Source organism: Hahella sp. CR1 (assembly GCF_029813005.1).
Lineage (GTDB): Bacteria > Pseudomonadota > Gammaproteobacteria > Pseudomonadales > Oleiphilaceae > Hahella.
This window is the reverse complement of record NZ_JAPELK010000001.1, coordinates 57,425-113,786: the sequence shown is the minus strand read 5'-3', so window position 1 is coordinate 113,786 and position 56,362 is coordinate 57,425. Positions and strand designations below refer to the sequence as shown.

Annotated in this window: 54 protein-coding genes (2 of these 54 cut by a window edge); 31 read left to right on the top strand and 23 right to left on the bottom strand. The window is 55.0% G+C overall.

Going from position 1 to position 56,362, the window contains the following annotated elements; translation table 11 throughout:
- The 3 genes from ONV78_RS00540 to ONV78_RS00530 all read right to left on the bottom strand — a co-directional run.
- Nucleotides 1-210, bottom strand: partial view of a DUF2470 domain-containing protein gene (locus tag ONV78_RS00540; RefSeq protein WP_127968028.1) — the 5' portion only. Its footprint begins 84 nt before the window's first position; the window shows 210 of its 294 coding nt (coding positions 1-210); the start codon lies at nt 208-210; the stop codon falls past the left edge of the window.
- 103 nt (nt 211-313) lie between these two features.
- Entirely contained in the window at nt 314-865 is a 552-nt protein-coding gene (locus ONV78_RS00535) for an alpha/beta hydrolase (protein ID WP_279500217.1), read from the bottom strand.
- A gap of 52 nt (nt 866-917) precedes the next feature.
- Nucleotides 918-1,475, bottom strand: coding sequence for a thioredoxin family protein (locus ONV78_RS00530; RefSeq protein WP_279500216.1), 558 nt, complete (start codon nt 1,473-1,475; stop codon nt 918-920).
- A 99-nt stretch (nt 1,476-1,574) separates the two neighbouring features.
- Between ONV78_RS00530 and ONV78_RS00525 the strand changes: the two genes are divergently transcribed.
- Nucleotides 1,575-2,162 (top strand): hypothetical protein, encoded by a 588-nt coding sequence (locus ONV78_RS00525; RefSeq protein WP_279500214.1) that lies wholly within the window; start codon nt 1,575-1,577, stop codon nt 2,160-2,162.
- Nucleotides 2,163-2,187: 25 nt separating this feature from the next.
- Here ONV78_RS00525 and ONV78_RS00520 read toward each other — a convergent pair whose 3' ends face one another.
- The 3 genes from ONV78_RS00520 to ONV78_RS00510 all read right to left on the bottom strand — a co-directional run bounded on the left by ONV78_RS00520 (nt 2,188) and on the right by ONV78_RS00510 (nt 4,823).
- A complete protein-coding gene (locus ONV78_RS00520) occupies nt 2,188-2,634 on the bottom strand; it encodes a hypothetical protein (protein ID WP_279500213.1) in 447 nt (148 codons plus the stop codon).
- Between the two features lie 11 nt (nt 2,635-2,645).
- A complete protein-coding gene (locus tag ONV78_RS00515; protein WP_216735498.1) occupies nt 2,646-3,311 on the bottom strand; it encodes a GntR family transcriptional regulator in 666 nt (221 codons plus the stop codon).
- Nucleotides 3,312-3,788: 477 nt separating this feature from the next.
- Complete coding sequence (locus ONV78_RS00510; protein WP_279500212.1) at nt 3,789-4,823, bottom strand: Glu/Leu/Phe/Val dehydrogenase dimerization domain-containing protein; 1,035 nt, start codon at nt 4,821-4,823, stop codon at nt 3,789-3,791.
- Nucleotides 4,824-5,197: 374 nt separating this feature from the next.
- Between ONV78_RS00510 and ONV78_RS00505 the strand changes: the two genes are divergently transcribed.
- The gene (locus tag ONV78_RS00505; RefSeq protein ID WP_279500211.1) at nt 5,198-6,019 is read left to right on the top strand and encodes a hypothetical protein; all 822 of its coding nucleotides are present in this window, start codon (nt 5,198-5,200) and stop codon (nt 6,017-6,019) included.
- Complete coding sequence (locus ONV78_RS00500) at nt 5,997-6,851, top strand: fructosamine kinase family protein (protein WP_279500209.1); 855 nt, start codon at nt 5,997-5,999, stop codon at nt 6,849-6,851. Before ONV78_RS00505 ends, ONV78_RS00500 begins: the two co-directional genes overlap by 23 nt.
- Nucleotides 6,852-6,860: 9 nt before the next feature.
- On the opposite strand, the gene ONV78_RS00495 is transcribed toward ONV78_RS00500, so the two are convergent.
- On the bottom strand, nt 6,861-7,805 hold the full coding sequence (locus ONV78_RS00495; RefSeq protein ID WP_216735502.1) for an NADP-dependent oxidoreductase: 945 nt from the start codon (nt 7,803-7,805) through the stop codon (nt 6,861-6,863).
- 401 nt (nt 7,806-8,206) lie between these two features.
- On the opposite strand from ONV78_RS00495, the gene ONV78_RS00490 reads away from it, so the two are divergent.
- Nucleotides 8,207-9,142, top strand: a complete 936-nt coding sequence (locus tag ONV78_RS00490; protein ID WP_279500205.1) for a L,D-transpeptidase family protein — start codon at nt 8,207-8,209, stop codon at nt 9,140-9,142.
- Between the two features lie 21 nt (nt 9,143-9,163).
- Here ONV78_RS00490 and ONV78_RS00485 read toward each other — a convergent pair whose 3' ends face one another.
- Entirely contained in the window at nt 9,164-9,454 is a 291-nt protein-coding gene (locus ONV78_RS00485) for an Lpp/OprI family alanine-zipper lipoprotein (RefSeq protein WP_011394313.1), read from the bottom strand.
- A gap of 368 nt (nt 9,455-9,822) precedes the next feature.
- Between ONV78_RS00485 and ONV78_RS00480 the strand changes: the two genes are divergently transcribed.
- The 5 genes from ONV78_RS00480 to ONV78_RS00460 all read left to right on the top strand — a co-directional run bounded on the left by ONV78_RS00480 (nt 9,823) and on the right by ONV78_RS00460 (nt 15,468).
- The gene (locus tag ONV78_RS00480; RefSeq protein WP_279500203.1) at nt 9,823-11,715 is read left to right on the top strand and encodes an ATP-binding protein; all 1,893 of its coding nucleotides are present in this window, start codon (nt 9,823-9,825) and stop codon (nt 11,713-11,715) included.
- Nucleotides 11,716-11,719: 4 nt separating this feature from the next.
- Nucleotides 11,720-13,108: a sigma-54 dependent transcriptional regulator gene (locus ONV78_RS00475; RefSeq protein ID WP_279500202.1), complete on the top strand. Its 1,389-nt coding sequence runs from the start codon at nt 11,720-11,722 to the stop codon at nt 13,106-13,108.
- Nucleotides 13,109-13,155: 47 nt separating this feature from the next.
- Nucleotides 13,156-14,124 (top strand): M28 family peptidase, encoded by a 969-nt coding sequence (locus ONV78_RS00470; protein WP_279500200.1) that lies wholly within the window; start codon nt 13,156-13,158, stop codon nt 14,122-14,124.
- Nucleotides 14,125-14,284: 160 nt separating this feature from the next.
- Entirely contained in the window at nt 14,285-14,698 is a 414-nt protein-coding gene (locus tag ONV78_RS00465; RefSeq protein WP_279500197.1) for a hypothetical protein, read from the top strand.
- A gap of 275 nt (nt 14,699-14,973) precedes the next feature.
- Nucleotides 14,974-15,468: a hypothetical protein gene (locus ONV78_RS00460; RefSeq protein ID WP_279500195.1), complete on the top strand. Its 495-nt coding sequence runs from the start codon at nt 14,974-14,976 to the stop codon at nt 15,466-15,468.
- A gap of 86 nt (nt 15,469-15,554) precedes the next feature.
- Here the strand turns inward: ONV78_RS00460 and rarD are convergent, their stop codons facing one another.
- Nucleotides 15,555-16,466, bottom strand: coding sequence for an EamA family transporter RarD (rarD, locus tag ONV78_RS00455; protein ID WP_279500193.1), 912 nt, complete (start codon nt 16,464-16,466; stop codon nt 15,555-15,557).
- A 212-nt stretch (nt 16,467-16,678) separates the two neighbouring features.
- On the opposite strand from rarD, the gene ONV78_RS00450 reads away from it, so the two are divergent.
- Nucleotides 16,679-18,223, top strand: coding sequence for an FMN-binding glutamate synthase family protein (locus ONV78_RS00450; RefSeq protein WP_279500192.1), 1,545 nt, complete (start codon nt 16,679-16,681; stop codon nt 18,221-18,223).
- Here the strand turns inward: ONV78_RS00450 and ONV78_RS00445 are convergent.
- Together ONV78_RS00445 and ONV78_RS00440 are read right to left on the bottom strand one after the other, a co-directional pair.
- Nucleotides 18,206-18,742, bottom strand: a complete 537-nt coding sequence (locus ONV78_RS00445) for a chalcone isomerase family protein (protein ID WP_279500191.1) — start codon at nt 18,740-18,742, stop codon at nt 18,206-18,208. The two genes, ONV78_RS00450 and ONV78_RS00445, sit on opposite strands and share 18 nt — an antisense overlap.
- The gene (locus ONV78_RS00440; protein WP_279500190.1) at nt 18,739-19,305 is read right to left on the bottom strand and encodes a nuclear transport factor 2 family protein; all 567 of its coding nucleotides are present in this window, start codon (nt 19,303-19,305) and stop codon (nt 18,739-18,741) included. The genes ONV78_RS00445 and ONV78_RS00440 overlap by 4 nt, the downstream gene beginning before the upstream one ends.
- A 216-nt stretch (nt 19,306-19,521) precedes the next feature.
- On the opposite strand from ONV78_RS00440, the gene ONV78_RS00435 reads away from it, so the two are divergent.
- The 8 genes from ONV78_RS00435 to ONV78_RS00400 all read left to right on the top strand — a co-directional run bounded on the left by ONV78_RS00435 (nt 19,522) and on the right by ONV78_RS00400 (nt 27,722).
- Nucleotides 19,522-20,472 carry an acyl-CoA desaturase gene (locus ONV78_RS00435; protein ID WP_279500189.1) on the top strand — a complete coding sequence of 317 codons (951 nt, stop codon included), beginning with the start codon at nt 19,522-19,524 and terminating at the stop codon, nt 20,470-20,472.
- The gene (locus tag ONV78_RS00430) at nt 20,469-21,728 is read left to right on the top strand and encodes an FAD-dependent oxidoreductase (protein ID WP_279500188.1); all 1,260 of its coding nucleotides are present in this window, start codon (nt 20,469-20,471) and stop codon (nt 21,726-21,728) included. The genes ONV78_RS00435 and ONV78_RS00430 overlap by 4 nt, the downstream gene beginning before the upstream one ends.
- A complete protein-coding gene (locus ONV78_RS00425; RefSeq protein WP_279500186.1) occupies nt 21,712-22,506 on the top strand; it encodes a DUF1365 domain-containing protein in 795 nt (264 codons plus the stop codon). The genes ONV78_RS00430 and ONV78_RS00425 overlap by 17 nt, the downstream gene beginning before the upstream one ends.
- A gap of 44 nt (nt 22,507-22,550) precedes the next feature.
- The gene (locus tag ONV78_RS00420) at nt 22,551-23,789 is read left to right on the top strand and encodes a cyclopropane-fatty-acyl-phospholipid synthase (protein WP_279500183.1); all 1,239 of its coding nucleotides are present in this window, start codon (nt 22,551-22,553) and stop codon (nt 23,787-23,789) included.
- A gap of 5 nt (nt 23,790-23,794) precedes the next feature.
- Nucleotides 23,795-24,559, top strand: a complete 765-nt coding sequence (locus ONV78_RS00415) for a DUF1295 domain-containing protein (protein WP_279501751.1) — start codon at nt 23,795-23,797, stop codon at nt 24,557-24,559.
- The gene (locus ONV78_RS00410) at nt 24,556-25,569 is read left to right on the top strand and encodes a cyclopropane-fatty-acyl-phospholipid synthase (protein ID WP_279500181.1); all 1,014 of its coding nucleotides are present in this window, start codon (nt 24,556-24,558) and stop codon (nt 25,567-25,569) included. The genes ONV78_RS00415 and ONV78_RS00410 overlap by 4 nt, the downstream gene beginning before the upstream one ends.
- Nucleotides 25,570-26,186: 617 nt before the next feature.
- Nucleotides 26,187-27,110 carry a DUF4382 domain-containing protein gene (locus ONV78_RS00405; protein WP_164887177.1) on the top strand — a complete coding sequence of 308 codons (924 nt, stop codon included), beginning with the start codon at nt 26,187-26,189 and terminating at the stop codon, nt 27,108-27,110.
- Nucleotides 27,111-27,296: 186 nt separating this feature from the next.
- The gene (locus ONV78_RS00400; protein WP_279500178.1) at nt 27,297-27,722 is read left to right on the top strand and encodes a hypothetical protein; all 426 of its coding nucleotides are present in this window, start codon (nt 27,297-27,299) and stop codon (nt 27,720-27,722) included.
- Between the two features lie 5 nt (nt 27,723-27,727).
- Here ONV78_RS00400 and ONV78_RS00395 read toward each other — a convergent pair whose 3' ends face one another.
- The 3 genes from ONV78_RS00395 to ONV78_RS00385 form a co-directional block, all read right to left on the bottom strand.
- On the bottom strand, nt 27,728-29,893 hold the full coding sequence (locus tag ONV78_RS00395) for an EAL domain-containing protein (RefSeq protein WP_279500177.1): 2,166 nt from the start codon (nt 29,891-29,893) through the stop codon (nt 27,728-27,730).
- 229 nt (nt 29,894-30,122) lie between these two features.
- The gene (locus ONV78_RS00390) at nt 30,123-31,319 is read right to left on the bottom strand and encodes a maltoporin (RefSeq protein ID WP_216740378.1); all 1,197 of its coding nucleotides are present in this window, start codon (nt 31,317-31,319) and stop codon (nt 30,123-30,125) included.
- Nucleotides 31,320-31,653: 334 nt separating this feature from the next.
- On the bottom strand, nt 31,654-32,538 hold the full coding sequence (locus ONV78_RS00385; protein ID WP_216738925.1) for a MurR/RpiR family transcriptional regulator: 885 nt from the start codon (nt 32,536-32,538) through the stop codon (nt 31,654-31,656).
- 255 nt (nt 32,539-32,793) lie between these two features.
- Between ONV78_RS00385 and zwf the strand changes: the two genes are divergently transcribed.
- The 3 genes from zwf to ONV78_RS00370 are packed head-to-tail and all read left to right on the top strand — an operon-like array spanning nt 32,794 to nt 35,660.
- Nucleotides 32,794-34,269 (top strand): glucose-6-phosphate dehydrogenase, encoded by a 1,476-nt coding sequence (gene zwf, locus ONV78_RS00380; protein ID WP_216738926.1) that lies wholly within the window; start codon nt 32,794-32,796, stop codon nt 34,267-34,269.
- On the top strand, nt 34,262-34,969 hold the full coding sequence (pgl, locus tag ONV78_RS00375; protein ID WP_279500171.1) for a 6-phosphogluconolactonase: 708 nt from the start codon (nt 34,262-34,264) through the stop codon (nt 34,967-34,969). Before zwf ends, pgl begins: the two co-directional genes overlap by 8 nt.
- 37 nt (nt 34,970-35,006) lie before the next feature.
- Nucleotides 35,007-35,660, top strand: a complete 654-nt coding sequence (locus tag ONV78_RS00370; RefSeq protein WP_127968059.1) for a bifunctional 4-hydroxy-2-oxoglutarate aldolase/2-dehydro-3-deoxy-phosphogluconate aldolase — start codon at nt 35,007-35,009, stop codon at nt 35,658-35,660.
- 131 nt (nt 35,661-35,791) lie between these two features.
- On the opposite strand, the gene ONV78_RS00365 is transcribed toward ONV78_RS00370, so the two are convergent.
- The 5 genes from ONV78_RS00365 to ONV78_RS00345 all read right to left on the bottom strand — a co-directional run bounded on the left by ONV78_RS00365 (nt 35,792) and on the right by ONV78_RS00345 (nt 43,022).
- Nucleotides 35,792-36,811: a succinylglutamate desuccinylase/aspartoacylase family protein gene (locus tag ONV78_RS00365; RefSeq protein ID WP_279500168.1), complete on the bottom strand. Its 1,020-nt coding sequence runs from the start codon at nt 36,809-36,811 to the stop codon at nt 35,792-35,794.
- A 48-nt stretch (nt 36,812-36,859) separates the two neighbouring features.
- Complete coding sequence (locus tag ONV78_RS00360) at nt 36,860-38,332, bottom strand: glutamate-cysteine ligase family protein (protein WP_279500167.1); 1,473 nt, start codon at nt 38,330-38,332, stop codon at nt 36,860-36,862.
- Nucleotides 38,333-38,449: 117 nt separating this feature from the next.
- Nucleotides 38,450-39,601: a GNAT family N-acetyltransferase gene (locus tag ONV78_RS00355; RefSeq protein ID WP_279500166.1), complete on the bottom strand. Its 1,152-nt coding sequence runs from the start codon at nt 39,599-39,601 to the stop codon at nt 38,450-38,452.
- 109 nt (nt 39,602-39,710) lie between these two features.
- A complete protein-coding gene (locus tag ONV78_RS00350) occupies nt 39,711-40,454 on the bottom strand; it encodes a transporter substrate-binding domain-containing protein (protein WP_279500164.1) in 744 nt (247 codons plus the stop codon).
- Nucleotides 40,455-40,535: 81 nt separating this feature from the next.
- Nucleotides 40,536-43,022: an ExeM/NucH family extracellular endonuclease gene (locus tag ONV78_RS00345; RefSeq protein WP_279500163.1), complete on the bottom strand. Its 2,487-nt coding sequence runs from the start codon at nt 43,020-43,022 to the stop codon at nt 40,536-40,538.
- A gap of 486 nt (nt 43,023-43,508) precedes the next feature.
- Here ONV78_RS00345 and ONV78_RS00340 point away from each other — a divergent pair, with 486 nt between their 5' ends.
- Nucleotides 43,509-43,826, top strand: coding sequence for a GIY-YIG nuclease family protein (locus ONV78_RS00340; RefSeq protein ID WP_279500161.1), 318 nt, complete (start codon nt 43,509-43,511; stop codon nt 43,824-43,826).
- 57 nt (nt 43,827-43,883) lie between these two features.
- Nucleotides 43,884-44,528 carry an isoprenylcysteine carboxylmethyltransferase family protein gene (locus tag ONV78_RS00335; protein WP_279500159.1) on the top strand — a complete coding sequence of 215 codons (645 nt, stop codon included), beginning with the start codon at nt 43,884-43,886 and terminating at the stop codon, nt 44,526-44,528.
- Between the two features lie 4 nt (nt 44,529-44,532).
- Here ONV78_RS00335 and ONV78_RS00330 read toward each other — a convergent pair whose 3' ends face one another.
- A complete protein-coding gene (locus tag ONV78_RS00330; RefSeq protein ID WP_279500157.1) occupies nt 44,533-45,489 on the bottom strand; it encodes an alpha/beta hydrolase in 957 nt (318 codons plus the stop codon).
- 258 nt (nt 45,490-45,747) lie between these two features.
- Here ONV78_RS00330 and ONV78_RS00325 point away from each other — a divergent pair, with 258 nt between their 5' ends.
- Nucleotides 45,748-46,668: an ion channel gene (locus ONV78_RS00325; RefSeq protein WP_279500153.1), complete on the top strand. Its 921-nt coding sequence runs from the start codon at nt 45,748-45,750 to the stop codon at nt 46,666-46,668.
- Between the two features lie 97 nt (nt 46,669-46,765).
- The gene (locus tag ONV78_RS00320; RefSeq protein WP_279500151.1) at nt 46,766-47,680 is read left to right on the top strand and encodes a hypothetical protein; all 915 of its coding nucleotides are present in this window, start codon (nt 46,766-46,768) and stop codon (nt 47,678-47,680) included.
- A gap of 25 nt (nt 47,681-47,705) precedes the next feature.
- Here the strand turns inward: ONV78_RS00320 and ONV78_RS00315 are convergent, their stop codons facing one another.
- Nucleotides 47,706-48,245: an HNH endonuclease gene (locus ONV78_RS00315; RefSeq protein WP_216739001.1), complete on the bottom strand. Its 540-nt coding sequence runs from the start codon at nt 48,243-48,245 to the stop codon at nt 47,706-47,708.
- A 321-nt stretch (nt 48,246-48,566) separates the two neighbouring features.
- On the opposite strand from ONV78_RS00315, the gene ONV78_RS00310 reads away from it, so the two are divergent.
- The 3 genes from ONV78_RS00310 (at nt 48,567) to arfB (ending at nt 51,736) form a co-directional block, all read left to right on the top strand.
- On the top strand, nt 48,567-50,390 hold the full coding sequence (locus ONV78_RS00310; RefSeq protein WP_279500148.1) for a P-loop NTPase fold protein: 1,824 nt from the start codon (nt 48,567-48,569) through the stop codon (nt 50,388-50,390).
- A 90-nt stretch (nt 50,391-50,480) separates the two neighbouring features.
- Complete coding sequence (locus ONV78_RS00305; RefSeq protein ID WP_279500146.1) at nt 50,481-51,314, top strand: hypothetical protein; 834 nt, start codon at nt 50,481-50,483, stop codon at nt 51,312-51,314.
- 2 nt (nt 51,315-51,316) lie between these two features.
- Entirely contained in the window at nt 51,317-51,736 is a 420-nt protein-coding gene (arfB, locus tag ONV78_RS00300; protein WP_279501749.1) for an alternative ribosome rescue aminoacyl-tRNA hydrolase ArfB, read from the top strand.
- Between the two features lie 39 nt (nt 51,737-51,775).
- Here arfB and ONV78_RS00295 read toward each other — a convergent pair whose 3' ends face one another.
- Nucleotides 51,776-53,692 carry a 5'-nucleotidase C-terminal domain-containing protein gene (locus ONV78_RS00295; RefSeq protein WP_279500143.1) on the bottom strand — a complete coding sequence of 639 codons (1,917 nt, stop codon included), beginning with the start codon at nt 53,690-53,692 and terminating at the stop codon, nt 51,776-51,778.
- Between the two features lie 160 nt (nt 53,693-53,852).
- Nucleotides 53,853-54,620, bottom strand: a complete 768-nt coding sequence (locus ONV78_RS00290; RefSeq protein WP_279500142.1) for a transporter substrate-binding domain-containing protein — start codon at nt 54,618-54,620, stop codon at nt 53,853-53,855.
- A gap of 423 nt (nt 54,621-55,043) precedes the next feature.
- On the opposite strand from ONV78_RS00290, the gene ONV78_RS00285 reads away from it, so the two are divergent.
- From ONV78_RS00285 to ONV78_RS00275, 3 genes are all read left to right on the top strand, one after another.
- Nucleotides 55,044-55,415: a hypothetical protein gene (locus ONV78_RS00285; protein ID WP_279500140.1), complete on the top strand. Its 372-nt coding sequence runs from the start codon at nt 55,044-55,046 to the stop codon at nt 55,413-55,415.
- A gap of 84 nt (nt 55,416-55,499) precedes the next feature.
- Nucleotides 55,500-55,970 carry a hypothetical protein gene (locus tag ONV78_RS00280; RefSeq protein ID WP_216738944.1) on the top strand — a complete coding sequence of 157 codons (471 nt, stop codon included), beginning with the start codon at nt 55,500-55,502 and terminating at the stop codon, nt 55,968-55,970.
- Between the two features lie 42 nt (nt 55,971-56,012).
- Nucleotides 56,013-56,362, top strand: the 5' portion of a protein-coding gene (locus ONV78_RS00275) for a protein-tyrosine phosphatase family protein (protein WP_279500138.1). 151 nt of this gene lie beyond the right edge of the window; 350 of the gene's 501 nt are visible here — the first part of the coding sequence; it begins with the start codon at nt 56,013-56,015; its stop codon lies beyond the right edge, outside the window.

Genomic DNA, 56,362 nt, shown 5'->3' with positions numbered 1-56,362 from the left:
AATCGAGCGAATCAAGGGGACGGACAGTTTGCAGGAGAGACTGTGAGCGATCACCTGCAGATAAAGCTCGTGGCTGGTGATCTCCGTCAGCTCTGCGGACACCACGTCATGGACGCCGCCATAGTAGCGAACGTAATTACAGAGGGTCTCTGCGTGGTCGTCGTTCATGTGTTGAATAATGCCGGCTACGTCTTGGGTGGAAAGGGTCATAGCTTCAAGTTCCGATGGTTATTAATATGGCAATGATATTGGCATGTTAATAATCAGGCGCTGTCGTGTCAGACAAATAGAAGGAAGCTATTTGTCTGCCTGATTAATCGTATGCTTTGGCGGCGCTATAACAGGTCGCTTGCAGCCTATTTCCGACGTCGCGCAGCCGCGCTGTCAGGAAATCCTCGAACCAGCCGCCGATTTGCGGCAGGCTGATCAGTAAACGATGGTTGTCATCGACAAAATGCAGGGTGCAACGATGCTGGTTTCCCCATTTGAGCACATTTTGCGGCTCAATCAGATGGTCCCGCCAGCCATGCACAACTTCCGTATGCGGCGCAGACGGCTCCAGCCAGGGTTCTGCATAGCCGGGCAGGCCGATCGCCGGGGCCAATAAAAACAGGCCTTCGACGGGATGGTCCCGGGAAACTTTCAGCGAGACATAAGCGCCCATACTGGAGCCGACCAGAATCAAACGCTCATCGCCGGGCAGTTGTTTCAGCAAATGCTCCGCGCGCTCATCAGGGTCAGACATGCCGCGATAATCCACGCTGGTGATGGAGAAGCCCATGCGTCCCGCGATATCCGACAAATACTGAATTTTTCCGCCCCAGGGACCGCTATCCCGGCCGTGGGAAAAAATGACCCGCCACATTGTTTATCCTGTCGCCTCTTCCAAATTTGTCGAGAGTAAGGCGTTACAACCGTTAAGCGTCGCGCCACTTTATATTGCAGCCCATACTCGGGCGTTGATCAGAGGCAATTTCGCCGCCGTTTAGTAGCGCGTCCACCGCCAGACGTAAATCTTTTCCAGTAATAGGCTTGTCGGAGCCGGGACGGCTGTCGTCGAATTGCCCCCGATAAACCAGGCGACGTTGGGCGTCGAACAGAAAAAAATCTGGCGTGCAGGCGGCATGATAGGCTTTGGCGACTTCCTGCGTATCGTCGTATACGTAGGGGAACACATATTTGTAGCGCGCCACTTCCAGCGCCATGTTTTCCGGGGAGTCCGCCGGGTAGGCGCTGGCGTCGTTGGCGTTGATGGCGATGACGCCAAGGCCCTTGGCGGCGTAGTCGCGGGCGAAATCCGCCAACGCTGTTTTCAGATGGATGACATAGGGACAGTGATTACAGATGAACATCACCAGCAGCGCAGGATCGTCGCTGAAATCCGCCAGCGACCAGTGGCGTCCCTGAGTATCGCTAAGATTAAAGTTCGGCGCGCGGGAGCCCAGTGCGAGCATGGTGGAAGAGGTCAGGGCCATTGTAGTCTCCTTCTTTGTTTTCCTGGGGGAATTTAGCGTATTGACTGGCAAGGCTGACGGGTAGAGTTTACCATTAAAAAGAAACTGAAGGAGATATGAGTGGCGCAATACGAATTGGTGTTTACTGGCGGCTTGGTGGACGGTTTTCCCCTGGACCAGGTCAAGGAAAATGTCGCTAAGTTATTTAAGGCGTCGCCTGCGCAGGTGGACCAGATGTTCTCTGGTAAGGCCGTGGTGCTGCGCAATCGCCTGGATGACGTCACCGCCCAGAAATACAAAGCCGTACTGCATAAGAACGGCGCTGTTTGTTTGATTCGTGAAATGGGCGCGCCGGAGGCCTCAGAGCTAGCGCCAACTGCGCCTCCATCCGCGCCAGCACAGCCCGTTGTTCGCGAACCCGCGCCGCAGGCGGCTGCGCCCGCCAAGCCGGTTAAATCTTCTGCGCCAACAGGCGGTTTGCCTGTCGCTGGCGAGAAGGTGGATGAGATTCTGTCAGATGTGGATTGGGATATCGCCCCGGTCGGGACCGCGATGGCCGAGCATCATGAGACTCCGCCTCTCCCTGAGCCGGATTTGTCGCACCTGCAACTGGCCCCTACCGGCAGCGATCTTGGACAGAAGAAAAAAGATCCGCCGCCGCCAGCTCCCGACACCAGTCACCTCAAGCTGGAAGAACCCCGCAAATAGGATTCCGGCCCTTTAAACGCCCGGCTTAATGCAAAGGCCCCATCAGCTCGTAGAATTCTTCAGGGCAGGGGCCGCTGTATTTTTTATAGCGAATCGCTCGAAATTCCTCTCCTAGCTGCGGTCTCGGCGTTCCCGACGGCGTCGGATAGATAAACTCCAGATCTCCGGGATAAAAGCTCATCAGCCACTGGCGGGGATAAACCTCCAATACTTCCGCGACGCCTTTTAGCGGACGGAAGACGCAGGTTTCTTTTTGTTTCGGTTTGCTCCGACGAGCCGGCGGTTTGGGCTCTGGCGCTTCAGGTTCGGGAGCTGGCTGCGCCTCTTCGACAGCCGGCATTTCCGGCTGTGGTTCGGGGGCGTCGGGTTGCGTGGTTTTTCCGGCGCAGCCAGCCAGTAGCGCCAATCCGAGCATCAGCGGCAACGCTTTTCCATATCTGGAAGAATAAGGCCGCGCTAAACGACCGGTCATCTGTTCTGTTCTCACCGCCGCGTCTGCGCTCTCACACACTCAATAACTTGCTGGCGCTGGCTTTCCGCATAGGAGGCCAGGATGGATTGCAGGCTGTGCTCGTCACGTTGATGGATGGCGTCCAATGAGCTGCGCATGTACGACAGATTGTCTTCTATGATTTTGGGGCCCTGACGCAAGGCCATAAAGCTGCAGCGCTTGGCGGACGGCCAAAGATCGTTGACCATGTTGATAATGAAATAGTTATCCGCATAGACCAAAGAGGCTTGTGTATATTCGACGCCGATCTTATGGAAGTTCAGCAGATCGCCTTTTTCGAAGCAGTTTTTCATCTGCGTATAAAGCGATTCCAACCGTTCCATATCATGAGGACGCCAGCTACGCACCAATTTGACGCCGGTGTGACCCAATATCAGCAGCAGGGTTTCATACAGGCTATCGACAAAGTGCTCGTTCAACTCCGTGACGAAAGCGCCTTTGCGAGGCACGTTGGTCACAAGGAAGCGCTTTTCCAGCAGCAAAAGCGCTTCCCGGATGGAGCCGTGGCTGACTTCCAGCTCTTTGGACATGGCGTTCTCGAAGATTCTTTGGCCGGACTGCAACTGGCCGAGTACGATGAGATCTTCCAAATGCTGGGCGACCTGCTCGGTCAGCGTCTCCTTGGGTTTGAACGTCATTTTTACCCCGATGCGGGCGAAAGAAAGATGGGATAGGGTTACAGGGCGCTAATGGTTGCATAGAAATTGCTTGAAGAAAACCGCAGAAGCCGCAACCTGCGGGCGGTTTACGGTTTTAACGGATAACAAAGCGTTCTCAATAAATAACTTAAAGTTATATGGAACGGCGCCGATAACTCTGAAGCAGACTGTGCGTTTCTATAAAGCCTCAGGCAAAAAAAGCGGAGCCGCATCCGGCTCCGCAAGCGCAGCAGATAAAGAACGTTCCCATACACGTCGACTACACACGAACGAGAGCAATCGCCAGTGTCTGACGCTCAATCGGGGGCGTCCTTATAAACCAGTGTAGACCGTTCCCGGTCATTTACCATCTGGGAAATTCCCCGTTCGCCCCGTCATTCGCGGGCGGACGGGGAATTGACTCCGTATTTTTCCCGTTTTATGCGAATTTGTGTTTTAGCGCAGCTCTATTTCATATTAAGCAGCTTCGGAAAGTCCTTGATAAAGCCGCATTTCCGCCAATTGGTCAGCTATTTCACTGGTTGGCGCGCGCTGTTGTTCTGATTGAGTAAAGATTTCTGTCAAGGTGTTGGCGATTCGCGCTGTTTTGTCGTCAATGAGTAACTGTTTATTGCCGCTGTGGTGCAGCGACGCATAAATCAGGCCTCCGGCGTTGATGACGTAATCCGGCGCGTACAGAACGCCGCGCTGGTGGAGAGCGTCGCCGTGGCGGGTTTCGCCGAGCTGGTTATTCGCTGAACCGGCGACAATAGCGCAATGAAGCTGCTCCAGCGTTTTATCATTGATGACGCCGCCAAGGCCACAGGGGGCAAAGACGTCGCAAGGCGTGCGATAGATATCCGCAGGACTTGTCGCTTCCGCATTGAACTCTTCCTTTACGCGTTGAATGCGGGCGGAGTCGATATCCGTGACGACCAGTTTGGCGCCGGCCTGATAAAGAAACTTGCATAGAAGGTAGCCGACATTGCCGACCCCTTGCACGGCGACTTTTACCCCGACCAGGTCGCGCTTGAGCTTGTAAGCGACGGCGGCTTTGATGCCTTCAAATACTCCGCGGGCGGTGTATAGAGACGGATTGTCTTCGTCGCTGGTGCTGGTGACGTGATTGGTTTCGCGACGGATGTAATCCATTTCCCGGGCGCTGGTGCCGGAATCGATCGCGGTGATGTAACGTCCGTTGAGAGATTCAATAAAGCGGCCAAATGTGCGGAAAAGCTTTTCCGCATCGTAAGCGCTTTTGGGTTTCATGATGACGGACTTGCCGCCACCCTGCTCCACGCCCGCCAGCACAGCTTTGTAGCTCATGCCTCTGGCCAGCCTAACGGCGTCCAGCAGGGCCGCCTCCGTGGAATCGTAAGAGATAAAACGGCATCCGCCCAGGGCGGGACCGAATCGGGTATTGTGAATAGCGATAATCGCTTTGAGCCCACTGTCTGCATCGTCTCTGACATGCAATTCGTTGACTCGATATTTGTCGAGCAGATCAAACATGACTGCACTCCTCTTAAAAACTCACGTTACAGCTAAGGGGGAAGGAGACTTGTGGTCGCCGCGCCTTGCCGGAGCCGTGAAAGGTGATAACCTCGCGTTAACAGAGGAAACGCGCTTTTTTATTTTGGGCGGATGCGCTTTGCTGTATGAAGCTAAGACTCCGCGTTAGGAGTTATTTCCCGCTCTAAAGACGGGTCATAACCTCGTTTGAGTATAAAACGACCTGGCCGCTTAATAAACCCGCTGCCAGGTCCGGGAAAAATACTGGCGCAGTGACAGAGCGAAGCGGCTTGGCTATGCTCTTAGGTATCGGAGAAACCCATTAAAAATAAATAATTAAGCTGGCGCTCCAAAGCGTAGAGGAGATTCCGGCCGTGCGTACGATTGAAGAACTTGCGCTGGCGAATGAATTGATGAAATGGGCGTACGTGAAAAAACTCACGTTGCACCCAGACTCTGAGGATTTATCCGCCATTCTCGAACAGCACCCTAAATTAGTGGTGACGATGAATCATGGCCCGGCGCTAGGCGCGCTGGCGGCGGCGATTGCCCTGATGCACGCGTATTTGCGCAATGGAGGCGAAGAGCGTGTGCCTTTTGCGTTGACTTGGCGAGGTTACTATCAGGCGCCTGTGCTGAAGCAGTTTTTTACGATGCTGACACAGGTTGATCGCGCCTTGTCGTTTAATGATGTCCTGCGGTTGATGCGAGCCAGCCGCTACACGGACTGCCTTATCATGCCGGAAGGCGAGAATTGCAGCTTCGGCGATGGCCTGAACGTGCAGCCTTTCCTGAGTCCACGCTTTATTGAGCTTTCCTTGCGGTCGCGCGCGCCATTGTTGCTGTGTCTGCATCAGGGAGCGGAATCCTGGGCCAGATCGGTGCGCATCCCTCCATGGCTATTAGGCGTGGGGAGGCTGTTGCCCAGAAACATGGAGCAGCGGCTGCGGGATTCGCGCATGCTCAGCATTCCCCGTTTCCCGCGCAAACTCAGTAATCTGAATGTGATGTTCCGACTTTATCATCCTCGCCTGTTGGAAAGAGATCTCAGCGACGACGCCTCGATCAGGACGCGTCAGCTCTGGCAGGAGGCCTGGCAGATCCACGCTGTCATGCAATCCCATATTGAAAAAATGGCGCAGGCGACGGCGCCCAGCTTACATGGAAATGACTATGAACTTCACTCAGGAGGTTAGCGCGTGGCTGTCGGAGAATGGATATGGCGAGCTTGAGTCATCGCAGTCCGTGGGGGGAGGTTGCATTAATCAAACTCTGGAAATTCACACCAGCCACAAAGAGCGGTTCTTCCTGAAATATCATGGTTCGCCACCGGTAGGGATGTTTTCGGTGGAGGCGCGTTCACTGGATATATTGCGCGAAGCCAAAGGCGTGCGCGTTCCGGTGGTGATCGCCAATGCGGAGCACTATCTACTGCTGGAATGGGTGGAGCCTCACGAGAGAGCGCCGGACTACTGGACTCGCTTTGGCGAGGGGCTGGCGAAGCAACATCAATCCGTTGCGCCGGAATTTGGTTTTGGATTCGCCACCTACTGCGGAACGACCTTGCAGCCCAATGATAATTACACCGACGGATATGTTTTCTTCGCACAACAGCGTTTACTGTTTCAAGGGCAGCTCGCCTATGACAGCGGTAAACTGGATAGCGGCTCTATGTGGCGTTTGGAAGCCTTGTGTCGCAAGCTTCCCGAACTGGTGCCACAGCAGCCGCCATCGCTGCTGCATGGTGATTTATGGTCCGGTAATGCGCATCAGGATGAAAACGGCGCTCCCGTCTTGATTGATCCCGCCTGCTATTACGGTTGGCGTGAGGCGGAGCTGGGAATGACCATGTTGTTCGGCGGGTTTGGTGAAGAGTTCTACGCCGCCTATGACGCGGCGTACCCGCTGGAAGAAGGTTGGCGAGACAGAGTCGACATCTACAACCTTTACCATTTGCTGAATCATCTCAATTTATTTGGCGGCGGTTATGCCGGGCAGGTGCAGCGCATATTGGGCGCGTACACCTGATTGGCGCGTTTAGTCCATCGTCAGTACGATTTTGCCGCGTACGTGCCCGCCTTCCAACATTCGATGGGCCTCCGCCGCTTGCGCCAGCGGGAAGGTCGCTTGCACTTCCACGCGCAACTTTTCCTTGGCGGCTGAGGTCAATAACGCCTGCAGACGACGCGGGTCGGGGTGTACGGTATAGCCGCTGGCCTGTTTCCCCTGAACCTTGGCCGCATCGCAAATGGACGTGGCGCTGATGGTCGGCAAGGTCACCAATGCGCCCTTGGGGGAGAGGAAATCCAATGCCGCCAAGCCCGTTTCTCCGCCTACGGCGTCAAAAACGAAGTCCATATTGCGCAGTTTTTCCAGCTCGTGCGGATTGTGGTAATCCACAGGAGTGACGCCCATGCTGTTCAGAAAATCATGATGGGGTTTTGACGCAGTGCCCCAGACATGAGCGCTTTTGCTTTTCGCCAATTGCGCGGCGAGATGCCCAACGCCGCCCGCCGCAGCCAGAATAACCACTTTTTGCCCTGCGCACAGCGCGCCGACTTCGAATAACCCCTGCCATGCGGTCAAGCCAGCCAAAGGTAATGCGGCGGCTTGCACATAGGAAAGCTCCGCAGGAATTTTGACCAGATTGTCGGTGGACAGGGCGATGTACTCACTGTAGCCGCCAGCGGGCAGAGGGAAATTTACCAGGCCGCAAACCCGGTCGCCGGGCTCAAAGGACAATCCCGCGCCGTTCACTTCAACGATCTCTCCGGCGATATCGTACCCAGGCGTCCAGGGCATACGTGTTTTGACCTTCTCAGCTACGAAACCCAAGCCTCTGCGCGTTTTATAATCAATAGGATTGACGCCGCAGGCGCGCACTTTGATCAGTGCTTGATTGGGGGCGGGTGTTGGGATTTTCGCTTCGCTCAGTCGTAACGTGGATGGGTCGCCAAATTCACTTATCTGGACGATCTTCATGGGGGAAATACCTCCTGTGAACAACCTCTAAAGACGGCCTCACTGCAGGTGAGTATTATTCTTTTGAGTTATTTAAACGTTATTTAATGCGGGCAAGTATACCTTTTCGGGGAGTCAGTTTCAGTGCGGCGGTGACCTTTATTTATTTGTGTTTTAATAGAAAAGGCTTGACGCAGCGTTGAATTGCGGGTGGATTTTTAATTGTGAATGAATAGATTATTGTATATAGCGCATAAGTTATGCGGCGGATATGCAATGGAGCAGAAAGTTTGCGTGAGTAATCACCGGATTGAGATAGGTACTCCCCGCTCTGGGATTGTCGGGGGTTAGTGCTAAAATGCCGCTCAGATGACAACCTCAAAACAACGAACATATTTAGTCTCGTTACAGGAATTCGAATAATGAAGCTGAAAGCAGCCCTGATTGGATTAGTTGGCGCAGTGAGCATCCAGGCGTTAAGCGGTTCGGCCGGGGCGCTGGAGCTGACTTGGAATCCCAAGCAGGATATTGTCGGTAGAGAACATCGATTGGTGGCGAAAAGAGAATACACCTTCGTCGATCTCGGCGAGCAGTACAATTTTGGGTTTAATGAACTGGTGAGCGCCAACCCCGGCGTTGACGCCTGGTTGCCTGCGGAAGGCGATGAAATTGTCATTCCCGGACGCTTTATTCTCCCACCGGGATTGCGTAATGGCATCCTGATAAACTTGGCGGAATACCGTCTCTACTATTTCCAGCCTGATAAGAAGCGCCTTTACACCGTACCTATCGGTATCGGCACTGTCGATTTCCCTACGCCGATCATGGACACCAAGATCGTCACCCGTATGAAAAATCCAACCTGGTATCCGCCAGAGTCCATTCGCCAAAGACAGATGGACGAATATGGCGAGCAATTACCCAAAGCGATCCCCGCTGGGCCGGATAACCCATTGGGCTCCTATGCGTTCAAGTTGGATGCGGACAGTTATCTGATTCATGGCACCAATAAGGGCGTGGGTATTGGAATGCGCGTCAGCCATGGCTGTATCCGTCTGTATAACTGGGATATCAAGCAGATGATGTCGCTAGTGCCGGACAATACTCCGGTCAAGATCATCAATCAGTCCGTCAAGCTGGCCGTGGACGATGGCAAACTCTGGATGGAAGTGCATGCAGAGGCTGACGTTACTGAACAAAAGCTGCGGGAAGAGTATACCTATCAACTGCTTAAACTACAGTCGACTGGCGTCAGTGTGATGGTGGACGAAGAAAAGGTGACGAAAGCGCTGGCGGAATTGAGTGGCCTTCCTTCGCCGATTGGAGAGCTGCAGCCGTCCCTGGCCGCAAGCATGTAATCCGGTTCGTAAAGAACCGGATTACTTCATGCTGGCTCTTTCCAGCATGCGACGCGCGCGTTCGTTTGCTTCGTTAGCCGCTTTTTGAGCAGCCAGAGCTGCAGCTAAAGCTTCTTCAGCTTTGGCGTAAGCTTCGTTAGCGCGTGACAGAGCTGTATCAGCAGTGTTTTGCGCACCGGAAACAGCTTGCTCTGCGTTGTTCGCAGTAGTCGTGGCGGCGTCGAGGGCTTGACGGTCTTGCTCAGTCAAGCTGGCGCAACCACCGGCAAGCAACGAAGACATAACGATCCCTGAAACTAGAAGTTTTTTCATTGAGGTTTCCCCCTTTTTTATGGGTGGTGATAATCTGTTATGACTTTGAACTGAAGGTTCAAAGCGCCGGGTTAGTTTAATTAGACTGCATCGGGTTTTAAAGCCATTAAGTATAAATGCTAATCGGAATAATTAATTAGTAAGTTCTGCTCAAATATCAATTTATTTATGCCCTATAACAGGGCGTTTCAGTGGACGCTCCCTTAATCGCTGCATAATATTCCCCTGTTTTCGTGAAACGAACGATAATTAAGGGTGTGCGACTAAATATGCTTAATCAGATTTATTAATAAATGGTCATATTTAAAAACGGGATTAAGCGACAAACATCCAGGCAGCAGATGACGCCAGGCTCTGGAGCTGGAGGCATGCGTTATTTGCGTAGCGGTATTTTTGTTCTGGTTTTATGTTTGCTTTTCAGCGGCATGATTTATGTCACTGAAGACTGGGCCCGGACCTCTGCTGTTCGGGAGCTGGAGCAGGATGCCGCTAATGAGCTACAGCGCTCCGTTTCCAGCCTGCAGGCGTTGCTGAGTAAGTATGAGTCCCTGCCCCATATCCTCGCCGTAGATCCCCGCTTGCTGGCTTTGTTGCAGGACCCGACGAATGCTGAACTGACCAACCGCACCAATGCTTATCTGGAATCAATCAACTTCATTGGCGGCGCGGCGGATGTGTATTTGCTGAATGCGCGTGGAGACACCCTTGCCGCCAGTAATTGGCGTCTGCCGCGAACCTTTATCGGACACAACTTTTCCTATCGGCCTTATTATTCAGACGCCATGCAGGGGCGTTCCGGGCAATACTTCGCACTGGGGACGACCTCAGGCGTTCGTGGTTTCTACTTCTCTTTTCCCGTATCGGATGACGATGTCATCCTCGGCGTCATTGTGGTCAAGATTGACCTCTCCGCCGTTGAACAACGCTGGGGCAGCCCTTGGGGGAAAAACGCCTATGAGGTGCTGGTGACGGATAATTATGGCGTAGTGTTTATTTCCACCCGCGCGGAGTGGCGTTTCCGGTTGACGCGCCCGCTAGGCGCGGCGGAAGCCCGCGAGATAGAAAAAGAGCAGCGCTATGATCCGGAACTGTTAAAACCCATGTTGCTGACGCAAACGCAGGCGTCGGATCAGCTACTGGACTCCGCTACACAGTTTGTCCGCGCCGGATTGCATGACGCAAGCGCGCAAACCTATCTGACCAAGTCCGCTGATATGCCCCAGGCCGGTTGGCGGGTGCAGGTCTTATTGCCGATGGAGCGCGTGAAGAAAGAAATCAGCAACGTTCTGCTGCTCAGTCTGTCGATGATTTTTATCATTGTGCTGCTGGCGTTGCTGTTGGTGGAGCGGGCGCGGCGGGAACGGGCGATGCGCGCCGCCCGTGATCTGCTGGAGGCGCGGGTACAGCATCGTACCCGTGATCTTTCCGAGGCCAACGCGCGCCTGCTTGAGGAAGTGGAAGAGCGGGAGAGGGCGGAGAAAGAGCTTAAGCTGACTCAGGATGAGCTGATTCAAGCCGCTAAATTAGCTTTGCTGGGGCAGTTATCAGCAGGCATCAATCATGAGCTTAACCAGCCGCTGACGGCGCTGCGCACCTATGCGCAGAATGCGCAGGCGTTTATTGAGCGTAATATGTCGGAAAAGGCGCAACTGAATTTACGGGAAATTGTTGGTCTGACCGATCACATGGCCTCCATCATCGGGCAGCTGAAAATCTTCGCCCGCAAAGAGGCCAATGTGTCTGGGCCGGTGCACGTGAACAGTTGTATCGACGCGGCCTTGAAAATCACTGAGCCGGAATTGCGTCGGGCGCATGTGGACTGGCGCGTAGACGCTGCGGCGGACGATATTTATGTTCAGGGAGATATGGTGCGACTGGAGCAGGTGTTGATCAACCTGATCACCAACGCTTTGCATGCTATGTCCGGCAGTCAGGAAAAGCAGTTGCGCATTCAGTGCGTCAACCAAAAGGGTAAAGTGCGCATCCAGGTTCGTGATACCGGTTCGGGCATCCCGGAGCATGTAATGCAGCACATCTTTGAGCCGTTTTATACGACCAAAAACAGAGGGCAAGGCCTGGGATTGGGTCTTTCTATTTCATACAGAATCATCGAGTCGATGAAGGGCGAATTGCGCGCCGCTAACAATGAGGAAGGGGGCGCGCTGTTTATTGTCGAGCTGCCGCTGGCTCAGGCGGACGCCTCCAACGTTCCCGACTCGCAAGCCGCCCTGCAGTCGGCCGGCGGCGACAATGAGGAGTAAGACTTTGCAGTCAGAGAATGCGGGCGCAACAGGCGCCGAACTGATGGTGTACTTCATCGACGATGACCGCCATATCCTGCAGTCCGTTGGCCAGACATTGGAGCTGGAAGGCCTGCAGGTGGAAACTTTTCTCAGTGCGGAAGAGGCGTTGCGGAACCTGCAGACTGACTGGCCCGGCGTGCTGGTTAGCGATATCAATATGCCGGGAATGGACGGGTTGCAGCTGATGCAGGCGTTGCAGAAAGTGGATTCCGAATTGCCGGTGATTCTGGTGACCGGACATGGCGATATCTCAACAGCCGTTTCCGCCATGCGCGAGGGCGCCTATGACTTTATAGAAAAGCCTTTCAGTAACGAGCGCCTGCTGGATACCATCCGGCGCGCCATGGACAAGCGTCGCCTGACGCTGGAGAACCGAGATTTACGCAGAGAGTTGCAGGAGCAGAACGCGCCCGGGCCGCGCATTCTGGGACGCACTCCCGCGATTCAGCGATTGCGCCGCGTGTTGCAGCAAGTGATGAACACCCCGGCGGATATTCTGTTGTTTGGTGAAACCGGCGTCGGCAAAGAGCTGGTCGCGCGTTATTTGCACGAGCACAGCAACCGGCGCGAGCACAACTTCGTCGCCATCAACTGTGGCGCGGTGCCCGAAAATCTTATTGAAAGCGAGTTGTTCGGTCATGAAGCGGGCGCTTTCACCGGTGCAGATAAACGTCGAATCGGCAAATTTGAGCACGCTAATGGCGGCACGCTGTTTCTGGATGAAATAGAGAGTATGCCGCTGTCTCTGCAAGTCAAAATTCTGCGGGTGCTCGAAGAACGCAAGGTGGAAAGGCTAGGCTCCAATACGCTGATTCCACTGGATTTGCGCGTAATCGCCGCTACTAAAATCAGCTTGAAGGAAATGGCGGACAAGGGCGAATTTCGTAGCGATTTATATTACCGGCTGAACACCGTGGCGGTGGAAATTCCCTCTCTGCAGGATCGGTTGGAAGATGTGCCGCTTTTATTCGAGCATTTTGCGTTAGTCGCCGCCGCTCGCTACCAGCAGGAAATCGTACCGTTAAAACCTGAACAACGACATCGCCTGCTGACTCACAATTGGCCGGGCAATGTACGGGAGCTGCGCAACCTGGCGGAGCGTTACGTGATTATGGGGGAGGAATGCTCCTTCGATATGGAGCATATGCTGGGCGAACCGGAGATTCAGAGTCGCCGCACGCTGACGGAGAAGGTCGAGCTGTATGAACAGACTCTCATTCGCGAAGCCCTGGCCGCCCATCACGGCAGCATCAAGGATACGCTCGTTGCGCTGGGCCTGCCGCGAAAAACTCTATACGACAAGATGAAAAAATATGGCATTAGCCGCCAGGATTTTCGCGAGTCGGAGTAGGGCTCGCACTCTTTTGTTTCTCTTCAAGTCATGAAGTTATTTCGTTTATGAAACGTCTGTTGTGTTTCGTGTTGGCGCTGGCGGCTTCGCTGTTTGCATTATGGTATTACATCACTGTTCCCGTCTTCTTAATTGCGTCGCCCGAGAGCTACCAGTCGCTGGCCAGCGCCGACACGCTGCGACGGCATGTAAGAACGCTTTCTGAGGAGTTACCTTCCCGCTCTGAGGACGCTGACGAACTGGCGGCGTCCGCGCGTTATATCCAGGCGCAATTTCAGCAGCATACGGATAGAGTTGAAGCGCAACCCTATGGCGTGTGGGGAATCGAATACCAAAATATATCGGCGAAGTTCGGTCCTGACGACGACAATGCTCCAGTCATCGTCATTGGCGCTCATTATGACGCGTTCAAAGGCTTGCCCGGCGCAGACGACAACGCCAGCGGCGTCGCCGGATTGCTTGAGCTGGCCAGATTATTCGCCGTGCAGCCGCCGCCAATCCAGGTAGAACTGGTCGCGTACGCCTTGGAGGAACCGCCGTATTTTCGCACTGATGATATGGGGAGTTTTCATCACGCTCAGTCTCTGAGGGAGAAGGGTGCGGAAGTCAGATTGATGATCTGTCTGGAAATGATCGGCTATTTCTCCGAGCAAGCTGGCAGTCAACGATACCCTTTAGCCAGATTGAATACGCTCTACCCGGACAAGGCTAACTTTATCGCCGTTGTCTCCAACCTGGGCGGACACAGCGACGTCCGCGCATTGAAAACCGGCATGCTGCAAGCCACGCCTCTGCCCGTGGAGTCCATGCTCGGGCCCGCTTTCCTGGCGGGTGTAGACTTCTCCAATCACATTAACTACTGGTTTCACGACTACCCTGCGGTCATGGTGACCGACACCGCATTCTACCGCAATCGCGCCTACCATACGGACCAAGATACCTGGGATACGCTGGACTATGAGCGGATGGCGATGGTTGTGGATGGTGTTTTTAATGGGGTGTCTAAAATTCTATAAAGTATGCTTGACCTACGGCCAAAATACTTTTTTATGAATGATAAAGAATAGGGTGTGAAATGTTGATAGTGAAAGTACTAAACATTATGTGGTGTTAAAAATATAACGTGGAAATTGTATCGGATTGTATTTTTGCTAAATAAACTCAGGTTTATAGGGTATGACCAGATCATTATGCTTTTTTCTTCTGACTTTTATTGTTCGCTCAGCCTTGGCTGAGACTACCGGTGTCCCTGCTTCAGTAAGTCAGGTTCAGACCGAAATTGTGAATGGCCAGATTGTTAGGATTGTTCAGCACAATATGGAGATCAATCCCATCATTCAATTCGAAATGTTATCACGCCCTGACTTTGAGCCTATCCAGACGTTGACCGTCGGGGAGCTGCCGTATGGCCCTGAAACGCTAAGTCTGAGGGATTCAAGCGGAGCTTTTGTGGAAAAAGTGACTGTCGAGGATACTCATATTAGTATTGTTTTCGAATATTTCTTTATTGAAGGCCATTCTGCTCTTTTGGAATGTCAGCTACCAGTGAGTGGTAAACACTTTGGGCCATTCCAATGTGGTAAAAAATAGAAATTATACTTCTCTCATTTTTTATGGATTTAATAGATCGCATATCACAGAAATTGATCGACTCCTGATAAAAATACTTCATTCAGTTTCAATTCAGCTTGCATGTACATAATGGCCTCCGTGTTGTTGCTTCATCTGGTTTGACCGAGGTGGAGGGCGCATCTAACGGTAGCCTGCAGCTTTTGATGATAACGGGTGGTTTTCACCGCTGGCGTGGTCGGTTGTATGGCGGATTATCAAATAGCATTCGTACATAAGTCATCTCAGGAATATCTATGAAAAAGGTAGTGGTAGCGTCGGTTCTAACTTCATTTCTTCTTTCCACTGGTTGCGCGAGTATTGTCAGCGACAGCAGCTATCCTGTAGCGATCAGCAGTTCTCCTTCCGATGCGCAGTTCATCGTTGAAGATTTAAATGGCAACGAGATTCATGCGGGCCATACGCCTGCAACGGTCACCCTGAGCGCTGGCGAAAGTTACTTTCAAAAAGCGAAATACCGAGTGAAGTTCCACAAAGACGGCTATGACGATAAGACCGTCATGCTGGAAAGTAAGCTGGATGGCTGGTACTTCGGCAATATCTTGCTGGGCGGCGTAATTGGCATGCTGATAGTCGATCCGATTACTGGCGCCATGTGGAAGTTGCCTGAAGGTCAGGCGACAGTATTGGAGCAGAAGTACGCTGCAGCGCCAAATAACGGCGGTCTGACTATCGTATCTATTGATCAGCTTTCAGATATCGAGCGCGATTCCCTGGTGCGGATTAATTAAGACTCCCAGTCTCGCAGCGGGTGAAGCCCCGCCCGCTGCGTCTATTCTCCTCTTCGATCATCTCTTTGCATCATGCGCAGAAAGCGCTAGGCCACAGGCGCCAGTCGGCGTGAACGATAGCGCATCACCGCATCCCAGGACACCAGCGCCAAAGCGCACCAGATAATGACGAACGTGATCCATTTACCCTGCGGCACAGGCTCCTGGTAGAGCGTGATCGCCAGGATGAACATGATGCTGGGGCCGAGGTATTGGAAGAAGCCGAGGATTGTCAAAGTCAGCCTGCGGCTGGCGATGATGAACAACAACAGTGGTAAGGTCGTTGCGGGCCCTGCTGCGAGCAGCAATAAGTTGTGGTAAGCGTCGTTGGTGAGCATGTCGCTGGCGGGAGACGCGGAGGTCCACATATAGATCAGCGCAGCCGGCGCCAGCAGGCAGGTCTCCACGCACAGTCCGCTGACGGCGTCCACCGCCACCTGCTTGCGCAATAAGCCGTAAAAGCCGAAGGAGAGCGCCAGCACAACAGCGATCCAGGGCAGGGAGCCAAAGGCGACGATCTCCAGTAATACTCCACCCACCGCAAGGGCGGCGGCGATGCGTTGCAGGAAGGTGAGTCGTTCACCCAGAAACAGATAACCCAACAGCATGTTGACCAGTGGGTTGATGTAATAACCAAGACTGGCTTCCGTCAAATGATTGTTGTTCACCGACCAGATGAACAGCAGCCAGTTGCCGCCCACCAATAACGCCGACAATGCCAGCCACCGCAATTTGCGCCATTCGAGCAGACCCGCGCGCACCGCCATCAGGCGACCGCTGACGGCGCATAGCAATACTGTCAATACGCTGGACCAGACGATGCGATGCCCCAGGATTTCCAGAGCGGGCATATGGCTCAGTTGCTTGAAATAAATAGGCATGAACCCCCAAAGGAGGAAGGCTCCCAACGCGGCTAAGGCGCCGGTGGATGAAGACGGTGGTGTTGACGATGCGCTCATGGGTTCCTGCAGAGGCAAAGGTAGGGACTGGTTACTATGCTGATGAAAAGCCTGACTGGCAAGCTCGGATTAACCTGAACTCATACAGGGTGTGATTCGGTGGCGAGAGGAACTGGAGCGTTGCATAATTTGTCCAATAACCGTAACCGGTTCCCGCTTGCTGCTAAAATCAGGCGCAAATACGCAACCCGCCGAATATGGAGACTGCTGCGATGCCCGACGCAATCCGAAATCTGACATTTACCCTGGTTGAAATCGCCACCTTTTTCGGTGCGGCGGTGATCGCCATATTGGTAGTTTGGGTGTTGATCGCCTATGTCATCGATATTACCCAGAAGAAACACGCGATTCGCCGCAATTTCCCGGTGATCGGACGTTTCCGTTATTTTTTCGAACACCTTGGCGAGTTCTTTCGGCAGTATTTTTTCGCCATGGACCGGGAAGAGTTGCCTTTCAATCGCGCTGAGCGGGCCTGGGTTTATCGCTCCGCGAAAAATGTTGATAACACGGTGGCGTTTGGCTCCACCCGTAATCTCACTCATGCGGGCGAAGTCATATTTTTGAACTGTCCTTTCCCCACGCTGGAGGAAGACGCGGTGCCGCCAAAGGAAATCACCCTGGGAGAGGGCTTCGCGCGCACGCCCTACAGCACCAGCTCCATTTTCAATATCTCCGGCATGAGCTACGGCGCAATCTCGCGCCCTGCGGTCCTGGCGTTGTCACACGGCGCTAAAGAGGCGGGCGTGTGGATGAATACCGGTGAAGGCGGGTTGACCAAATATCATTTGGAAGGCGGCTGCGACCTGGTGTTTCAAATCGGTACGGCTAAATATGGCGCACGCAACGAAGAGGGTGCGTTGAGCGACGAGAAGCTGTTGCAGATTGCGTCGCATGAGCAGGTAAGAATGTTTGAGGTCAAGATGAGCCAGGGCGCCAAACCCGGTAAAGGCGGCATTCTTCCCGGCGGTAAAGTGACGGAAGAAATTGCCGCTATCCGGGGCATCCCTGAGGGTAAATCCTCTATCAGCCCCAACGGTCATCCGGAAATCCGCAATGTGGACGATCTGATGGATATGATTCACCACATTCGTGAAGTCACCGGGAAACCGGTGGGATTTAAAGCGGTGATTGGCGCTTACGGCTTTCTCGACACCTTGTTCAAACGCATTCATGAACGTGGGCTTGAATATGCGCCGGACTTTATCACCATCGATAGCGCGGACGGAGGCACGGGCGCGGCGCCGCAGAGCCTGATTGACTATGTAGGGCTGACCATCAAAGAAAGTCTGCCTCTGGTGGTGGATAAACTGATGGAATACGGCTTGCGACATCGTATTAAAGTCATTTGCTCCGGTAAGCTCATTACGCCTTCCGGCGTCGCCTGGGCATTGTGCATGGGAGCGGATTTCATCGTTTCCGCGCGAGGGTATATGTTCGCTTTGGGATGCATTCAGGCGCTGCAGTGCAATAAGAATACCTGTCCGACTGGCGTCACCACTCATGATCCGGAACTGCAGAAAGGCCTCGACCCCGCCAACAAAGCCGTCCGCGTCGCCAACTACGCCAAGAAAATGGCTTATGAAGTGGGAGTGATCGCCCACTCTTGTGGTGTGCGCGAACCCAGGGAGCTGCGCCGCTATCACGCCCATATTATTAACGACAGCAGTTTCTCTACGTCCCTGGAAACACTGTTTCCCACGCGGCAAGTGCGTCCGGAGTACGCGGAGGAAGTGGTTAAGTTAGTCCAGTCCGAGTAACCGCTGTTTCAGCGACTCATCAAAAGGGCGTCGGCCCAGCCAGATATTGAAGTAGGCGTGCGCCAGCGGCTCCTCGCGCAGGCGCGCCAGCTCCTGATCGTTGAGCAACAGGCGCAGGCCATCGTTGGCTTGATACTCCAGGCGATACTGGTCGCCATCACTTACATCGCGATAGCTGGAATGGAATTGGCGCAGGGCGCTGGCGTTTTCAGGCAAGGATTGGTTGCGACGCAACAAGGTTTCCGCACTTTCTGTAAAGGCGTGGGCGGGGATGTTGCGTTCATAACGAAACAGCATCACGCGACTTTCCTGTGTGTCCTGTCGCCAGGATGTTGCGCAGTTCTCACGGTAGAGAGCGGCGGCGCCAACGGTGAACAGTCGGTAGGCCTTTAACTCGGCGACACCGCAGCGTTGTAACGTCGCGTCAGCAATCTGCTGTGTTGATGGAAATCTAACTGAGTCTGCAGCCCAAATCTTTGGGACGGTTAGCGCCAGGATGAGCAGCAGGCAGGCTTTCACTGGTTTGCTCCCACGCCGCCGCGAATCTTCTGCAGGACGCCTCCGACCAACGGGAGGTGGTAGTAAAAGCCCTCAGCACTGTCCCAGTAATCCTGATGAAGAACGATCTCTCCTTGAGCATTGAAACGTAGATGAGAGATGCCGATGGAGGTCACTTCGACCTGCTTCCACCAGACTTTGAACTTTAAGGTCATGGTCCAGCGCAGCAGGATGTCATCGCCTGTCGATGCAAAGTCAAGGAACTGTACTGACGTGGAGGCTTTCTCCGCCATCGCGACGAAGTAGCGCGTCAGGTCCTCCCGCTCCTGCAAGCTGTGAAAGGTGTCATTGAAATAAAATGTCTTCGCGTAAGCGCGCTCGACGGCGGCGGGGATACTGTCTGGCGTGAAATTATTCATGAGCGCTATGAAACCTTGCAGTCGTGGTTCCTGCTCAATGGAAGAGAAAGTTTCGGAACCCGCTGCGGTTAAATAATCCTGATGGGGCGTCAACGGACCTGAACTGGAGCAGGCGCTCAGTAAACTTGCGAGGGTGGCGGTCAAACTGGTGCGGAGAAGTGCCATAACGTCGATTCCTGAAAGGTTTCCATGTACTTGATGCTAAGCTTTACGACGCTGGACGAGATTCAGTTTTGCCATGGTCGGCGATGATGACGTTGAAGCCTCGCCGAACCTGACCAAGACAGTTATAAAATCCCGCCTGCAAACCAAACCGCTTCTTCGTTCGTAAGATATTGGCGATGACGGCGGCGACTCTCTCAACTGAGGACTGATTTTAATATGCAAGGCTTGGGCAGGTTATTGAGCTGGATTGATAATGACCGCAAAGGAATGTCGGTAGATGTGGGTCGGGACGCTGTGGACTGGCGCAGAGTCTGGCCGTTCGTCGGCATTCACCTGGCCTGCCTTGCGGTGCTCTGGGTAGGCTGGAGTCCTGTAGCGGTGTGGGTGGCGGTGGGCGCTTATCTGGTGCGCATGTTCGCCATCACGGCGTTTTACCACCGATATTTTGCTCACAAGTCCTTTCGCACCAGTCGCCCCGTGCAATTTATTTTTGCTGTGCTCGGGGCCTCCGCCACCCAGCGCGGTCCGCTCTGGTGGTCGGCGCATCATCGCCATCATCACCGTACTTCCGACACTGAAGCAGACCCACACTCGCCCCGACACGGCTTTTGGCGCAGTCATGCCGGTTGGTTTCTGGGAGGCAAATACTTCAAGGCGCCGCTGAATCTGGTGAAGGATTTCAGTAAGTATCCCGAATTACGCTGGCTTGATCGGTTTGACATGTGCGTGCCCCTGGCTTTCGGCTTCGGCATGTGGTGTCTGGGCGAAGGGCTTGCCTATATGGCTCCGCAACTGCAAACCAGCGGCTGGCAAATGCTGGTGTGGGGCTACTTCATTTCCACAGTGGTGTTGATTCACGCGACTTTGGCCATCAATTCCCTTGCTCATCGCTGGGGGCGTCGGCGCTATGAGACAGGGGACGACTCCCGCAATAATTTTCTTCTGGCGCTGCTGACTCTGGGAGAAGGCTGGCATAACAACCACCATCATTATTCCGGCAGCGCGCGCCAGGGTTTTTTTTGGTGGGAGCTGGACTTGAGCTATTACCTGTTGCGATTGATGGCGGTGGTAGGCTTGATCTGGGATCTCAGAGATGTCCCAGAACATAAGAAGTGGGCTCACAAACCTGAAGTTTCAGGCCTGACGCTGAACGGAGGCCGCAGATGAACATCGCGATCATCGGCGGCGGCGTCTCAGGTCTTACCGCGGCTTATTATCTGCATAAAAACCATGAAGTGACGCTGTTTGAGGCGAACGAACGTCCAGGCGGCCACACCGATACTCATTCTCTGCGGCTGGATGGTCAGGATGTCGCGGTTGATTCCGGCTTTATTGTGTTTAATGAACACAATTACCCCAGATTCTGCGACATGCTGCGAGAGTTAGGCGTGCAATGGCGCGACAGCGACATGAGTTTCAGCGCAGTGAATGAGGCGACGGGCATGGAGTATGGCGCGGCGGGGTTGAGTCGTTTGCTGGCGCAGAAGCGCAATCTGCTGCGTCCGGACTTCTATAGGATGCTCAAAGATCTCGCGCGTTTCTACAAAGAAGCGCCGAGACGGGCCCTGGAAGTTGATACGGATCTGACATTGGGCGAGTTCCTGCGCCAGGATGGATATAGCCGCGCGTTTATCGACAACCACATTGTGCCCATGGCATGCGCGCTATGGTCCGCGTCCGCGCGAATGATTGAGGCTTTCCCGTTTCGTTTCTTTATCTCCTTTATGGATAACCACCGCATGCTGCAGTTGCGCGGTCGGCCGCAGTGGAAAGTCGTGCAGGGCGGTTCGCAGCAATATGTGCAGCGCATTCAGGCAGTGCTTGGACGACGTGTGCGCCTGTCTTGTCCGGCCGCTGTGGTGTCCCGTTGTGGTGATTCCGTGATGGTGCACTCGGAGCGCTATGGCGCTGAAAACTATGACGCCGTCGTCTTCGCCTGTCACAGCGATCAGGCGCTGGCTCTGCTTAAAGACTCGGACCGAACGGAACGTGAGGTTTTGGGGGCGATTCCCTATCAGGATAATCTGGCCGTGGTGCATTCCGACACACGCGTCATGCCCTCGCAGCGCGCCGCCTGGGCGAGTTGGAACGCCTTTATTCCACAGCAGACAACGCAGCATTGCTCCGTCAGCTATTGGATGAACTCCCTACAGGGTCTTACATGTGAGACGCCCATTATTGTGACCTTGAATCCGACCTTTCCTATCGCCCCTGAAAAAATATATGCCCGCCGCACCTATGCGCACCCCGTCTATACCCGTGAAACGTTGGCCGCCCAGGCGCGCCGGGAGGAAATTAATGGTCGCCGCAATACCTATTTCTGTGGCGCTTATTGGGGCTGGGGGTTTCATGAAGACGGCGTGCGAAGCGCGTTGGATGTCGTGTCCCTGATCCAGCGGAGGCGTTATGGCGTTGCGGCATAGCGCAATCTGCGAAGGTAAAGTGCGGCACCGCCGTTATACGCCAGCGTCGCATCATTTTGAGTATCGCATCAGCATGACCTGGCTTGATTTGGATGAGCTAGAGGAAATCAACACTCTGCCTTTCTGGTCCAGTCGAGGCTTTAATTTGATGCAATATCGGCGTTCGGACTATCTGCGTCGAGATGTTCCTGACTTAAAGCAGGCGGTGTATGAACGTCTACAGGAAGCAGACGTAGCCCCGCAGGCTGGCGCTATTCGCCTGTTGACCCATTTACGCTCCTGGGGATTTTGCTTCAACCCAGTCTCGTTCTATTTCTGCTTCAACCAGCGGGATGAGCTGTACGCCATCGTCGCGGAGATCAATAACACGCCCTGGAACGAACGGCATTCCTATGTGTTGCCGCTGACGCCGCAACGGCTGCAGGGACAGGCGCTCACTTTCAGCTTTGATAAGGCGTTTCATGTGTCGCCCTTCATGCCGATGGCGCTGAAATATGAATGGCGATTTCGTCTGGACGAGCAGCGGGTCTGGACGCACATGCGTTTATTGGACAACGGCGCAGCGGTGTTCGACGCCAGCCTGGGTCTGTTCAAGAAACCCCTGACCGCCGCCAATGCCTGGCGCGCGCCGCTTAAATTTCCCTTTATGTGCGCCACCGTCGCAATGGCGATTTATCGGCAGGCGTTTTCGCTTTGGCGCAAAGGCGTTCCTTTCTATCCCCATCCCAACAAAAAGGCGCGGGGAGAGGGAAAACGGATGAATCAGGAAACGGTTTAAAACGGCGTTAAGCCGTGATAGTTCAAATAGCTGGAGACATAACTATGTGGGCGAGTGCGATCAGCAAACCCTTATTGTTGCCCGAACGTTTTTGGAAACAAGCTTTATACCGTTTGTGCTCGGGAATACAGGGCGGGGAACTTGAGCTGCGCAGCGACGGAGAAAGTCGCGTTTTCGGCGTGCCGGGACGGGATGCGTTACGCGCCAGAATTGACGTCGCCAACGCCGATTTCTACCGCGTCGCATTGACTGGGGGCGTCAACGGCCTGGCGGAAGCCTGGATGGCAGGCTCCTGGACGTCACCGGACCTGACTGCGCTGGTGCGCTTGTTGTTGCGCAACCGCGCGCGACTGGAGGAGTTGGAATCCGGCATGGCGCGCCTGCCGGGGGCGCTGAGTAAGCTTTGGCACAGCTTTAACCGCAATACGCTGCAGGGCTCCCGCAAAAATATCGCGGCGCACTATGACCTCGGTAATGATTTCTTCCACCTGTTTCTGGATGAAAGCATGATGTATTCCTCTGCGGTGTATGTCACCGGCGAGGAATCCCTGGAACAGGCCTCGAAAGCCAAATTGGAGCGAATTTGCCGCAAGCTGGTGTTAACGCCAAACGATCACTTGCTTGAAATTGGCTCGGGTTGGGGGGGCATGGCCCTGTACGCCGCCCGTGAATATGGTTGCAAGGTCACCACGGCGACCATTTCCGTCGAGCAGCACGCCGCCGTCGCTGAACAGGTTCAGCAGGCGGGGCTGCAAGATCAGGTGACCGTGCTGTTGCAGGACTACCGCAAACTGGAAGGCCGCTATGACAAGCTGGTCTCCATTGAAATGGTGGAGGCGGTGGGACATCAGTTTCTTGATGGCTACTTCCGTCAGATCAGCGGCCTGTTGAAGGATGATGGTCTGGGGCTGATTCAGGCGATCACCATTGATGATAATCGCTACGAAAAAGCGCTGCGGCATGTGGACTTCATCAAACGCTATATTTTCCCCGGCAGCTTTATCCCCTGTGTGTCTTTGCTGACGCAGAGCGCCGCCAATGCCGGCTTGCGTCTGTTTAATCTGGAGGATATCGGAGAAAGCTACGCCCTCACTTTGCAGGAATGGCGCAGTCGCTTCTTGCGAAATTTACCGCAAGTGCGCGAGCAGGGATTTGACGAACGTTTCATTCGCATGTGGGAGTTTTATCTTTGCTATTGCGAGGGCGGTTTCCGCGAGCGGGCGATCTCCAATGTGCAGATGTTGTTCGCCAAACCGGGCTGTCGTCGCGAGCAGTGGTTGTGAATCTGATGCTGCTATGGTGGTCGCCGGTCTGTTTGGCGGTCGTGTTCTTAGTGGCATATCTGTGGCAAACCCAGAGCCGCAATGCCGGCTGGGTCGACGTTTGCTGGGCCGCTGGCGTAGGCGTCACTGGCGCATTGCATGCCCTGGTGGGAACCGGCGATGCGTCGTTACGTTTGACTGTGGCGTTGATCTATCTGGTGTGGTTCGGACGATTGTCATTGCACCTGGCTGGCAGAGTTGCAGGAGCAGAGGAGGATGGCCGTTACGCCGCTCTGCGTGTATGGGCGGGGAATCGCTGGCGGAGTGTGTTTCTGGGAATGTATATGATGCAGGCGTTCTGGGTTTGGCTGTTCGCGCTGCCAGCCTGGGTGATCAGTCAGGCCCAGGAACCGCCAGCGGTATTGTATGTGGCGGCGCTCCTCCTGGTCGTCGTCGCTTGGCTTGGTGAAACCCTGGCGGATCGTCAGCTCGCAGCGTTTAAAGCCGATCCGCAAAACCAGGGTAAAACCTGTCGAAAAGGTCTATGGCGCTATTCGCGACATCCCAATTACTTTTTTGAATGGCTGCATTGGTTCGCTTATCCACTAATGGGCGCTGCATCTCCCTGGGGATTCTGGCTCTGGAGCGCGCCGGCGGTAATGTTCGTCTTCTTGTATTTCGTCACTGGCATCCCTTTTACCGAACGACAGGCGTTGCGTTCGCGGGGGGAGGACTATCGGGATTATCAACGCCGCACTCCCATGTTTATACCCTGGAGGCCAAAATCATGAGTATGATCGAACTGGCGGAAAAAGGCTGGTTGCCTGACGCCCTGATTCGCTTCGGTATTCGCCGCCTGTGTCGCGAACGTTTGATGCAGGAACGCATGCGGGGCGGCGGCGAGCTTGAAAGAATCGCCCGCTATCTCAATGGTCCTATCGCCATAGAAACGCGTGCGGCCAATGAACAACATTATGAAGTGCCTGCGGAGTTCTATCGTTTGGTTCTGGGGCCGCGCTTGAAATACAGCGCATGCTGGTGGGGGAAAGAGGTTGGCGATCTTGCTGAAGCGGAGGAGGCTATGCTGGCGTTATACGCCGAGCGGGCGCAGTTGGCCGATGGACAGCGTATTCTGGATTTGGGGTGCGGCTGGGGCTCTCTGAGTCTGTGGTTGGCGGAGACCTTTCCCAAGGCGGAGATTACTGGCGTCTCCAACTCCGCATCGCAGCGCAGCTATATTGAGGAACAAGCGGCGCAGCGCGGGTTACACAATCTTAAAATTCTGACGTGTGATGTGAATGTGTTTAGCCCCACCACCACCTTTGATCGCATCGTTTCGGTGGAAATGCTGGAGCATGTGCGCAACTATCAGGCGTTATTTGAGCGAGTCAGCCAGTGGTTAGCGCCGGCGGGATTGTTCTTTGCTCACATATTTTGTCATCGCAACCTGCTTTATCCCTTTGAAACGGAAGGCGCCAATAACTGGATGGGCAGGTACTTCTTCACCGGCGGACTGATGCCTGCGGCGGGAACATTCGGTCATTTCCAGCAGAACCTGCGCCTGATGCAACAGTGGATGCTCAACGGTCGTCATTACGGCGCGACAGCGGAAGCCTGGCTGGCCAACCTGGACGCTAATGAAGTCAAAGTAAGGAAAATCTTCGCTGACGCCTACGGAGAAGAACAAGCCGATCTCTGGACCCAGCGGTGGCGCATGTTCTTCATGGCTTGTGCGGAGCTGTTCAATTATCGCTCCGGGGCGGAATGGCAGGTTGGTCACTATCTCTTTATGAAGCAATAAGTTGCGCTGCATCTGGTTTATGGCGCTGCTGCTCAGCGCCTCATAGTCCCCTTTGGCGCCTTGCGGACTGCAATCGCCGGGCAAGACCCGGCATAGCTTCTGACATGGCCACGCACTTGAGGCGGCGCGAGATGCGCTGTCTCAGCCTGCTCATAGACAGCGAATCAATGACTGTCCTTTCGGAGGACTTTGGTGTTGTCTGTTCACAAAATGTAATAACGATATTCATATAAATGAATATATATCTGCTAGTTCATTGTTGCTTCGCGGAATAGCGCTGAAGTATGCGACTTTATTATGAATTTTAAGCCCGCCATTTTTATAACTTCATGATAGTAAAAGCTATTATTAATGCTCATCCGGAGAGTGTAGGCGGTACGATCGTCCAAATAGTCCATATGGATGGTCGTAATTTCATCAATCATGGGGTTAAATACGCCGCTTGTTGGATGATTCGCGTGTAAGCAGGATAGGTTTCAGTATTGGTCGCCAGGGTATCCGGCGCTTTTTCCGCCGCAAACGCGAATATTTTGCAGAAAAGGTTAGATAGATTCTATGGAAGAACCCAGAAATCGGGCCGGTTTCGTTTCTCCGGAGTTTGAGCGGGGAGAATGACGATGTTGAAACTCGTGCTTAAATTTTTGTTTCTTGTAGGCGCGCTAAGTCTGTTCGGTTGCGGACAGGACGAAAGCGCTGCGGACAAGGCTCCGTTTTCTCTCGAAATCACCGATGCGCCGGTGGATGGAGCGACCAAGGTGGTCATTGAATTTACCGGCGTGGAGATCCAGTCTCAATCAAACGGTCGTTCCGTCTACGAATATGCAGAGCCGCGCAGTATAGATTTGTTGTCAGAATCTCTGGCGGGAAATCGTATTTCCCTGTTGCAGGGAGAGCTGGGCATTGGCGCGTACTCATGGTTGCGACTCATGGTGAATGCTCGTTTGGACGGTATTTTCGACTCCTATATTGAGTTAGCGGATGGCTCACGCTATGAGTTGGCCATTCCTGAAGATAATCTGGATGGACTGAAAATTGACCGGGAGTTCCTGGTTAGCGCTGGACAGCCCAAAGGTTTTCTTATCGATCTGGATTTGAGACGCTCCATCATTGAGAACAACCGTCAGTTCAAGCTGAAGCCCGTACTGAAAACGGTGGACTTGAACAGCGTGCGCTCTTTGACCGTCAATGTTGCGCCCGAATTGCTGGCGGCGAACTGTGATGACTCCGGCCAGTATGCTGGCGCGATATATATGTTCGCCGGCGCTCATGCAGTTCTGGACGATATTGACGGTGACGACAAAGATCCAGTGGCGACAGCCGTGCTATCCAGCGCCGCGAACCCGGAGAATGGCATGTATAAGGCGGTTATCTGGAATCCGGACAACGGCGCATATCGCTTGGCGTATAGTTGTAATCCCAAAGATAATCCAGAGCTGAATGACCAAGGGTTCTCCTTCGCCGAACAAACGGTCACAGTCGTTGTTGTTAATGATGACGGCGATAAGACTGCAACCCTGGACGCGTCCGCGACGCCGCTATAAGCGGCGTCTGCTTAGACATCACTCATTACCTTTAGGCCTTGGCGCCGTTTTCTAATCTACTCCCTCTCCTTCCTGACGCTACGCCCCTTCCTGCGGCGTTATAGATGATGCGCCTTGGCCCCATTTCACCGAGCATTTTGGTTCTGACTGCGACACATCCAATAACAACTTTGCAGGAGAACAAGAATGCAAAAGCCTATCCTTATTTCCGCTTTGGCGGCGTCCCTATTGCTGGCCGGTTGCGCCTCCACTGGCGGCAAACGCGACCTCAGCCAGTCGCTGTACCTGCGGGGACAGTTTGCATGGTGGGATGCGCTGGATGAATACAAGGTTAAAAAAGCCGGACCGGATCTTTATGTCGCCAGCGTGGAATTGAAAGCGGACGGACAGCCCTACGAACTGAAGTTTGGCGACGCAGCCTGGAGCGCCGGCACTAACTGCGGCTTTCTGTCTCAGGAAGATCAGATGTTGGAGTTTGGGAAGAAGTCCAAAGCCAATTGCTCCTCCGTTTTTGAAAACTTCAAATTCAACCCACCCGAAACCGGGGTGTACAGCTTTTATCTGGATAACAGCGGCGAACAGCCAGTGGTTTACGTAGAGCCGGCTAAATAAAGTCGTTATCCTTGCTGCAGGCTGGTCCCGTTTCTCAGCGACGTGGCCAGTTTGTACAACTGATCTGGAGGTAAAGGCTTGGCGAACAGGTATCCCTGAGCTTCATCGCAACCCTGTTTTTGCAGATAGGTGGCTTGCGCCTCTGTTTCCACGCCTTCCGCCACGACGCTCAGGTTAAGGTTATGCGCCATGGCGATGACTGCGTTAATGATGACCCTGTCATCCGCGTTGGTTTCCAGCTGCGACACAAAGCTGCGGTCGATTTTGATGCAAGAGATGGGGAAGTGTTTGAGATAGGCGAGGGAGGAGTAGCCGACGCCAAAGTCGTCGATGGAAAGACGGAAACCCATTTTAATCAGCTCGTTAAGATGGGCCATGTTGGACTCAATGTTCTGGATGAAAACCTCCTCTGTCAGTTCGAACTCCAATTGCCTCGGCGGGACGTCGAACTCTCGTAAGAGGTCGTCGATTTTGTGGACCAGTTCTTTATCTTCCAGTTGGATGGCGGATAAGTTGATCGCGAGCCGGATATTGCCTAATGGAGTACCTCGCCATTCCGATAATTGCTGGCAGGCTCGGCGCACTACCCACATGCCCAATTCTTTTATCAAGCCGGTTTCCTCCGCCAAGGGAATAAACTCCACCGGGGAGATAAAGCCCTGTTCTGGACGATACCAACGCAGCAGCGCCTCGGCTCCAGTGTACTCGCGGGTCTTCAGATTCACTTTTGGCTGGAACGCCAGGCTGAGTTCGTTGCGCTCGATTGCTTCGCGTAGCCAGCGGTCCAGCTCTAGGCGTTTAAGCGCCTCCGCGTGCATACCTGTGGTGTAGAAATGGTAGCCGTTGCGTCCTGCTGCTTTGGCCCGGTAGAGCGCGGCGTCGGCGTTGCGGATCAAGTCTTCGGCGCTGACGCCGCCTTCTGGATAGACGGCGATGCCGATGCTGCAGGTAATGAAGACTTCTTCGTCGTTGAGCGTGAAGGGCTGTTTCATGCAGGCCATGATGCGGTTGGCGATTGCAATCACCTCATCCACAGATTCGGGGTTCTCCAGCAGCATCATGAACTCGTCGCCACCGGCCCGGGCGATGCTGATTTCGCTTTCCAGTAACGTGTTGAAGCGTTTGGTCAGCGCTACTACGAGTTGGTCGCCGGCGCTGTGAGTGAGGGTGTCGTTGATTTTCTTGAATTGATCCAGATCCACCAGCATGACGGCGAGATATCGGTTGGCGCGCTGGGCGCGAAGAATGGCTTGAGCCAGGTCTTCCTGGAAGAAGGATCGATTGGGCAAGCCGGTCAGTGCGTCATGGGTAATGACATGAGACAGCGTTTGCTCCACTTCTTGTCGATTGGCGATTTCACTTTGCAGGGACTCGTTGGCGCTGAGCAGTGAACGGCGTTGACGCCCCAAAGACATGGCGAGATAGCAAACCCAGGCCAGCAACGCTGAGGAAATAGTTCCTGCGCTCATGACGAAGGCGGGAAGAGGGGATGAGTAATTGTGCAGCCAGTCGGATTTTGGCTGTACGCTCAAGCGCCAGGAAAACTGCAGGGGCTTCCAGTCCGCCGCCGCGGTGGTGTCGGGGCTGACGTCAGCGGAGCTGTTGCTGAATATCAGTTTGTCTTCCTCATACACGCGTACATGGAAGTGATCTTCTTCCTGTGGTGAGATGAGGCTGCCCAGCAACTGCTCCACCAGGAAAACGCCGACGATAAATCCCTGAAAGTCATCGCCTTTGCTAATGGGGGCGTACACAACCACTCCCTGGCCGCCTTGTTGCAGAGTAATCACCGGCGTGGAGTTGATGTCGCCCTGTGCGCGGGCGGCTTCTAGCGCCCGGCGTCGGCTCTCGTTGAAGGCCACGTTGAAGCCCAGGGCCTGTTCATTACCGGCCATCGGCTCGATCCACTGGATAACGTAATTTTTATCTGTCCACTCAATGGCTTTGAAGTTAGGGAAATCCCGATGCAGCGCCTCCGCGTTCTTGCGCCAGGTTTCCTTAGTGAAGCCACCATTATTGTCCCAGTAAGCGGCGAGGCGCTTGAGCGCGCGCACTTGCTCCAGAAACTGGCGGGTAATGCGCTTGCTGAGAAATTCGGCCTGGTAATCCAGGGCATGCTGTCGTCTTTCGCTGGTTTCAATATCAATGCGCGACCATAAGGACAGCGTCATTGTAAAGCCCAGGCAAAACACGAGTAGCGACAGTAGCAAGTGATAAGACGCTCTAGCGGACAAATTGCACCCTGCAGGATTGTGAGACTTATCAATAAAAAATAGCAGGCGCAGCCATTATCGACAAAGACTGAAGGTGTCTGGCGTAGGCAGTAAAATCTGACGGGCAAAAAAAGGGCCGGTTAACCGGCCCGAACACTTGGGTTGAGATTGGGGAATGGGAGGTGGATTACCACCAGGCTTCCATTTGGACGCCGAAGTTCAGCACGCTGTCTTCGCCGCCTTCAAACGGCGTACCTTCGCCATCGTTAATGTAGCTGGCGAAAACCCGGATTTCCGGACGCGCCCAGAAGCTGGGGCCGGCGGACCAGGCTTGTGCGATAGTAACCTTGTCCAATTGGGAGTCGACGCCATTATCGTCTGCAGCGAAGTGGCCCACTTCCAGATACGTGCGCATGTAATCAGACCACTTATACGCTGGACGTGCGGAGATGCTGTAGAAAGACGAATCGTCATTCATGGTGTCGTCATCGAAGACGCCATACATCGCGGCATAGCTAAGTTCGATATTAGAACCGGCTTTCACCACGCCCCAGTCGATCAGACGAAAGCCTTTGCCGCCTTTGTCCAACGTCCCGTTCCATTGACCGCCGCCGAAGTTGCGCATTGGAGAAGCGTAACCTTCCGTTCCGTACTGGAATACGATTTTGTTGAATCCATCCATAATCGGCGTGGACAGTTCCGCGGTGAGCAAGGTGCTCAGATCGTCCGCTGCGCCCGCATCTTTTTGGGCGTCTGTCAGTCGTGGTTTGGCCAAGTCCAGGCCCACTTCCAATGAGCTGGCGCCGACTTGAATGCCGGAATAACGGAAGTCGAGAATATTTATGTTGCCGTAGCCTCTGGTCCAGGCGGCGGAGAATTTGCCCGCGCCTGCGTCGATGCCTTCAATACCCGCGCCAGGACCGGATACGTCCCAGTAGAAAAGATCCAGATGGTGAATATCGTGGCGCTGATAGTAGCGTTTACCCGCCCACAGCGTCGCTTCGGGGGCGAATCCCAGCACCCCTTTGGCCTGAACGTTCATCTGGCGAAGCGCGATTTCGTCATCTTCGCTGTTCAGGGCTTCATAGTCTCCGTCCTGGTTGGATTTATAACTGAGCATGGTTTCAACTTTGAACGTTCTGCCGTCGCGGTTGAAAAGCTCTTGCTGAAGATCCAGCTCCGCATAGGTTTCGCATTCGTTGCCCAAACGGCCAACCGCCTGCTTGTTGATGCACTGCTGGTCGCCGTTGTCGCTCATGCCGATGCCTGAACGCGCATAGCCATGCCACTCAACGGCGCTGGCGTTCACGGTGAACAAAGAAGCCGCGATGGCGGTCGCCAGAGGGGCTACTTTGAAGAGGCGCTTGTTGTTCTTGTCTGTCATCGTTTTTTCCTGCTCTTGTTGTTAAAGGACTCGCCAGGCCGGACCTTTGAGTACGCCCGGATAACGGAGGCGCTTTGTCGATGGGACAAATTGTTATTTGCTTGGTCTCATACTCAGTGAACGCCTGATATGGCACATCCTCCGTTAGGAAAGTTTTGGGGGGGGAGGAGTCAGGGGGAGGGGGGAGGAGAAAAGTAGTAATGCGTGCGTCAGGCTGATAGCGAGCGCTATTTCAGTGATGAAGGATGCAAAACGAGGGCGCCCGGAGAGTAGCTGTTACGCTCCGGGTGTGGGCTTATATAGAAAGCAGAAGTAGAAGAATCAGCGCGCAGATTTAGGCGCCTTCAGCGCCGTCATCGTGAGGATAACGGGTGTCGCGCAGGCTGTCCTTGATGCGCTTCAGATGTGAGTGGAAGTCTGCGCCGCGCTTGAGGGTGACCCCGGTGGCGAGAATGTCGATCACCGCCAAATGCACGATGCGCGACGTCATGGGCATGTATACGTCCGTATCTTCCGGCGCGATAACGTCCAGCGCCACGGTGCACTCCTTCGCCAACGGAGAGTCCGGCGCGGTGATGCCGATCACGATGGCGCCCCGCTCCCGCGCAATTTTGGCGACTTCCACCATTTCCCGCGTACGACCGGTGTAAGAAATGGTGACGATGGCGTCGCCGGTATGTGCGGCGGCGGCGACCATGCGTTGCATGAGAAAGTCGTCGTAGGCGGTGACCGGAATATTAAAGCGGAAGAACTTATGCTGGGCGTCGATAGCCACGGCGGCGGAGGCGCCCATGCCAAAAAACGAAATTTGCTTGGCCTGGATCAGGTAGTCCACCGCCTTGGAAATGCCGGAGGTGTTCAGGGACTGTCTGGCTTTATCCAGATCGGCGATAGTGCTGAGGAATATTTTGTCGCTGTACTCCTCAACGGTATCGCTCGACTCCACGCTCTGGCTCACATAAGGCGTGCCGCTGGCGAGGCTTTGCGCTAGCTGGATTTTGAAATCGGGAAAGCCGCTGGCCGCGAAATTACGACAAAAGCGGTTAACGGTCGGTTCACTGACGTCGGAGGCACGCGCCAGTGCGGCTATACTGTAGCGAGTAGCGGCTTTGGGGTCGCGCAGGATGACTTCGGCGACTTTGCGCTCGGATTTATTCAAATCGTCGAGCCTCTGCCGGATCACCTCCAGCAGATTCTGGTGGGATATGGTTTCATTCATTATCTGTATGGATTCCGGGAGCGATTTATTTATTGTTGTAGTGAAATTACTACACATTTTGTTATCGCCTCTAATATAACCCTGCGCATCCTGGGTCGCCAGCCGAACGGTCGGTCGGCCACTAGTCAATAAGTGGAAGGGAAATCAGAGAAAACGGGAAATGTAGTAAAATTATCACAATATTTGCCGTTTCAGGTTGAAAATACCAATTTTTTGTCTCAAAATTGCGAATAATTACTACCAAATATGAAAACTATGAATCGAGCAGCATCTACACAATGTGACTTGGCGCTCTTCGGCGCGCTGGGCGATCTGGCGCAACGCAAGTTGTTTCCGGCGCTATTTCAACTGGAGCGGGCGAAACTGCTACATCCGCAGACTCGCATTCTCGCGCTGGCCAGGCAGGAAGTTGACGAGGAGTCCTTCAAAGCGCAGACCCTGGAGCGTTTCAAGGCGTTACTGCCCAAGAATGACTTGGAAGAGGCGGCGCTGAAACGCTTTTTCGACAAAGTCCGCTTCCAGCAGCTCGATTTCGGCGATGCCGAAGGCTATCGCAGTATCAATCAATGGCGCGGGGACTCTGAAGTCCCTCTGATCGTCTACATGGCGACGCCTCCTGCGATCTACGGCATGATCGGGGAAAACCTGAAAAGCGCCGACTGCGTTCAGCCGTCCACCCGCGTAGTGGTGGAGAAACCCATCGGTCATAACCTGGAGTCTTCTTTCGAGATCAATGACCGTTTGGCGGAGTTCTTTGATGAATCCCAGCTATATCGCATTGACCACTATCTGGGTAAAGAAACCGTACAGAACCTGATTGCGCTGCGCTTCGCCAACAACCTGTTCGCGACTCAGTGGAATCAGCGTTACATCTCCCACGTGGAAATTACGGTGGCGGAGAAAGTCGGCATCGAAGGGCGCTGGGGATATTTTGACAAGGCGGGACAGCTGCGTGACATGGTGCAGAACCATTTGCTGCAACTGTTGTGTCTGATCGCCATGGACCCGCCTTCTGATCTGTCCGCTGGCAGTATCCGCGATGAAAAAGTGAAAGTGCTGAAAGCGCTGAAGCCGATTACGCCGGATCTGATGGAAACTCACATGGTGCGCGGACAGTACACCGCTGGCAACATCGACGGCAAACCCGTTCCAGGATATCTGGACGAAGAGGGCTCCAACGAGGGCAGCTCCACGGAAAGTTTCGTCGCCATCAAAGCGGAAATCTGCAACTGGCGTTGGGCGGGTGTGCCTTTCTATATGCGCACCGGTAAGCGTATGCCGCAGAAGCTGTCGGAAATCATCATTCACTTCAAGCCGGCGCCGCACTATATATTTGATCCCGACCAGAAACATCTGGCCAACAACAAACTGATTATCCGTCTGCAACCGGATGAAGGCATTTCCCTGCAGGTGCTGACCAAAGACCAGGGCCTGGATAAAGGCATGCGTCTGCGTCAGGGGCCATTGCAACTGAGTTTCTCCGAAGCTTTCAACACGGGCCGGGTGCCTGACGCCTACGAGCGATTGCTGTGGGAAGTCATCAAAGGCAACCAGTACCTGTTTGTGCGTCGCGATGAAGTGGAGTACGCGTGGCGCTGGATTGACCAGGTCATTGAAGGTTGGGCTGAGTTGGGACTGCCGCCCAAGAAATATCCTGCAGGAAGCTGGGGGCCCGTAGCTTCCATCGCCATGATCACCCGGGACGGAAGGAGCTGGTACGAAGATGCTTGAACTATCCTGGCCGCAGGGCGTCACCCTGCAATTGGAAGAAGAACGTGAAGCGCTGGCGCATAAGCTGGCGTTGCAAACAGCGGAGTGGCTGCGCGCCGCACTGCAGGAAAAAGAACGCGCCTTGCTGGTAATTTCCGGTGGCCGTACGCCGGTGGCTTTCTTCAAGTCGCTGGCGCAGCAGGAGCTGCCTTGGAGCAAGGTGGACATCACTCTGGCGGACGAGCGCTGGGTGGATGAAACCCACGACGACAGCAACGCCGCGCTGGTGAAAGAATTTTTATTGCAAGGCCCTGCGGCGGAAGCGAATTTCATGCCGCTGAAAAATGCAGCTGCGACCCCTGAAGAAGGGTGCGAACAACTGGAAGCCAGTCTGGCTGAATTGTCCTGGCCGATTGATGTACTGATTTTGGGAATGGGCGCGGACGGGCACACCGCCTCTCTGTTCCCCGGCGCGAAAGAGCTGGCGCATGGCCTCGACACGACGGACAAGTGCGCCCCGATGCATCCGGTCACGGCGCTGCATCCGCGCATGACGCTTTCCTACAAGGTTTTGGCGGCGGCCAAGCATCAGGCGCTGCATATCACTGGCGAAGACAAGCTGACCACCCTGAACAAGGTGCTGGCCAAGCTGGACGCCGTGGCGGAGATGCCCGTGCGCGGATTTATCCGCCCAGGCCTCAATGTTTTTTGGAGTCCTTGAGAAGGAACCTCGAGAGTAATAGAGAGAATAGAAACCTATGACATCCCAGACCTATCCTGAAGCGTTGCAAAAACAACTGGACGCTATCGTAAGCAGTTGCCCGTTGGTGCCGGTCATCACTATCGATCGTCCGGAAGACGCGTTGCCGCTCGGGAAAGCCCTGGTGGAAGGCGGCGTCCGTATTCTGGAAATTACCTTGCGCACGCCGCACGCCCTGCAGGCGATCACGGACCTGCGGGCCGCGCTCCCCGAAGTTTGGGTTGGCGTAGGCACGGTGGCGACGGTTGAGCAATTCAAAGCAGCGGAAGACGCTGGCGCTCAATTCGTCATCACGCCGGGCTCCACCAAAGAACTGTTGGAATATGGCCTGACGGCGAAAATTCCGATGTTGCCGGGTGTATCTTCACTGTCTGAAGTCATGGAAGGTTATCGCCTGGGATATCGCGCATTTAAGTTCTTCCCGGCGGAAGTCGCTGGCGGCGTGTCTGCGCTGAAGGCTTTCTCCGGTCCTTTCCCCAATGTGAAGTTCTGCCCGACTGGCGGCATCACCCGGGAAAAAGCGAAAGATTATCTTGCCCTGCCAAACGTATTGGCGGTAGGCGGCTCTTGGTTAACCCCCAAAGACGCTATTTCCGCTGGCGATTGGCGGCAGATCCGGACTATTGCTGAAGAGAGTCTGGCCGCTATCTGACGGCGACTGGAAACTCTCTTTATCGATAGCAACGACCCTCCCTCATTGCATTAGCAATATATTTTTACCCGTCGCCTGGCGGGTTTTTTTATTTCTGAACCGCCGTATTCAAACGAGACCCAGACAGGGATTCAGGTATTGGCGCAGTCTATAAAGTAGAACAGGCAGTCGGTGGTGGCGATAATGGGATTGGTGGTCACCATGAACAGTTTCAATGGATGTTTGGGGGATAGTCTGCCGTTGATATCGGCGAAGTGGTCATGCAGGCGCTCCCGCCCCAGATGGTCTTTGGCGGTCAAAGCCTCCAGCCCCGCAGCGCCGAGAATAGCCAGACGCTCGCCAGCAGGCACTGAGCCGTAGTTGAAACGGGCGGCGTCCAGCGGCAGCGTCAGCGCCGCATCGGGATCGGCGGCATCGCCGTAGTGCACTCGTCGGCCGGGCTTCAATTCCATGCGAATAGGGTTGCGAAACCGGTTCACGCCATAATCGCGCCCGGCGGCGGCAAGCACCTGCTCGCTGCCGAAGTAACGCTGCATGCCTTCCCGCGCGATCAGCAGAGAGGTTTCATCCTGGGCGCCGCCGCACTCTATGGTCACTGTGGGCACGTCCAGCTCGCTGATTTCCATCAGAGCGCCCAGGCGCAGGTCGGTGACGATCAGGTCGTTGGTCCAGAGTGAGGTCAGGGCGCGGTGATCAGCGTCGCAGCGTATGGCGACGCCGAAGGCGGGACCGCTGCCTGACGTATTGTGCAGATCAATCAGGCACTCGGGTTTGCTGTCGTGGAGGAAGCGCAGAATCGCTTCGGCTAATTTGCCCTGATCATCATCGAAGGGGGGCCGGAAGCAGCGGTTGAGATCACGCTGGCCAGGCAGCATGCGCTGGCTGAACATCGGAGGGGCCAAAGCCGCGGGAATAGAAGCGATAATGACGTCCAGGTCCACCGCTGGGGTTTCGCCGGAGCGCAGGTACGCGTACAAGGCGCGGGCGCCGGAGGGCTCGTTGCCGTGCAGCAAGGTGCAGAAAGCGCGGCGGCGTGAACGGTCGCGGCCCTGCAGACGAATCAGCGTGGGACCGCCCAGGCGTTGCAAGAAGCGGGTGAGGTCCTCTTCCAGCGCTAAGCTGCGAATTCCTTCAATGACCTTGAGCGGCATAATAGACAGCCCCCTTGGAGATTCTTTGAGTCGATGGACGCATAAGACTTAGTAGGTCCATCGATGCAAGGGTTCTCCACTACGATAATTATCCTGATAGCGAATCACCAGCTCTCTTAACGCCTCTTCATCATTGCGCTGGAGACGCAGTTTCTCAAGCATGCGTAACTGCCAGAGTGCGCCGTTGACCGGTTGCGCCAGATTCTGAGAGCACACTCCCAGATAGTGACGAATCTCCTCCGGGTCGATGGGCAGTGCGTTTAGGCCTTGTTCCGCCACCGGCAGCATGTGCTCCAGAATGTCCATGACTGGCCGCTCCTGCAAGCCTTCACCGTCTTGTCCCGGCCAGAACAGTCTGGCGCGCAGTCCGTATTTGGCGGCGCGGTAAAAGTTGTATTCGCAGTAGCGGAAAGGAATGGCGGGAAGCATCTCCTGCATGGACGGGCGCAGCCCTTCGATCAGCCCCACCATCAAGGCGGCGTTGGCGAGCATGTCCGTGGTGCTGGGGCCGGCGGGCAACGCGCGAATTTCTATGCGGATATGGCCGCCGTCCACCGGATCATAGATGGGGCGATTCCAGGCCCAGATACTGCCCTGATGCAAGCGCAGCTCGTCCAAGGGCGGCGCCTGCCCGGGACGGGGCGCGTCGTCATCGCCGCAAATGGGGAGCAGCGGCTCAAACAGCGAGACGCCTTCGCAAAAAATCTCATGGGCGTCCTTGCGCACCCAGCCATTGCCGAATAACACCCTTGCGGGCAGCCTGAAGCGCAATGGCGTTTCCATACGGCAGTCTGTCGCCTGTTTGAACAGGGCGATACGGGTTTCATGCCAGAGTCGACGCCCCAGAAACAACGGCGAATTGGCCGCCAGCGCCACGGCAAGAGGCGTGGCCAGTTGCGCAGCGTTAAAGGCGTCGGCGAAATCCCCAGGGTTCACCCGATAATGAAACTGGAAAGACGTGTTGGCGCCCTCCAGCGATACATCCTGCCAATACAGATCAAGGGTGTCGCGGCCTTTGATGCTGATGTGAAAATCTTCACCGCGCTTATCCCGCAACTGTCGCGCCAGGGCCTGATAACGGGGACTCTCTGTAATCGCCTCCGGCCCCATATCTTCAGACGTCAGCGTCGGCAGAATGCCAATGGGCAGGAGTGAGGCCCCTTGCGCGGCGGCGTGAGTTTCCAGCGATTGCAAGACGCCGTCGATCTGTTGCTGCAGGGCGCGGAAAGGCGTTCCGGCGGCAGGTGTCGGCTCCAGATTGTATTCAAGATTGAAGCGATTCAGCTCCAGCGTCAGATTGGGATCGTCAACGGCGGCCTGGATTTCCTGGTTTTTGGCCGTGGGGCGACCGTGCTTGTCGATGATGTATAGCTCCAACTCCGCTCCGAAGGACGGCGGTCCGACGCCAAAGGCCGGGTCATCGAGCAGGCTTCGCAACGTCGCCAGATTTTCCTGTAATCGTCGTTGGAAGTCCACGTATTCCTGAGCGCTGAACCGCGCCTTATCAATATGTCGCCCCATCTTCGCGAGTTCTCCAGCAACCGCTCACGCAGCTCACTTTTTTAATTAAAGTAGGCTAACTTTTCAGGGTGCGAAACTGCAGTGTGAAAAAAGCGGTTGCAGGGCGTCTTGTTCTGCTTACTCAGCCTGCTTGAAGGGAAGGTGGGCATTGGCGTCGCGCACATACTCACTGACGCCTTCGCGTTCTTCATCCAGAAAGTTGGCGATGGCCTGACGGAAAGCGGGATGCTCGATTCTATGCAGGGAGTAGGTGGGCGTGGGCCGAAATCCTCGTAGCAATTTATGCTCCCCTTGAGCGCCTGCGTCAAAGCGCAGCAGGTTATGCGCAATGCAGTAATCGATGCCCTGATAATAGCAGGTCTCGAAATGCAGGTGATTGAACTCTTCAGTACAGCCCCAGTAGCGGCCGAACAGTGTTGACTGATTCTTCAGGAACAAGGCGCCGGCGACGTAGCGCTGCTCCCGTTGCGCCAGGATGAGAAATACCTGCTCCGGCATGACAGCAATCAGACGCTGGAAAAAGGCGTAGCTGAGGTAGGGCCGCTGTCCTCGTTTCAGGTAAGTTAACTGGTAGAAGTCGTAAAAAGCCTCCAGTTCAGACTCGCCCACATCCGGGCCTTCGATCACCTTGAATACAATGCCTTGGCTGAGCACTGCCTGGCGTTCTTTACGGATGTTCTTGCGTTTGCGTGAGGCTAACGCCTGCAAAAAGTCATCAAAGGACGCGTATCCTTCGTTGAGCCAGTGGAACTGGGTTCCGTGGCGCAACAGCAGAGATTTGTCTTCACTCAGACTTTTCCGCGTGGCTTCGTCTGGAAACAACAAGTGCCAGGACGAGGCGCCGGTTTGATGCATGCGTTCGCCCATGGCGTGACTGATCGCCAGTGAGACGCGCTCCCGCTCAGTGTTGGCGGAGACCAACAGACGTGGTCCGACGGAGGGCGTGAAAGGGATGGCAGTGAGCAGCTTCGGGTAATACTCCAGACCATGACGATGGTAGGCGTCCGCCCAGGCCCAGTCGAACACGTATTCCCCATAGGAGTGGGTTTTCAGATAACAGGGCGCAGCGCCAACTAAGGCGTCGTGGGCGTCGCGGATCAGAATATGTTGCGGCCGCCATCCGGTTGCTTCGGCGACGCAGCCGGTCGTCTCCAGGGCGTGCAGAAACTCGTAACGGATAAAAGGGTTGTCCACGCCGCTCAACTGATTCCATTGAACGGGGGAGACGGTTTCAATGCTGTCGATAAACTCCGCGCGCAGCGCTGTCATACTCGGGCCCAATGCATGTTTCGATGAAACCAGGAATCCGGCCCATTATTGGACAGTTCGGCGTAAAGGAAAAGCCGGAGCGACGCCTGCGCCGTCCGGCGGAAGGAGATTACATGACGGATTCCAGGCCGCGCTGGGCGAGAATATCCCGCGCCTCGCCGGATTCATAAGTTTTACGCAGCGCCTTATTGAACTGGTTCACCAGTTTGCGTCCGGTTTTTTTGCTGAATCCAATGTGATAGTTGCGTTCCGTGTGGGTCCAGGCGAAACGGACTTTGTCCGCGAGTCCGCTTTGCCGCATCAGGTCGAGGCCCACATCGCGATTGATATAAACAGAGTCGAGTTGTCCCTGAATCAGTTTTTTCAGGTTGCCCAGATCGTCCTTGGACAGTTGTATGTCCATGTTCACCACAGGATTGATGCGATCCAGCGTTTTGGAGCTGCTGGACGGACCAAACACCCCCACTCTTTGGCCGCTGAAGCTGGACAGGGTCAGGTAGTCCTTTTTGTCCGTCGCCGGCACGAAGAATCCCCAGCTGGTGCGTAGAACGGGCAGGGTGTAGTACATCCATTCCGCGCGGCTTTCGCTCCAGCTTACCAGGTAAACGCCATTGACGACGCCGGCTTTTACCTGCTCTTCCGACTTACTGAAAGACTCCTGTTTGATGCTGCATTCCACATTGATCTTTTTGCAGGTGAGCAGAATGACGTCGGTGACGGGGCCCCCCATCTTGCCATTTTCTTCATACACGAAGGGGCTGAATTCCGCAGAGTTGAAGATGAGCTGTTCGGATCTGGCGTAGCCCGCCAGGGAAAGAGAGATGAAAGTGATGACCGAGATGATTAAGCGCATTTTGACTCCTGTATAGTTGGTCGTTTTATCGGAGCGAACTGCAAAAAGGGGGCAGAACCGAAGTTCTGCCCCCTGAATTACTTACATCGGGCGGCGGCGTGCGAACCGCATGGTCAGCAGAGCCAGAATGCTCAGCAGACCCAGGCTGCCGCCTCCGTCATCCTTGCCTTTGTCCGTAGACTTCAAGTCCATCGTCACCACTACCGGATCGTGGTCGGAGCTGCGATAGGGCCCGACGCCGAAATATCCGGTGGAGTCTTTGTAGTATTTGAACAGGCCGTCCGCCTGCAGGGCGTAGGCTTCGATGGAGTTAACGTTCCAGTGATCGAGATCCACGATATCCTCCATGGCGGCGCGGCTGGCCAGGATATGGTCAAGGCTGCCTTGCGCGCCGTCGTAGGTATAAGAGAACCCTTCCGCATCATGGGTTTCAGCAACCAAAGCATAGCCATAGTTTTTGCTTACTTCCACTGCGGCCCCTGCGTCCATGCCAGTGTTGGCGGCGGTTTTGATGGTGTAGCCGTGGGTGGCCGGGTTGTAGTCGGTCAGCACGGAAATCGGGTCTTCCTTGGAGTAGGCGTTCAGGTCGCCCAGGATCAGAATGCGCTCAGGCAGACCCAGCGTCGCCAAGGCTTCGCCGAGGGTAACCGCAGCGGAAACGCGCAACGGGTTGCAGTTGCCCTGCATCTGGTCGATATCCGTGGGAGCGCTGTTATCGCAGGCGCTGCTGGAACGCTTGGATTTGAAGTGGTTGATGGAGACGGCGAAGCTCTGCCCGGTTTTCTTGTGAGTGAACGCCTGCACAAGAGAAGGACGCATGGCGGCGGTTTCTGCGCCTAGAGTCTGCTCGGGCATATCGACCACAATGGCGTCGCCTTTGGGGGTGACGTTGGCGGCGCGATAAATCAGGCCGACGGTGATTTGATCCGTCCCAGGCTTGCTGCCGTCTTTCGTCGACACGTAGGTATAGGCGTCTTCGCCGATTTCATTGTTTAGCGCCGTCACCAGTGTGTTGATAGCGGAGTCGTCGCTGAAACCGTCGTTCTCCAGCTCCATCAGGCCCACGACATCCGCGTCCAGGGTTTTCAAGGCTTTGACGATGCGCGCCTGTTGCAACAGGAACTCGTCTTCTGTTTTAGCGCCCCGTGGATTGGCGGAGTAGTCGATGGAACCGTCGTCTTTTTTCACGCCGTTGAAATAGTTCAGGACGTTGAAGCTGGCCACCGCCAGATTGCCCAGCGCGGCTTCCGGCGCTGCGGTGCGGCCGGGGGAGGTGACGCTGATCGGAGCCATCGGGTTGATGCGGTACACATCGTAAGAGAAGTTCAGCGGCCCGGTGGCGGACACCAGATCGCCCAGCAGAATAGGGTTGTCGTAGCCAAACTCAGGATAGAAGCTGACGCTGGCGGTATTCTGGCTGGAAGTATTGTCTTCGATGTAAAGCAGGTTGGCTTTGTTTTCCGCAATGACGGCGTCGTATTCCGCACTGCCGGGAATGGCCGCGTCAGTGGGGGTCCATTTCAGCTTGTCGCTGATGGTGATTTCCCCATAGCGGCCCAGGCCGTAAGTATTGGCGACCACTGCATTAGACACGCTGACGACCATGCCTTCCAGCGCTTCCAGATTAAGATCTGCGGCAAACGGCAGGGTGATTGGCGTGACCGTGGCGACGGCGTCAGTGGCGCCGCAATCCGCCAGTTCGGAGACGCTGATCTGGCTGTTGCCGTGGTAATCGGAGACGGCGCCTTTTATTCGCACCAGATTGCCCAGGGTTAGTGAGCCGCCGCCATTGCTGAATGCGAAGATGCCTTCAGAGGTCTGGGGATTGCCGTCTTCGTCAGAAGGTTCTTCCTGGACGAAGAAGCCGTTGTTGCGGAAACCGGTGATTATACCTTCAACGGTCACGGTCTGGTCTTTCATCGCCACTTCGTCAGCACTGCCTTGTACGGCGCTGATCAGTGTGGCCGCTTCGCCGCAGGCGCCCAGGGTCGGCGCAGGATCGCCGTCGCCACCATCTCCTCCGTCCGCGCCAGGGGCTTTGCCCAGCCCGCTGAAGGTGTCTCTCGCCAGTGTTTGCCACTGATCCTGGTTAAAATCCGGGTTGGCGGTCGTATCTGTACGGGACAGAGTGACATCTTTCAGGTAAGCGCTTGCGCCTTCTTTAAGCGTTCCCACACGGTCGACAATCGCGCCGCCAACCAGGCGCAACACGACGGAATCGCCGCCATTAAAGCCGATGGCGTCGTCAGTTGAGGTGCTGTTGGCCAGCGCTTTCAAGCCATCATTAGCGCCGCTGTTAGCGTGCACATATACCGCGCCGGCCGCCAGGGAAAACGAAGGCAGGGTCATGTAAGCGTTAGGGGTTTCTGCGCCGTCTTTAAAACGGGCGATCTCATAGGCGCTGAGTTCTACGGCGTCGCTGCCGGTGTTGTAGAATTCCAGGGCTTTATTGTTGGAAGAACCTTCCACGTATTCCGAAATGATGAGGTCCGCCTGAGCGGAGAGTGGGAACGCGGTGATCATCGCCGCCATGAGGGCGCGGCGTCTGCTGTTTTCAGGATATTTCATTTTAATTATTTCCGAGTTACAACCAGGATTGTATAAAGTGCGTCCGGCCAATACTGCTCTGACTCCAGCCAGATATAACCGGACGAGAGCTTAGAGCAAGCGTTATGCCACGATCAAGGCGGGGGAAGAGCGTAATGTGACCTGGTTACAATAAATATAAATACCTATTACTCGGACAATAGAGGCGGCTGCAAACAAAACGGATTTAATAAGCGGCAAATCAATTGCTTATGAGGCGTCAGCCTGAGTCTGGCGAAGTTGGACGGACTAATCCGGGATAGAATCAGGTTCTGTTTATTATTTGACCATATGATCAACAAGAGTGCATTTTCTGACGTGACGGTCAAAAAATGCGCATCCTGAAAATCGTCTTTTATGGCGAGATGTTCAGTCAACAAATCCCAGTGGACTGGGGTAAAATCCTCCCTTCGTCATCTTCAAAGCCAAGTTGGCGGCATACCAATAAAACTACAGGTGGTCCGAACGGTGTCGGAAAATGAAGTCGCCGCGATGAGTTGGTGCGTGTATATGTTGCTGGCCAGCGATAACTCGCTGTATACCGGCATCACCAATAACCCTGCGAAACGTTTTCGGGATCATTTGCAGGGCAATGGGGCGAAGTATTTTCGCGGGCGTAAACCAGTGCGTCTGCTGTATGCGGAGGCGGGACACGATCGCGCCAGCGCAAGCCGCCGGGAAATTGAGATTAAAAAACTAAAACGCAGTGGCAAACTGCGCCTGATAGAAGAAAATGTATTGGATAGCGCTTTTCGGGAGTTGAATCGTAGTTGCTTCGGCCTGTGACGACAGGTCCCGCGTTCCTGATGCGACCTTCACCAAGTGAGATGGGAGAACAACACGATGTCCACGGACGTAATCGTCAGCCACTTTCTGGCTATTTTTTTCACCATGATTGGCGTGCATTACACCTGCCGTAGCCTGGGGCTGCGCAAGCGCACAGGCGTCAGTCATATTCATTACGGTTCCGCCGCCAGCAAAAGCTGGTTTGTGCGCTGGGTGTTCAATCTGTTTCGTTTATTGATTCTGGCGGTGACGGTGGCGCGGGTGTTCTATCCCGATGTGGACGCCTATCTTGGCGTATTTCCTGCGCTATACACGCCGGCGGTGTTGTGGACGGGAGTCGGCTTGCTGCTGTGTTCTTTTGGGTTGATTGATTACGTGCATTCCTACATGCACACGGACTGGCGCTCGGGCATTGATACTGACGGCAAGGCGCAGTTGCTGACTCAAGGGCCTTTCCGTTATTGCCGTAATCCGTTGTTCGCTGGCGTATATATCGGCCAGATTGGGCTGTTTCTGGCGCTGCCGTCACTGTTTACTTTGGCGTGCCTGCTCATCGGCGCAGGGATGATCGCCATTCAAACGCGATTGGAGGAGGCCGCTCTGCGACGCGCATACGGACAAGCCTATGAGCGTTATTGCGAGCGGGCGCCCCGCTGGCTGCCCCGTTTCGGCAAGGCCATAGGGCCAGGCTGGCAAGATTAAGCGTTCAGCGCTTTTCCGCTTCCAGCAGACGCATGAAAACCAGGGTGATTTCCGCGGTTTCCTCCGGCGCTTCGATCATCGGCGCGTGGCCGACGCCATCGATGATCATCTTGCGTGAATTGGCGATCTGCCGGGTGAATACCTCCGCATTGCGGTAGTTGATCACCCGGTCTTCTTTCCCCCACAGCACCAGGGTTGGGCTTCTGATGTCCAGCAACACTTGCTTGAAGTCATACCGGTGCTGCTCCCTCACCAATTCCGCGAATATATGGTCGTAAATGCCCGTGTTGGCGATGGCTTTTTCCGTGAGCACGGAGGTAATCGGCCAGGGAATGAAAGGCTTGTCCTCCATGGCGAATTCCATGAGGGCGTCAAAATCCTCCGGCTTTCTCACTATCAGCGGGTTTTCTCCCTTTTGCAGGCGCGTTTCCAGCTCGCTGGAAAAGTCATACACGCCAGCGGGGTCCATCAGCACTAACGAAGCGACGCTGTCTGGATATTCGGCGGCGTACATCGAAGAAATCGCTCCGCCCATGGAATTTCCCATCAAGTGAAAACGACTCAGGCCGGCGGCTTCGGTAAAGGCGCGCACGTAGCCGACCTGATCGTCGATATCATAGGGAATGCTGGTGTCCTTGCTGCTGTCGCCATGGCCCAACAGGTCGAGGGCGACGATGTGATAGCGCGGGGGAAGGTGGCGCATGAAACGCAGCCAGTTTTCTTTGCTGGCGCCGAAGCCATGCAACAGCAGGATCGTTTCGGCGTCCGGCGGCGCCTGATTTTCCAGATAAGCGAAATGACGCCCCTGGGTCTCCAGGCTTTTGGGGATGACGCCCGCCTGGGAGCGTTCGAAGTCCATGGCGAGATCGTACAGGCCGTATTTGATCTCGGAACACGCCGACAGCAGGGTCAGCGCAGCGATGAGAAACCCGGCCCGGAAAATCTGAGCGGAATGAGACATGCGCATGCTGTTTCCTGTAAATCCATACTGACAGACAGGAGCCCTGTGAGCGTCGCTGGACACGGGATTTAAGGGCTGCCGTAAGCGGACATTTAATCAAATCCGGAGCCGCCGAGGCAACGGTCTAGCCTTGAATCTGAGTGGCGGCGCGGCCGAATCCTCCACACTGATCTACACTGAGATTGATCTGTAAATCAACGCGTCTTTTGCTTCTACATGAATATGACGCCCAGGCTGATTGCGGTGGAGAACCAGGCTATGAACGCTGACACCCAACCCCCTGACGACAGTTATTGGCGCGACGCCGATCGCGAAGAAAGCGATGAGTTGAAGTTTCAGCTGGAGCAACGCGCCCGTACGGGCGAGCCCATGCGCGGATTCAAGTTGAGCCGTGCGGAACTGTCCGGGGTTGATCTGGTGCGGCGCAACGCCAAGGGCGGCTATCAACTGGTGGAGTCCGATCTTTACCGCGCCAACCTGGAAGGAGCCCATTGCTTTCACTTGGATTTACGGGGCTCTTCCCTGATGAAAGCCAACCTCAGCAAGGCGAATTTACACTGCGCCAACCTGCAGGACTGCAACCTGTTGGGGGCGGTGTTTGAGCAGACCAAAATTGAACACATCCAGTGGGGCGAAAAACTGCTGCAGGAGAAACTGGCGGAAAAAGCCTCCAATCGTGAGCAGAAGCTGGATTTGTATCAGCAGGCGGAAGAAATCTATCGGCATTTGCGCAAAGTCGCAGAGCAGCAGGGCCTTTTCGAAACCGCCGGCCATTTTTTCCAGAAAGAAATGCTGATGCGACGTTTCCAGCTACCGCCATTCTCTGGCGCGCGCTTCGTCTCCAAACTGGTGGATTTGTTCTGCGGATACGGGGAGCGTCCTGACCGCGTCATTATTTTTTCCTGTCTTATGGTGCTGGCTTTCTCACTGATCTATTTCACCCTGGGCATCCGCGAAGGAGAGCAGGCCCTATATGCGGGCGGCGGCGCCAATTTGTGGTCGGAATTGCAGTATTTTCTGAGCTGTCTGTATTTCAGCGTCGTCACCTTCACCACCCTGGGCTATGGAGACCTTGCCCCGGTGGGCCTCACCCGCGCGTTCGCCGCGACCGAAGCCTTTGTCGGCAGTTTCACCCTGGCGCTTTTTGTTGTCGTTTTCGTGAAGAAAATGACGCGATAGACGGCCCGGTTGGAATCTGATCCCGCCGTTGTCCCTTCAGGACATGGGCTATAGTTAAATTAATTGTGACAGGATTGAAATATTCGGGAGCCGGCTTATGGGATTCTCATATTTCATGGTTGCGGCGGTGTTGAGCGCTTCATGCAGTCTGGAGCCGCCCGCGCCTACGCAGCCCTTATACAGGGTGGCGGTGATTGACCGTTTTTATCCTGGCGACGAGTCCTTCGCTTCCGATGAAGACAAGGATATGGATGGTTGGCTCAACGGCATGGTCGATCTGGATCGCGACCGCAAGCGAGAACCGCTATACCATGGCGACATCGTCAGCCTGCTGGCCTCCGCGCCGCAAGTGGAGGTGACGCCCTATCCTCTGACTCCCGGTCAGCCTGCGCAGGAAGAAATCCTGCGGCAGTTGGCGGAAGTACGCAAACATGTCTTCTGGGGCGAGCCCATCGACGCGGTGGTGTTGTCATGGGAGTCCTCCACTTTGATCAGCGCTTTTGAAAAGCCCCTGCGTGCGGAAAATGTGGAAAACTACAAAGCGGTCGTGCGCAGCTGGGCGGAACATGATCCGGTATGGAATCTCAGCTATCGCATCATTCGTCTGATGGAGGATCTGGCGGAAAGCGGCGTGCAGGTCTACACCATAGCCGGCAATGGCGGGCGCGGCATGGTCAACACCTATTCCTTTGCGGATGGCGTGGTGACGGTGGGCGCGGTGGAGGCGGAACTGGGCGACTTCATCGCCGATAACGAATTAGTGGATACCCACGAGCAAGCCGCCTACTTCTTCCGACTGGTGCTGGACGCCACCGGCGCGCCGGTAGGCTACGATGTGGACGGAGATGATTGCGCGGATGTGCCGGTAACCTGTCTCACAGGCTATTCTCCTGAACGTACGGATTATCCGGCGAAACCCTGGCCGCCATTGAAAGGCTCTTCCTTCGCCGCGCCCATGGCGCTGCGCAGGCATCTTTTGGGCGATCAAAGCCACAGGTGCTCTGGGACCTGAAGCAAATTGAGGGGCGCTTCCGCTGTTACGCCACCAGAAGGTTGCGGAAGCCTTTTTTCAAATACTCCATCTGATCCGCCAGAATGCGTCGATTGGCCAGATACAGATACTCGTAGCGGTTCGGCGTATAAGGCACCGCCAGCAATTCCATGTTGCACTCGCTCAACAGTCGCGCGCCCTTATGCCCGTTGCAGCGTTTGCAGGCCGTCACCACATTGGTCCACACGTTACGACCGCCACGGCTCAAGGGCACGATGTGATCGCGGCTCAGCAGACTGTGGTGGAATTTTTCGCCGCAGTACATGCAGCGGAAGCTGTCTCGGGAAAAAAGGTAGCGGTTGAGGAGGGGAGGAATGCTGCGCAGTTCTTTGGGGTCCTTGCGGCCGACGATGATCTGCGGCACGTCAATACTGGACTGAACTCCTTGCGAGTTATACCCGCCATGCAGGGTGGAGCATATTTCTCCAAATGTGTATAACGCCCTATCGCACACGATCTCAGTCACGGCGGCGTAAACATCCAGCCAACACTGAGGAAGTCCTGACGGCGTTATCTTGAGTACCATGGGATACATGGACACCTCTGATCTTTCGTCAATTAGGCACGTTCCAGTGCTATATGAAATACATTTACTCTGACAGTTGTATTACAAGTGAGCAGTTTTTTCCATGTATTTCGGTAAATTAAGTGAGCAAGTCGATGATTTTTTGTACGCCCGGAACGGATTTTGTATTCCTGAAAGTGGTCAGCGTAAGCGCTGTAAAAATGGCGGGAAACGGTTTCCCGAAGCCACTTTCTTATGCTGCCTGTCCAGTCATCAATAACCGGGTGGTTCTCTCCCTCTGCTACACTTTCAACATCAGCCTTTCAGAGCAGGGACACGGATATGAGCGGGAGTATTTCAGAGGCGCAGTTGCAGACAGTCGGAGGCGCGCCGACAGTGAATAAAGCGCCGCTGTCCGCCTACCGTCCTTCCACCAAAATCGCCTCAGAAACCAGCAATGACGAGGACATGCTCAACCGGTCGCCTTTGGCGGATACCCTGGCTGGCTTTCTGGCCGCCCCGGCTAACAATGATCATCAAACCATTGGGCTCATGGGGGATTGGGGCGTTGGCAAAACCTCGTTTATTCAGCAGTTGAAGAAGACGCTGCGGGAAAAGTACGGTGAGGAGCAGGCCTTTCTCTTCGGCGAGTATAACGCCTGGAAATACGAGCATACGGAGAGTCCTCAGGCCGGGCTGGCGCAGGAGACGATCAAGGCATTGTCAGCGTTTGCAACACCGGCAGGGAACGGGAAATCCTCTTCCTTGAAGCTTAATATGGTCGGAAAGGCGCTTTTTTCACTGGCTGCGGTGATTATTCTTGCTCTCGCAGCGCTGCATTTTCTAAAGGCCTACGCCGGATTCAATACCTGGGTGACCAATTTAATCGGCGACGGCATGGTGTCCTGGCTGATGTCCGCCAGCGTCGTATTGGCGGCGTCCTCCATCCTGTATTTGCTGTACCTGGGATATCACAACCGGCAAAAACTGCTGCTGACATTCAAGTTTGGTTGGAAACTGAAGTCAGAGCGCATTTGTATCTTCGCCGCCGTGTTGGGATTGCAGATCGTATTCTGGTGCGTGCAATACTCGGACGACACTTCCGTGTTCTCCTCAGGCATCGGCAAAATCGCCGCGCATATTCCCGCATTGTTGCTGGCGGGTTCCTACAAATACTTTCAGACGGTCTGGGCGAGTCCCATGGCGCCGGAGTTGAACACGTATCTGCGTCTGCCCACCTATGGGCACTATCTGGGAACCGCTCCGGTCATGCACAACCATCTGCAATCGCTCTGCGAGCTGCGGCTGAATCCGAAAAAAGGACCGGAAAGCCGCTTTCTGCTGGTGGTGGAGGATTTGGATCGCTGCAGTTATGAAAACATCGTCAAAACCTTTGAGACCCTGCGTCTGGTAATGAATATTCCCCGCGTCACCGTGATCATCGCCATCAACCAGCAGATCGCCCTCACTGCGCTGGCGATGCATTACGAAAAGCTGGCCCCGCAGCACAAATGGCAGAATCCCCAGGCGATTGCGCGGGATTATCTGGCGAAAGTCATGCATGTGCCTATTACGCTCAGCGAGCCGGATGCGGCCGCCGTAACGCGCTATCTGGGAAGTGTTTGCGGCGCTCAGGCTGACCCGCAGCAGGAAACGTCTCACATGGCGATTCATAAACTGCTGCCCGATTCCCCGGCTCGCGCCAGCGCGGAAGGCATGGCGCCCCAGCAAAAACAAGCGTTCTACTACTGGTTGGAGCATTTCGAGTTAAGTAATCCCAGACAAATCAAGCGCCTGTATAACGGTTATAACCTGTTGCGCGCTTACCTGCGGGAGGACTGGCTGCAGACGGAGGATGAAGCGCCGGGCCTGAGCGAACAGCGGCAACCTCTCGCTTATCCCATGATGGTTGCGCTGTTTGCGATGGAATACGTCAACGATCATCCAGATCAGCTTGGCGAGAAAGGGCTGCATTACTGGAAAAAATTTCTGCGCGGCGAGCGGGTGAAACCGCTGGAAGACGGCGACAGCCTGGGCCGCATCGATCATGACGTTCTGACGATCATCAAAGAGCCGGCATGGGAAGACAAACTCATTCCGGCGATCAGGGCGTTTGTGCTGCCCGCCATTGAAACCGAGGAGATTGAGCCCGTGCTGAAGGGCTGAAGCAGGACGCCCCCAACCTTTACCCGATACCAATTCCCGCCGCATACCAGTAAAGTGAGTATTTAAGGCAGGTTATTGATCGTACGTTTTATGCTGAGTAGAGTTTTGGGCGGGTGTTTGCGGCCGCTGATTATCGCCGTGACAGTGTTCCTTTCCGCTTGCGCAGAGACTACATCCAGTCCGCAACTGCATCTTGGCGATGCGGATCTGGACTGGGTAGGGCGCAAAGTTTTTCAAAATGAATGCGCGGGCAAGCGCGAGTGTCTGGTGACCTGGAATCAGGGCGAGGCGTTTCCATCCCTGGGAATCGGTCATTTCATCTGGTATCCCGCAGGTGTCGAGGAGAAGTTCAAGGAAAGCTTTCCTCTGCTGTTTCAATACATGCTGACGCAAGGCGTGGTCGCTCCTTCCTGGATACTGGAGCTGGACCCACTCGACGCCCCCTGGCCAACCCGACAGGCGTTTCTGGCGGTTGAGAACAGTCCGCAAGTCGAAGAACTGCGGGGCTTTCTGGAGCGCACCAAAGCGCAGCAGGTTGCCTTTATGTTTCAGCGGGCGTCCACGTCGTTGGAAGCGATCATTGAATCTGCGCCGGTCGGCAGCCATGAAACCATCCGTCTGCGGGTCATGCGCTTGAGCGAAACCCGTGGCGGGGCCTATGCGCTGATTGATTACGTCAACTTCAAAGGCGATGGCCTGTCGGAGTCGGAGCGATATAAAGGCGAGGGCTGGGGCCTGAAGCAGGTGCTGGAGGAGATGGATCGCTTTGAGCAGGGAAGGACGCCTTTGCTGGCGTTCCGCATGGCGGCGATCTTTGTGCTGGAAAGACGGGCGCATAACGCCGCAAATCCTATCGAAAAGGAAAAATGGCTGCCGGGATGGAAAAACCGGCTGACCACATACACGGACCCGGAGGCTTCGTAATCGTGCTGGAGATTTCCAACAAAGTCAGCATTCCCGACCATGAAATTGACATGCAGGCCATCCGCGCCCAAGGCGCGGGGGGGCAGAACGTCAACAAAGTGTCTTCCGCCGTGCATCTGCGTTTTGATATCAAAGCGTCGTCATTGCCGGACATTTACAAGGAAAGGCTGCTGGAGCTGAGCGATCAGCGCATCACTAAGGACGGCGTTATCGTCATTAAAGCCCAGCAATATCGCACTCAGGAGCAAAATCGCGAGGACGCGCTGGTGCGGCTGAAGGAAGTGATCGTGAGTGCGATGGCGACGCGCAAGAAACGCATCGCCACCAAGCCTACCAAGGGCTCACAAACCCGACGCCTGGACGGCAAAACCAAGCGCGCTCAGGTCAAATCCTCCCGCGGGCGAGTGAACCGTTACGACTGATTTATATTATTAATATGGCGATGATATTGTCCCGCCTGATTAATAGTTCTCGCAGTCCGCCGACAAACTGTGATTGCAACCGTCGCGGCCGATGTACTGCTGAGTGCTGTACTCGGCGATCGGCAGTTTAGACACGGTCATGCCGTCTTCGGTGAGCGCGTCCACATAATCCACAAATCCCTGCGCATACTCGGTGAACGTATCCACATACAGGCCGGCGTTATAAGGCGTGGCGAACGTGTTGTAGCCATCCTGTCCAGAGGCGATGAAGTCGTTGGTGACCACGGTGTAGGTCGCGTTCAGGTCGATGGCGCTCCAATCCCCCGCCACACGTGAGTTCACCTCCACATTGGACAGGCGCGCGCCTTTGGCCTGTGAGGCGTCCACATTGAAACGCAGGCCGGCGGCGTAGGGGTAGGAGCCGGAAGAGCCATTGTTATCCAAGGTATTCGACAGCGCATCCTCCAGCACGTCGACGATTTGTTGTCCTGTCATCTCCAGCGTCACCAGGGTGTTGGAGAAGGGAAGCAACGTAAAGGCGTCCGCCACGGTGAGGTCGCCCATGGGAATGTCCGTTCTCACGCCGCCGCCGTTCTGGATGGCGATATCGGCGGTGGGCGTCACGGTCAGGAAGGCTTTGGCGACGATATTGGATATGTCGCTGCCGTTGACATAGTTTTCCGACACGTCGCACAGGCTGGAGCGAGATTCGCCGGGCCAGCGCACTAGACACAGGTTGTCTGACACCGTACCGATCACGGTTTGCTTCAGGGTATCCACTTCATCGTCATAAATCGCCAGCAGGCGCTCTGAAATGGCGTCCGCCGTGGTGGAGACGATTTCCTTGCGGCTGGTCAGCGCTTGCGTCACCAGATCGGCGTCAGCGGCAGGCAGGGTTTTAGTGACTTTATCCGCGGCTGTATAGGTGAACGACTTGGCGACTGGCATGTAAGGATTTCCGCTACAGGCGGTGACTTTTCCGCTGGCGTCGAAGCTGACGTCCAGGGCGCCCAGCAGGTGCGCATATTCCCAGGCATGTACGATACAGACCGCGTCCCCGGCTTTATCCGTGGCCTTTTTCGGGTAGTCGCTGACGACGTTGAAGCCCAGTTGGGTGAAGGTTTCTCCGCCCATCAAGGTGTGGGAGTCGCCGCCGACAATGACATCCACCCCAGTCAGGCTCGCCGCCAGGGTTTGGTCGTTGGCGTAAGTGTAGTGCGTCATCAGGATGATTTTGTTGACGCCCTGGGCGCTGATTTCATCGATGTATTTCTGCGCGGTGGCGGTTTCGTCGAGTAGAGTGGTGCCGGCGTCAGGACGGCTGGATTCCTGGGTTTTTTGCGCGATATCGATACCGATAAGGCCAATTTTCTGGCCGCCCACTTCCTTGATGACATACGGCTTGATGTAGCCTTGGGCGATAGGCGAGGCGTCGCCGGGAGCGACGTTGGCCGCCAGGACGTCGGTTCCGCAATCGTCCGCCGCCAGATAGTTCAGGAATGACGCCAGGCCGCTATCGCCGTTGTCGAACTCATGGTTGCCCAGGGCGAAGGCGTCAAAACAGATCCTGTTCATCATCTCCGCATCCGCTTCGCCGCCGAACAGAGTGAAATACAGGGTGCCGGTGACCGCGTCTCCAGAGTGCAGCTTCAGGACATTGCGCTTTTCATCCGCCAGGGTGTCGGCAAGGCTGGTCAACATGGGAAAACCGCCGTAAGAAACGGTCACCGAACCGATGTCAGAGCCGTTATCCGCCTTGGTTTGCAGACCCAGCGCGCTCACGTCGTAACTGAAGGTGGACGCGGCGAGATGGGAGTGATGGTCGTTGATGTGCAGGATGCTCAGGCTGAACCCGGAGTCGTCATTGCTTTGGGTGTTGTTGCTGTCGCTGCAGGCGGCGAGTGCGATCGACGCGCACAATACTGCGCCTGCGCGCGTTAAAGGAAAAGGCGCCATAAGACATGCTCCACAGTGAATTTGAGTGTTGAAGTTCGTTGTTATCGGAGCAGGGAGTGTCCCACTGAATTATTGCGGCAATGTTGCAACTAACGGAGAAGGGAAGAGGGGCGCTCCCTGTGGCGCGGCGTCAAGGGAGCGACAGCGATATGACGTCGCGTCAGGATGACTTGGGGACGCCCAGATATTTCTGGCGAATGCGGTCGTACTCGCCGGACTCGCGAATCATGCGTAAACCTTTGTTGAACTTCAGCATGGTGTCCAGACTCATGGGATGTCTTTTGCTGAAACAGGTGTAATAGGGCGCGCTGGATATGCCGATGAAGTTCAATTCGGGGGGATTCTCCATCTGCTGCGCCTCATACTGAATCGTATCGGCGAAGGAATAGATGGCGTCCACGCGCTGGAAGGTGAGCATATTGAGCAGCAGTTTGTCTGTTCCCACGGTTTCGATGTTTTCCAGTCCCGCTTTTTCCAGCTCCGTCTCCAGGTTGTAACCGCGCACCACCGCCAGCTTGTAGGGTTTCATATCGCTCAGTGCGCCGACTTTATGAATTTTGCGTCCGCTCAAGGTGAAAAAGCCTTTCTCCAGTGCGCCCAGTTCGTCGGAGAAGTATAGAAAGCTTTCTCTTTCCGGCAGATACGAGCAACTGCAGAGGCCGTCGTAGGTTCCGGTTCTGGCCAGTTCCAGCGCGCGATTCCATGGGAAATAGCGGAAGGTGACCGCCACGCCCACCTGTTGGAAGGCGGCCTGTAACAGCTCGATGTCGTAGCCCGGCCGGTCCGTGTTCTCGGGAGAGTCGATTTTTTGAGGAGGGAAGTAGTTGCACGCCAGATTGATGGAACTGTCAGCGGAGGCGGCGGTTGTCCAGAGTCCTGCGCTGACCAGTAACCAGAACGCCAATCTACGTAATAAAACGATGCTCAATAGGACCTACCCGTATGCTCGAAACCAAATCAAGAATTATCATGAGGCCCGGCGCAGCGTGACGAGTGCATGTTTAGAAGAGCGTCGTCGCACGAACTCGCGCTGGGCAAAATTTCACCAATCTAAAGTATGTCCGGCCCTGGTCTATTTCAATTCAGGCGCGTTCCCAGCGTCCGTATTTTTACACTCTTTTTAAAAGTGACGCTATTTGACTTTTTTACAGTATATCGATGGAAAACGAGTCAAATTGTCATGATTTTGTTGCGAATAAGCCGGATCAGGGCGTGGGGAGCGTGATCCTGTCGTTTCGATGTTTACAATTTGCGTCTGCGTGAGAAAAGGGAGCCGAGACGCTCCGGGTTAAGCTTTCGCTCTCTTTTCTCACGCCATGTTCACCCACTCTGTCGACAGGAGGACATTGATTTGTCATATGAACAGCGATTGCGGCGCACCGAGAAAGAGTATCCTTTCGATCTTTGGGCGGAGCGTTTCCAGGATGGGTTGGAGCAATATACGGACGAGAATAACACCGCCGCCAGACGGATTATGGATAATTTGTTGCAAGCTCTGCTGGAGCTGGGTGAAGGCGCGACGGAGAAGGTGAAGGTCAAACAGTTTGAGGTCGCCGTGGAGTCGCTTAACTACCTTAACGACACAGTGGGCGGGGACTTGATCGAAACGGCGGAAAGGGAAGAGCTGTGCGATTTGTTTGACGCCATCGCGGTAGCGGCGGGCATCGATCCGGAAAATTATGGCGACGGGGAGGGTATCGCCAGCCAGTGGCGAGACTGGTAAGCTGCTGATGTGACAAGTCGTCCGCTCTGATGCAGGCGCGTTGGAGTGGGCGCGAAAGGAATAATAATCAGCGAGAAAGCAGGAATGACCGACTTCCACGATATTCAGAAGACTTTTCCCCATGAGCAGGACTGGACGGCGCTTCAGGAAAATACCCTGATAGAATTAGTCCAGGATTATCAATCAGAACCCTTCTGCGCCAACTCCGCCCTTGTTGAACTCGCCATCCGCAATCATCCGAAAACCACCGAACTGAGCGAGCACATACTGGACGACGAACGGGCGGACAAATGGCTGAAGGCCTCCGCGCTGGGCTCTCTCCTTACCAAAGACTTCAAGCGCGCCTTGGACAAGTCCCTGGGTTTTATCGACCACTGCGATCACCGGCTGCTCTGCGAGCTGGTGGAAGCGATGAATTATGAGTTTCAGGGCGAACTCAAAGACTACGCCGCCAACCACGCCACTACTCAGAAATTGAAACAGCGCCTGCGCGCCGGCGCGGACAAAGACGTGGATTACTGCGAATTGTTTTACGAGTACGTGGGGGCTGAGTAAAAATAGCCGCTTTCGATTATTCGTAAGCTAAGGAGTCAAAACGTGCTCGTCAGCACCATTTACCCCGTTCAACCTATTGGAAACGGCCGCTTTTCCGTCATGGCCAAACCGGTCGCCGGGGAGTGGATGGAAGAGGAGTTCGCGGGTATCGCCCGCAGCGGCGTCACCAGGATGCTGTCTCTACTGGAGACCCAGGAGATTCGTGAGCTGGGGTTGACGCAGGCGCCGGAGCTGTGTCGCTGCTTGGGCATGGCGTTTACCCATTTCCCCATTCCCGATTTCGGGTTGCCCAGGTCCGTGCGGGACGTCGCCGCACTGCTGGACGCTATTTATCCCGCCGTGTTGGCGGGCGATCATCTGGTTATTCACTGCCGCGCCGGCATCGGACGCAC

Excerpts from the sequence above, each read along its gene's own strand:
- ONV78_RS00535 (WP_279500217.1), bottom strand. The coding sequence starts at position 865 with ATGTGGCGGGTCATTTTTTCCCACGGCCGGGATAGCGGTCCCTGGGGC.
- ONV78_RS00530 (WP_279500216.1), bottom strand. The coding sequence starts at position 1,475 with ATGGCCCTGACCTCTTCCACCATGCTCGCACTGGGCTCCCGCGCGCCG.
- ONV78_RS00520 (WP_279500213.1), bottom strand. The coding sequence starts at position 2,634 with ATGACCGGTCGTTTAGCGCGGCCTTATTCTTCCAGATATGGAAAAGCG.
- ONV78_RS00515 (WP_216735498.1), bottom strand. The coding sequence starts at position 3,311 with ATGACGTTCAAACCCAAGGAGACGCTGACCGAGCAGGTCGCCCAGCAT.
- ONV78_RS00510 (WP_279500212.1), bottom strand. The coding sequence starts at position 4,823 with ATGTTTGATCTGCTCGACAAATATCGAGTCAACGAATTGCATGTCAGA.
- ONV78_RS00500 (WP_279500209.1), top strand. The coding sequence starts at position 5,997 with ATGAACTTCACTCAGGAGGTTAGCGCGTGGCTGTCGGAGAATGGATAT.
- ONV78_RS00495 (WP_216735502.1), bottom strand. The coding sequence starts at position 7,805 with ATGAAGATCGTCCAGATAAGTGAATTTGGCGACCCATCCACGTTACGA.
- ONV78_RS00490 (WP_279500205.1), top strand. The coding sequence starts at position 8,207 with ATGAAGCTGAAAGCAGCCCTGATTGGATTAGTTGGCGCAGTGAGCATC.
- ONV78_RS00485 (WP_011394313.1), bottom strand. The coding sequence starts at position 9,454 with ATGAAAAAACTTCTAGTTTCAGGGATCGTTATGTCTTCGTTGCTTGCC.
- ONV78_RS00480 (WP_279500203.1), top strand. The coding sequence starts at position 9,823 with ATGCGTTATTTGCGTAGCGGTATTTTTGTTCTGGTTTTATGTTTGCTT.
- ONV78_RS00470 (WP_279500200.1), top strand. The coding sequence starts at position 13,156 with ATGAAACGTCTGTTGTGTTTCGTGTTGGCGCTGGCGGCTTCGCTGTTT.
- ONV78_RS00465 (WP_279500197.1), top strand. The coding sequence starts at position 14,285 with ATGACCAGATCATTATGCTTTTTTCTTCTGACTTTTATTGTTCGCTCA.
- ONV78_RS00460 (WP_279500195.1), top strand. The coding sequence starts at position 14,974 with ATGAAAAAGGTAGTGGTAGCGTCGGTTCTAACTTCATTTCTTCTTTCC.
- rarD (WP_279500193.1), bottom strand. The coding sequence starts at position 16,466 with ATGAGCGCATCGTCAACACCACCGTCTTCATCCACCGGCGCCTTAGCC.
- ONV78_RS00450 (WP_279500192.1), top strand. The coding sequence starts at position 16,679 with ATGCCCGACGCAATCCGAAATCTGACATTTACCCTGGTTGAAATCGCC.
- ONV78_RS00440 (WP_279500190.1), bottom strand. The coding sequence starts at position 19,305 with ATGGCACTTCTCCGCACCAGTTTGACCGCCACCCTCGCAAGTTTACTG.
- ONV78_RS00435 (WP_279500189.1), top strand. The coding sequence starts at position 19,522 with ATGCAAGGCTTGGGCAGGTTATTGAGCTGGATTGATAATGACCGCAAA.
- ONV78_RS00430 (WP_279500188.1), top strand. The coding sequence starts at position 20,469 with ATGAACATCGCGATCATCGGCGGCGGCGTCTCAGGTCTTACCGCGGCT.
- ONV78_RS00425 (WP_279500186.1), top strand. The coding sequence starts at position 21,712 with ATGGCGTTGCGGCATAGCGCAATCTGCGAAGGTAAAGTGCGGCACCGC.
- ONV78_RS00420 (WP_279500183.1), top strand. The coding sequence starts at position 22,551 with ATGTGGGCGAGTGCGATCAGCAAACCCTTATTGTTGCCCGAACGTTTT.
- ONV78_RS00415 (WP_279501751.1), top strand. The coding sequence starts at position 23,795 with ATGCTGCTATGGTGGTCGCCGGTCTGTTTGGCGGTCGTGTTCTTAGTG.
- ONV78_RS00410 (WP_279500181.1), top strand. The coding sequence starts at position 24,556 with ATGAGTATGATCGAACTGGCGGAAAAAGGCTGGTTGCCTGACGCCCTG.
- ONV78_RS00405 (WP_164887177.1), top strand. The coding sequence starts at position 26,187 with ATGTTGAAACTCGTGCTTAAATTTTTGTTTCTTGTAGGCGCGCTAAGT.
- ONV78_RS00400 (WP_279500178.1), top strand. The coding sequence starts at position 27,297 with ATGCAAAAGCCTATCCTTATTTCCGCTTTGGCGGCGTCCCTATTGCTG.
- ONV78_RS00395 (WP_279500177.1), bottom strand. The coding sequence starts at position 29,893 with ATGACGCTGTCCTTATGGTCGCGCATTGATATTGAAACCAGCGAAAGA.
- ONV78_RS00390 (WP_216740378.1), bottom strand. The coding sequence starts at position 31,319 with ATGACAGACAAGAACAACAAGCGCCTCTTCAAAGTAGCCCCTCTGGCG.
- ONV78_RS00385 (WP_216738925.1), bottom strand. The coding sequence starts at position 32,538 with ATGAATGAAACCATATCCCACCAGAATCTGCTGGAGGTGATCCGGCAG.
- zwf (WP_216738926.1), top strand. The coding sequence starts at position 32,794 with ATGAATCGAGCAGCATCTACACAATGTGACTTGGCGCTCTTCGGCGCG.
- pgl (WP_279500171.1), top strand. The coding sequence starts at position 34,262 with ATGCTTGAACTATCCTGGCCGCAGGGCGTCACCCTGCAATTGGAAGAA.
- ONV78_RS00370 (WP_127968059.1), top strand. The coding sequence starts at position 35,007 with ATGACATCCCAGACCTATCCTGAAGCGTTGCAAAAACAACTGGACGCT.
- ONV78_RS00365 (WP_279500168.1), bottom strand. The coding sequence starts at position 36,811 with ATGCCGCTCAAGGTCATTGAAGGAATTCGCAGCTTAGCGCTGGAAGAG.
- ONV78_RS00360 (WP_279500167.1), bottom strand. The coding sequence starts at position 38,332 with ATGGGGCGACATATTGATAAGGCGCGGTTCAGCGCTCAGGAATACGTG.
- ONV78_RS00355 (WP_279500166.1), bottom strand. The coding sequence starts at position 39,601 with ATGACAGCGCTGCGCGCGGAGTTTATCGACAGCATTGAAACCGTCTCC.
- ONV78_RS00350 (WP_279500164.1), bottom strand. The coding sequence starts at position 40,454 with ATGCGCTTAATCATCTCGGTCATCACTTTCATCTCTCTTTCCCTGGCG.
- ONV78_RS00345 (WP_279500163.1), bottom strand. The coding sequence starts at position 43,022 with ATGAAATATCCTGAAAACAGCAGACGCCGCGCCCTCATGGCGGCGATG.
- ONV78_RS00335 (WP_279500159.1), top strand. The coding sequence starts at position 43,884 with ATGTCCACGGACGTAATCGTCAGCCACTTTCTGGCTATTTTTTTCACC.
- ONV78_RS00330 (WP_279500157.1), bottom strand. The coding sequence starts at position 45,489 with ATGTCTCATTCCGCTCAGATTTTCCGGGCCGGGTTTCTCATCGCTGCG.
- ONV78_RS00325 (WP_279500153.1), top strand. The coding sequence starts at position 45,748 with ATGAACGCTGACACCCAACCCCCTGACGACAGTTATTGGCGCGACGCC.
- ONV78_RS00320 (WP_279500151.1), top strand. The coding sequence starts at position 46,766 with ATGGGATTCTCATATTTCATGGTTGCGGCGGTGTTGAGCGCTTCATGC.
- ONV78_RS00315 (WP_216739001.1), bottom strand. The coding sequence starts at position 48,245 with ATGGTACTCAAGATAACGCCGTCAGGACTTCCTCAGTGTTGGCTGGAT.
- ONV78_RS00310 (WP_279500148.1), top strand. The coding sequence starts at position 48,567 with ATGAGCGGGAGTATTTCAGAGGCGCAGTTGCAGACAGTCGGAGGCGCG.
- ONV78_RS00305 (WP_279500146.1), top strand. The coding sequence starts at position 50,481 with ATGCTGAGTAGAGTTTTGGGCGGGTGTTTGCGGCCGCTGATTATCGCC.
- ONV78_RS00295 (WP_279500143.1), bottom strand. The coding sequence starts at position 53,692 with ATGGCGCCTTTTCCTTTAACGCGCGCAGGCGCAGTATTGTGCGCGTCG.
- ONV78_RS00280 (WP_216738944.1), top strand. The coding sequence starts at position 55,500 with ATGACCGACTTCCACGATATTCAGAAGACTTTTCCCCATGAGCAGGAC.